This is a genomic window from Microbacterium sp. Clip185, from assembly GCF_028743715.1.
Taxonomy (GTDB): domain Bacteria; phylum Actinomycetota; class Actinomycetes; order Actinomycetales; family Microbacteriaceae; genus Microbacterium.
Genome location: NZ_CP117996.1, coordinates 1,414,932 through 1,470,486 on the forward strand (window position 1 = coordinate 1,414,932; position 55,555 = coordinate 1,470,486).

General features: G+C 68.6%; 56 protein-coding genes and 3 tRNA genes (2 of these 59 only partly in view). 38 read left to right on the forward strand and 21 right to left on the reverse strand.

Annotated elements, in window-relative coordinates; translation table 11 throughout:
- Both PQV94_RS06780 and holA read left to right on the forward strand, forming a co-directional pair.
- Positions 1-1,255, forward strand: the 3' portion of a protein-coding gene (locus PQV94_RS06780) for a ComEC/Rec2 family competence protein (RefSeq protein WP_274288003.1). The gene continues 1,148 nt to the left of window position 1, outside the view; 1,255 of the gene's 2,403 nt are visible here — the last part of the coding sequence; its start codon lies off the left edge, out of view; the stop codon is at positions 1,253-1,255.
- Positions 1,171-2,196, forward strand: coding sequence for a DNA polymerase III subunit delta (gene holA / locus PQV94_RS06785; protein ID WP_274288004.1), 1,026 nt, complete (start codon positions 1,171-1,173; stop codon positions 2,194-2,196). Before PQV94_RS06780 ends, holA begins: the two co-directional genes overlap by 85 nt.
- 64 nt (positions 2,197-2,260) lie before the next feature.
- Here holA and rpsT read toward each other — a convergent pair whose 3' ends face one another.
- On the reverse strand, positions 2,261-2,521 hold the full coding sequence (gene rpsT, locus PQV94_RS06790; RefSeq protein ID WP_274288005.1) for a 30S ribosomal protein S20: 261 nt from the start codon (positions 2,519-2,521) through the stop codon (positions 2,261-2,263).
- Between the two features lie 117 nt (positions 2,522-2,638).
- Positions 2,639-3,376: an alpha/beta fold hydrolase gene (locus tag PQV94_RS06795; protein ID WP_274288006.1), complete on the reverse strand. Its 738-nt coding sequence runs from the start codon at positions 3,374-3,376 to the stop codon at positions 2,639-2,641.
- Between the two features lie 52 nt (positions 3,377-3,428).
- Between PQV94_RS06795 and lepA the strand changes: the two genes are divergently transcribed.
- From lepA to hemW, 3 genes are read left to right on the forward strand one after another with little or no spacing between them, the layout of a single operon-like run.
- Positions 3,429-5,273 (forward strand): translation elongation factor 4, encoded by a 1,845-nt coding sequence (gene lepA / locus PQV94_RS06800; protein WP_274288007.1) that lies wholly within the window; start codon positions 3,429-3,431, stop codon positions 5,271-5,273.
- Positions 5,274-5,324: 51 nt separating this feature from the next.
- A complete protein-coding gene (locus PQV94_RS06805) occupies positions 5,325-5,975 on the forward strand; it encodes a DUF1990 family protein (RefSeq protein WP_274288008.1) in 651 nt (216 codons plus the stop codon).
- On the forward strand, positions 5,975-7,189 hold the full coding sequence (gene hemW, locus PQV94_RS06810) for a radical SAM family heme chaperone HemW (protein ID WP_274288009.1): 1,215 nt from the start codon (positions 5,975-5,977) through the stop codon (positions 7,187-7,189). Before PQV94_RS06805 ends, hemW begins: the two co-directional genes overlap by 1 nt.
- A 1-nt stretch (position 7,190) precedes the next feature.
- Here hemW and PQV94_RS06815 read toward each other — a convergent pair whose 3' ends face one another.
- Entirely contained in the window at positions 7,191-8,606 is a 1,416-nt protein-coding gene (locus tag PQV94_RS06815) for a carboxylesterase/lipase family protein (protein ID WP_274288010.1), read from the reverse strand.
- 101 nt (positions 8,607-8,707) lie between these two features.
- On the opposite strand from PQV94_RS06815, the gene hrcA reads away from it, so the two are divergent.
- From hrcA to leuA, 9 genes are all read left to right on the forward strand, one after another.
- On the forward strand, positions 8,708-9,745 hold the full coding sequence (gene hrcA, locus PQV94_RS06820) for a heat-inducible transcriptional repressor HrcA (protein ID WP_274288011.1): 1,038 nt from the start codon (positions 8,708-8,710) through the stop codon (positions 9,743-9,745).
- A 42-nt stretch (positions 9,746-9,787) separates the two neighbouring features.
- Complete coding sequence (dnaJ, locus tag PQV94_RS06825) at positions 9,788-10,897, forward strand: molecular chaperone DnaJ (protein WP_274288012.1); 1,110 nt, start codon at positions 9,788-9,790, stop codon at positions 10,895-10,897.
- Positions 10,898-10,901: 4 nt separating this feature from the next.
- A complete protein-coding gene (locus tag PQV94_RS06830) occupies positions 10,902-11,639 on the forward strand; it encodes a 16S rRNA (uracil(1498)-N(3))-methyltransferase (protein ID WP_274288013.1) in 738 nt (245 codons plus the stop codon).
- 23 nt (positions 11,640-11,662) lie between these two features.
- Positions 11,663-12,010, forward strand: a complete 348-nt coding sequence (locus tag PQV94_RS06835) for an HIT domain-containing protein (protein ID WP_274288014.1) — start codon at positions 11,663-11,665, stop codon at positions 12,008-12,010.
- 31 nt (positions 12,011-12,041) lie between these two features.
- Positions 12,042-13,073 carry a PhoH family protein gene (locus PQV94_RS06840; RefSeq protein WP_274288234.1) on the forward strand — a complete coding sequence of 344 codons (1,032 nt, stop codon included), beginning with the start codon at positions 12,042-12,044 and terminating at the stop codon, positions 13,071-13,073.
- The gene (gene ybeY, locus PQV94_RS06845; protein ID WP_234072993.1) at positions 13,070-13,546 is read left to right on the forward strand and encodes an rRNA maturation RNase YbeY; all 477 of its coding nucleotides are present in this window, start codon (positions 13,070-13,072) and stop codon (positions 13,544-13,546) included. Before PQV94_RS06840 ends, ybeY begins: the two co-directional genes overlap by 4 nt.
- The gene (locus tag PQV94_RS06850) at positions 13,543-14,853 is read left to right on the forward strand and encodes a hemolysin family protein (RefSeq protein ID WP_274288015.1); all 1,311 of its coding nucleotides are present in this window, start codon (positions 13,543-13,545) and stop codon (positions 14,851-14,853) included. The genes ybeY and PQV94_RS06850 overlap by 4 nt, the downstream gene beginning before the upstream one ends.
- Positions 14,850-15,746 carry a GTPase Era gene (gene era / locus PQV94_RS06855; RefSeq protein WP_274288016.1) on the forward strand — a complete coding sequence of 299 codons (897 nt, stop codon included), beginning with the start codon at positions 14,850-14,852 and terminating at the stop codon, positions 15,744-15,746. The genes PQV94_RS06850 and era overlap by 4 nt, the downstream gene beginning before the upstream one ends.
- Positions 15,747-15,878: 132 nt before the next feature.
- A complete protein-coding gene (leuA, locus tag PQV94_RS06860; RefSeq protein WP_274288017.1) occupies positions 15,879-17,636 on the forward strand; it encodes a 2-isopropylmalate synthase in 1,758 nt (585 codons plus the stop codon).
- 92 nt (positions 17,637-17,728) lie between these two features.
- Here the strand turns inward: leuA and PQV94_RS06865 are convergent, their stop codons facing one another.
- Positions 17,729-18,430: a trimeric intracellular cation channel family protein gene (locus PQV94_RS06865; protein WP_274288018.1), complete on the reverse strand. Its 702-nt coding sequence runs from the start codon at positions 18,428-18,430 to the stop codon at positions 17,729-17,731.
- Positions 18,431-18,465: 35 nt separating this feature from the next.
- On the opposite strand from PQV94_RS06865, the gene recO reads away from it, so the two are divergent.
- Positions 18,466-19,194: a DNA repair protein RecO gene (recO, locus tag PQV94_RS06870; protein ID WP_274288019.1), complete on the forward strand. Its 729-nt coding sequence runs from the start codon at positions 18,466-18,468 to the stop codon at positions 19,192-19,194.
- Positions 19,191-19,994, forward strand: coding sequence for an isoprenyl transferase (locus tag PQV94_RS06875; RefSeq protein ID WP_274288020.1), 804 nt, complete (start codon positions 19,191-19,193; stop codon positions 19,992-19,994). The genes recO and PQV94_RS06875 overlap by 4 nt, the downstream gene beginning before the upstream one ends.
- Before the next feature lie 7 nt (positions 19,995-20,001).
- On the opposite strand, the gene PQV94_RS06880 is transcribed toward PQV94_RS06875, so the two are convergent.
- Positions 20,002-21,102 (reverse strand): PIG-L family deacetylase, encoded by a 1,101-nt coding sequence (locus PQV94_RS06880; RefSeq protein ID WP_274288021.1) that lies wholly within the window; start codon positions 21,100-21,102, stop codon positions 20,002-20,004.
- A 167-nt stretch (positions 21,103-21,269) separates the two neighbouring features.
- Between PQV94_RS06880 and PQV94_RS06885 the strand changes: the two genes are divergently transcribed.
- Positions 21,270-21,944 carry a DsbA family oxidoreductase gene (locus PQV94_RS06885; RefSeq protein WP_274288022.1) on the forward strand — a complete coding sequence of 225 codons (675 nt, stop codon included), beginning with the start codon at positions 21,270-21,272 and terminating at the stop codon, positions 21,942-21,944.
- Between the two features lies 1 nt (position 21,945).
- On the opposite strand, the gene PQV94_RS06890 is transcribed toward PQV94_RS06885, so the two are convergent.
- Positions 21,946-22,449 carry a glutathione peroxidase gene (locus tag PQV94_RS06890; RefSeq protein WP_274288023.1) on the reverse strand — a complete coding sequence of 168 codons (504 nt, stop codon included), beginning with the start codon at positions 22,447-22,449 and terminating at the stop codon, positions 21,946-21,948.
- 51 nt (positions 22,450-22,500) lie between these two features.
- Between PQV94_RS06890 and dusB the strand changes: the two genes are divergently transcribed.
- From dusB to PQV94_RS06920, 6 genes are all read left to right on the forward strand, one after another.
- Positions 22,501-23,661 carry a tRNA dihydrouridine synthase DusB gene (gene dusB, locus PQV94_RS06895; RefSeq protein WP_274288024.1) on the forward strand — a complete coding sequence of 387 codons (1,161 nt, stop codon included), beginning with the start codon at positions 22,501-22,503 and terminating at the stop codon, positions 23,659-23,661.
- Positions 23,633-25,012: a deoxyguanosinetriphosphate triphosphohydrolase gene (locus PQV94_RS06900; protein WP_274288235.1), complete on the forward strand. Its 1,380-nt coding sequence runs from the start codon at positions 23,633-23,635 to the stop codon at positions 25,010-25,012. The genes dusB and PQV94_RS06900 overlap by 29 nt, the downstream gene beginning before the upstream one ends.
- Positions 25,012-26,865: a DNA primase gene (gene dnaG, locus PQV94_RS06905; RefSeq protein ID WP_274288025.1), complete on the forward strand. Its 1,854-nt coding sequence runs from the start codon at positions 25,012-25,014 to the stop codon at positions 26,863-26,865. Before PQV94_RS06900 ends, dnaG begins: the two co-directional genes overlap by 1 nt.
- Positions 26,866-26,897: 32 nt before the next feature.
- Complete coding sequence (locus tag PQV94_RS06910) at positions 26,898-27,668, forward strand: ATP-binding cassette domain-containing protein (RefSeq protein ID WP_274288026.1); 771 nt, start codon at positions 26,898-26,900, stop codon at positions 27,666-27,668.
- Positions 27,669-27,720: 52 nt separating this feature from the next.
- Positions 27,721-27,793, forward strand: a tRNA-Asn gene (locus PQV94_RS06915).
- A gap of 223 nt (positions 27,794-28,016) precedes the next feature.
- Positions 28,017-29,444 (forward strand): SPFH domain-containing protein, encoded by a 1,428-nt coding sequence (locus PQV94_RS06920; RefSeq protein ID WP_274288027.1) that lies wholly within the window; start codon positions 28,017-28,019, stop codon positions 29,442-29,444.
- Positions 29,445-29,447: 3 nt separating this feature from the next.
- Here the strand turns inward: PQV94_RS06920 and def are convergent, their stop codons facing one another.
- Entirely contained in the window at positions 29,448-30,014 is a 567-nt protein-coding gene (def, locus tag PQV94_RS06925) for a peptide deformylase (RefSeq protein WP_274288028.1), read from the reverse strand.
- A 44-nt stretch (positions 30,015-30,058) separates the two neighbouring features.
- Between def and PQV94_RS06930 the strand changes: the two genes are divergently transcribed.
- A complete protein-coding gene (locus tag PQV94_RS06930; protein WP_274288029.1) occupies positions 30,059-31,054 on the forward strand; it encodes a DMT family transporter in 996 nt (331 codons plus the stop codon).
- A gap of 14 nt (positions 31,055-31,068) precedes the next feature.
- Positions 31,069-31,142, forward strand: a tRNA-Ile gene (locus tag PQV94_RS06935).
- Positions 31,143-31,159: 17 nt separating this feature from the next.
- Here PQV94_RS06935 and PQV94_RS06940 read toward each other — a convergent pair.
- A complete protein-coding gene (locus PQV94_RS06940) occupies positions 31,160-31,393 on the reverse strand; it encodes a histidine ammonia-lyase (protein ID WP_274288030.1) in 234 nt (77 codons plus the stop codon).
- Positions 31,394-31,557: 164 nt separating this feature from the next.
- Between PQV94_RS06940 and alr the strand changes: the two genes are divergently transcribed.
- Both alr and PQV94_RS06950 read left to right on the forward strand, forming a co-directional pair.
- A complete protein-coding gene (gene alr / locus PQV94_RS06945; protein WP_274288031.1) occupies positions 31,558-32,715 on the forward strand; it encodes an alanine racemase in 1,158 nt (385 codons plus the stop codon).
- On the forward strand, positions 32,712-33,671 hold the full coding sequence (locus PQV94_RS06950) for a D-alanine--D-alanine ligase family protein (protein ID WP_274288032.1): 960 nt from the start codon (positions 32,712-32,714) through the stop codon (positions 33,669-33,671). The genes alr and PQV94_RS06950 overlap by 4 nt, the downstream gene beginning before the upstream one ends.
- Positions 33,672-33,690: 19 nt before the next feature.
- On the opposite strand, the gene PQV94_RS06955 is transcribed toward PQV94_RS06950, so the two are convergent.
- A complete protein-coding gene (locus tag PQV94_RS06955) occupies positions 33,691-35,319 on the reverse strand; it encodes an MFS transporter (protein WP_274288033.1) in 1,629 nt (542 codons plus the stop codon).
- A 240-nt stretch (positions 35,320-35,559) separates the two neighbouring features.
- Here PQV94_RS06955 and PQV94_RS06960 point away from each other — a divergent pair, with 240 nt between their 5' ends.
- The gene (locus PQV94_RS06960) at positions 35,560-36,063 is read left to right on the forward strand and encodes a DUF3145 domain-containing protein (RefSeq protein WP_274288034.1); all 504 of its coding nucleotides are present in this window, start codon (positions 35,560-35,562) and stop codon (positions 36,061-36,063) included.
- 132 nt (positions 36,064-36,195) lie between these two features.
- Here PQV94_RS06960 and PQV94_RS06965 read toward each other — a convergent pair whose 3' ends face one another.
- The 6 genes from PQV94_RS06965 to aceE form a co-directional block, all read right to left on the reverse strand.
- Positions 36,196-37,434 carry a beta-ketoacyl-[acyl-carrier-protein] synthase family protein gene (locus tag PQV94_RS06965; protein ID WP_274288035.1) on the reverse strand — a complete coding sequence of 413 codons (1,239 nt, stop codon included), beginning with the start codon at positions 37,432-37,434 and terminating at the stop codon, positions 36,196-36,198.
- Positions 37,435-37,489: 55 nt separating this feature from the next.
- Positions 37,490-37,738 carry an acyl carrier protein gene (locus tag PQV94_RS06970; protein WP_019182110.1) on the reverse strand — a complete coding sequence of 83 codons (249 nt, stop codon included), beginning with the start codon at positions 37,736-37,738 and terminating at the stop codon, positions 37,490-37,492.
- A gap of 68 nt (positions 37,739-37,806) precedes the next feature.
- Positions 37,807-38,811, reverse strand: a complete 1,005-nt coding sequence (locus tag PQV94_RS06975) for a beta-ketoacyl-ACP synthase III (protein ID WP_274288036.1) — start codon at positions 38,809-38,811, stop codon at positions 37,807-37,809.
- Positions 38,808-39,728, reverse strand: a complete 921-nt coding sequence (locus PQV94_RS06980; RefSeq protein WP_274288037.1) for an ACP S-malonyltransferase — start codon at positions 39,726-39,728, stop codon at positions 38,808-38,810. The genes PQV94_RS06975 and PQV94_RS06980 overlap by 4 nt, the downstream gene beginning before the upstream one ends.
- An 85-nt stretch (positions 39,729-39,813) precedes the next feature.
- Positions 39,814-41,037, reverse strand: a complete 1,224-nt coding sequence (locus PQV94_RS06985; protein WP_137416865.1) for a PucR family transcriptional regulator — start codon at positions 41,035-41,037, stop codon at positions 39,814-39,816.
- A 2-nt stretch (positions 41,038-41,039) separates the two neighbouring features.
- The gene (aceE, locus tag PQV94_RS06990; RefSeq protein WP_274288038.1) at positions 41,040-43,766 is read right to left on the reverse strand and encodes a pyruvate dehydrogenase (acetyl-transferring), homodimeric type; all 2,727 of its coding nucleotides are present in this window, start codon (positions 43,764-43,766) and stop codon (positions 41,040-41,042) included.
- Positions 43,767-43,936: 170 nt separating this feature from the next.
- Here aceE and PQV94_RS06995 point away from each other — a divergent pair.
- The 7 genes from PQV94_RS06995 (at position 43,937) to PQV94_RS07025 (ending at position 47,989) form a co-directional block, all read left to right on the forward strand.
- Positions 43,937-44,009, forward strand: a tRNA-Val gene (locus PQV94_RS06995).
- 145 nt (positions 44,010-44,154) lie between these two features.
- On the forward strand, positions 44,155-44,448 hold the full coding sequence (locus PQV94_RS07000) for a WXG100 family type VII secretion target (protein ID WP_274288039.1): 294 nt from the start codon (positions 44,155-44,157) through the stop codon (positions 44,446-44,448).
- Entirely contained in the window at positions 44,448-45,107 is a 660-nt protein-coding gene (locus PQV94_RS07005; RefSeq protein WP_274288040.1) for a hypothetical protein, read from the forward strand. The genes PQV94_RS07000 and PQV94_RS07005 overlap by 1 nt, the downstream gene beginning before the upstream one ends.
- A 41-nt stretch (positions 45,108-45,148) precedes the next feature.
- Positions 45,149-45,460 carry a hypothetical protein gene (locus tag PQV94_RS07010; RefSeq protein WP_274288041.1) on the forward strand — a complete coding sequence of 104 codons (312 nt, stop codon included), beginning with the start codon at positions 45,149-45,151 and terminating at the stop codon, positions 45,458-45,460.
- Positions 45,461-45,488: 28 nt separating this feature from the next.
- The gene (locus PQV94_RS07015; RefSeq protein ID WP_274288042.1) at positions 45,489-46,259 is read left to right on the forward strand and encodes a hypothetical protein; all 771 of its coding nucleotides are present in this window, start codon (positions 45,489-45,491) and stop codon (positions 46,257-46,259) included.
- A 2-nt stretch (positions 46,260-46,261) separates the two neighbouring features.
- The gene (locus PQV94_RS07020) at positions 46,262-46,981 is read left to right on the forward strand and encodes a hypothetical protein (RefSeq protein WP_274288043.1); all 720 of its coding nucleotides are present in this window, start codon (positions 46,262-46,264) and stop codon (positions 46,979-46,981) included.
- A gap of 93 nt (positions 46,982-47,074) precedes the next feature.
- Positions 47,075-47,989, forward strand: coding sequence for a hypothetical protein (locus tag PQV94_RS07025; protein WP_274288044.1), 915 nt, complete (start codon positions 47,075-47,077; stop codon positions 47,987-47,989).
- Between the two features lie 11 nt (positions 47,990-48,000).
- On the opposite strand, the gene PQV94_RS07030 is transcribed toward PQV94_RS07025, so the two are convergent.
- Positions 48,001-48,777 carry a helix-turn-helix transcriptional regulator gene (locus tag PQV94_RS07030; RefSeq protein ID WP_274288045.1) on the reverse strand — a complete coding sequence of 259 codons (777 nt, stop codon included), beginning with the start codon at positions 48,775-48,777 and terminating at the stop codon, positions 48,001-48,003.
- A 49-nt stretch (positions 48,778-48,826) separates the two neighbouring features.
- Between PQV94_RS07030 and PQV94_RS07035 the strand changes: the two genes are divergently transcribed.
- The gene (locus tag PQV94_RS07035) at positions 48,827-49,267 is read left to right on the forward strand and encodes a DUF2000 family protein (RefSeq protein WP_274288046.1); all 441 of its coding nucleotides are present in this window, start codon (positions 48,827-48,829) and stop codon (positions 49,265-49,267) included.
- A gap of 10 nt (positions 49,268-49,277) precedes the next feature.
- Here PQV94_RS07035 and PQV94_RS07040 read toward each other — a convergent pair whose 3' ends face one another.
- The 5 genes from PQV94_RS07040 to PQV94_RS07060 form a co-directional block, all read right to left on the reverse strand.
- The gene (locus PQV94_RS07040; protein WP_274288047.1) at positions 49,278-49,931 is read right to left on the reverse strand and encodes a PKD domain-containing protein; all 654 of its coding nucleotides are present in this window, start codon (positions 49,929-49,931) and stop codon (positions 49,278-49,280) included.
- Positions 49,932-50,050: 119 nt separating this feature from the next.
- The gene (locus PQV94_RS07045; protein ID WP_274288048.1) at positions 50,051-50,569 is read right to left on the reverse strand and encodes a hypothetical protein; all 519 of its coding nucleotides are present in this window, start codon (positions 50,567-50,569) and stop codon (positions 50,051-50,053) included.
- Between the two features lie 217 nt (positions 50,570-50,786).
- Entirely contained in the window at positions 50,787-51,605 is an 819-nt protein-coding gene (locus tag PQV94_RS07050) for an ABC transporter permease (protein ID WP_274288049.1), read from the reverse strand.
- A gap of 28 nt (positions 51,606-51,633) precedes the next feature.
- Entirely contained in the window at positions 51,634-52,638 is a 1,005-nt protein-coding gene (locus PQV94_RS07055) for an aliphatic sulfonate ABC transporter substrate-binding protein (protein WP_274288050.1), read from the reverse strand.
- Positions 52,639-52,687: 49 nt separating this feature from the next.
- The gene (locus tag PQV94_RS07060) at positions 52,688-53,494 is read right to left on the reverse strand and encodes an ABC transporter ATP-binding protein (RefSeq protein ID WP_274288051.1); all 807 of its coding nucleotides are present in this window, start codon (positions 53,492-53,494) and stop codon (positions 52,688-52,690) included.
- Between the two features lie 141 nt (positions 53,495-53,635).
- Here PQV94_RS07060 and PQV94_RS07065 point away from each other — a divergent pair, with 141 nt between their 5' ends.
- Positions 53,636-54,367 (forward strand): zinc ribbon domain-containing protein, encoded by a 732-nt coding sequence (locus tag PQV94_RS07065; protein ID WP_274288052.1) that lies wholly within the window; start codon positions 53,636-53,638, stop codon positions 54,365-54,367.
- Between the two features lie 19 nt (positions 54,368-54,386).
- A protein-coding gene (locus PQV94_RS07070; protein WP_274288053.1) for a bifunctional 3'-5' exonuclease/DNA polymerase crosses the window boundary here: on the forward strand, positions 54,387-55,555 show its 5' portion. Its footprint extends 493 nt past the window's final position; 1,169 of the gene's 1,662 nt are visible here — the first part of the coding sequence; the start codon lies at positions 54,387-54,389; its stop codon lies off the right edge, out of view.

The following is a 55,555-nucleotide window of genomic DNA, read 5'->3' on the forward strand; positions in this document are numbered from 1 at the left end:
CAGCCCCGGTGTCGCGGTGTACGGCGTACCTGCGAACCTTCTCGCCGCACCCGCCGCCCCGGTCGCCACCGTGCTCGGGCTGGCAGCGTGCCTTGCGGGGCCTGTTCCCGTGCTGCAGGCGGGGCTGACTGCCCTCACCTGGCTGCCGGCGGCGTGGATCGCTGGGATCGCGGGTGCTGTGGACCGACTGCCCGCCCGGATGCTCCCGTGGACGGAAGGGCTCCCCGGGCTCGTCGGTCTGGTGGTGGTGACAGCGGCCGTCACCGTGCTCCTTCTGCCGCCCGGCCGAGCCCGCCTCGCGCGGATCGTCCGCGCGATCGCGGCGGTGACGACGGCCGCCGCTGCGGCGACGATGGCGGGGATCCTCGTGGTCGACTCCGTCGTCATCCCGCTTTCGACGCCTCAGGAATGGAGCATCGCCATGTGCGATGTCGCTCAGGGGGACGCGATCGTGGTGCGCTCAGCCGGTGCCGTCATGCTCGTCGACACCGGACCGGAACCCGAGGCGCTGGCGTCGTGTCTCGCGAGGCTGGGGGTTGCGCGCATCGATCTGCTGGTCCTCACCCATTTCGACATCGACCACGTCGGTGGACTCGAGGGCGTGCCCGGCCCCGTGGGCCTGCTGGTGCACGGTCCCGCTGACGAGCGGGATGCCGCGCGGGTCCTTGCCGTCGGTGCTCAGGATGTCGTCGCCGCCGCGGCAGGCATGAGCGGCGTGCTGGGAGCGGCACGATGGCGGGTCCTGTGGCCGTCCGCGGATGCGGTGACACCGGGCAACGACGCCAGCATCGTCGTCGAGGTCGAGGGTGGCGGAGTGCCGCGCACACTCATGCTGGGCGATCTGGGCGCCGATGCGCAGCGGGCCCTGCGTGCGGGTGGGCAGCTGCGGGGGCCTTACCAGGTGGTGAAGATCTCGCACCACGGCTCGGCGGATCAGGATGCGGGGCTGCAGCGCGAGATCGCGCCGACGCTCGCACTCATCGGCGTGGGCGCCGACAACGACTACGGGCACCCGCGACAGGAGATCCTCGATCTCCTGTCCGCTCAGGGCGCGACCGTCGCGCGCACCGATCTGGACGGGCTGATCCTGGTGGCCGTCAGCGAGGGGCACCTCACCCTCTGGCGGGAGCGGGCAGACGCGACGTCGGCCGCCCTCGGTAGGCTGGGGGGATGGCGACCCGAAAGCCCACCCCGACGCGCAGCGCCATCCCGCAGCAGTCATGGCGGACCCCGGAACCGGCGCCGATCGTCCTGATCTCCGGCCCCGAGGAGGTCTGCGCGGAGCGGGCGACCGCGAGGCTCCGCGACTACCTTCGCGCCGAAGACCCGAGCCTCGAGATCTCCGACATCGACGCCTCCGACTACACGGCGGGCACGCTCCTGGCCGTCAGTGCGCCGTCGTTGTTCGGGGAGCCGCGGTTGGTGCGCATCCGGAGTGTCGAGAAGTGCTCGGATGCCTTCCTGGCGGAGGCCCTGGCCTACCTCGAGAACCCGCAGGAGGGGGCGACGGTCGTGCTGCGCCACACCGGCGCGAGCGTGCGGGGTAAGAAGCTTCTGGAAGCGATCCGGTCAGGATCCGGCGGCGGCGTCGAGGTTGCGTGCCCCGCCATCAAGCGTGACTCCGACCGATACGACTTCGCGGCGAGCGAGTTCCGGGAGGCGGGGCGGCGCATCGCGCCCGCCGCGCTGCGCGCGCTCGTCGGGGCGTTCTCCGACGACCTGACCGAACTCGCCGCAGCCTGTCAGCAGCTGGTGAACGACGTCGAGGGCGACATCACCGAGCAGATCGTCGAGCGGTACTACGGCGGTCGGGTCGAGACCTCGGCCTTCACTGTGGCCGACACGGCCATCGCCGGCCGCTATGGAGAGGCGCTTCTGGCGCTGCGGCAGGCGCTCGACTCGGGCGCCGATCCGGTTCCGATGGTCGCGGCCATCGCGATGAAGCTGCGCACGATGGCCCGCGTGGCCGGCACGCGGGAGCCGTCCCGACAGCTCGCGACGCGACTGGGCATGAAGGACTGGCAGGTCGATCGTGCACGTCGAGACCTGTCGGGGTGGACCCAGGATTCGCTCGGTCTCGCGATACAGGCCACCGCCCGCGCCGACGCGGAGGTGAAGGGCGCCTCCCGTGATGCCGTGTTCGCCCTCGAACGCCTCGTCACGGTGATCGCCACGCGCGCCCCCTACGCGTCCTGAGTCTCCTCTTCGGCAACGACGAAGGCCCGCCGCAGCAGCGACGGGCCTTCGAGGTGGAACCGGCTCAGAGAGCGGCGACCTGCTTCGCGATCGCGGACTTGCGGTTCGCGGCCTGGTTCTTGTGGATGACGCCCTTGCTGACGGCCTTGTCGAGCTTCTTGGTGGCCGTGACGAGCGCCTTCTCGGCGGCGGCCTTGTCGCCACCGGCGACGGCCTCGCGGGTGCGACGCACCGCGGTCTTCAGTTCGCTCTTGACGGCCTTGTTGCGCTCGTGCGCCTTCTCGTTGGTCTTGTTGCGCTTGATCTGCGACTTGATGTTTGCCACGTGTCGTGAACTTTCGTTTCGGAGTCTGCTCGGAAGTTGCCGGTCAGCGGTAGAGGGGCGCTTCGCGGCGGTCGTGAAGAGCGGGAAAACCCTTCACGCGCAAGCCAAACAAGGAGTCTACCAGACCGGGTCCTTCGTACCCGCCTCGATCGTCGCGATCGCCAGCGCGATGACCGCGTCGAACACATCCGGGCGCATCGCGGAGACGAGATGGCTCGTGCGTGGGATCACGATGAGCTCCGCGTGAGGAGCGATGCGCTGGAAGAGGCGTTCGCTCACACGCAGCTGGTCGTACTGCCCATTGACGAACCACAGCGGCACCCGGATGCGGGCGAGCGCCGCCAACACGTCGAGCCGCGCGAGCTGGGCGAGCGCCCCGTCCTGCGCGTCGAGGGCATAACCGCCCGCGCCGAAGTCCGCACGGGTGTGCTCGGGGAGGGTTCGGGAGAGCACGTACTGCGTCAGTCGCATCCCGCGATCGGGGAGCGCATCGAAGCCGCGGGCCAGTGTGCGATACGTGCGCAGTCCCAGCCCGCGCGGCACCGCCGTGCAGGATGCGGCGATGAACCCGGCGATCGGCGGGCCATCGACCTGCCCTGCGTACTCGATGCACAACAGACCGCCCATCGAATGGCCGACCAGGAGAACGGGTCCGCGTTCGGCGGAGGCGCGCACCGCGCGGTCGATCGTGGCGAACGCCTCGTCCAAGGTGAACGGCTCCGCCATGCGCGTACCGTGCCCGGGGAGGTCGACCGCCATCACGCCGATGCCCGTCGCTTCGAGGGTCTCCCGCTGCGCGCGCCACATGGATGCGGACGTGCGGATCCCGTGGACCAGGACCACCTGCACCGTCATCGCACCAGCCTAGGCTCGGGCGGGTAGCCGCTCACCGTAGAATCGACGGAACATGTCACCGCGCGCCCTCAAGCCCCTGCAGCCGTCCGCGACTCCGCCCGAGCTGATCCGCAACTTCTGCATCATCGCCCACATCGACCACGGAAAGTCGACGCTGGCCGACCGGATGCTGCAGATCACCGGCGTCGTCGCCGACCGCGACATGCGTGCGCAGTACCTCGACCGGATGGACATCGAGCGCGAGCGCGGCATCACGATCAAGAGCCAGGCCGTGCGGATGCCGTGGTCGGACGCGAACGGCACGTACGCGCTCAACATGATCGACACGCCCGGCCACGTCGACTTCACCTACGAGGTGAGCCGATCGCTCGCCGCGTGCGAGGGCGCCATTCTCCTGGTCGACGCAGCGCAGGGCATCGAGGCACAGACCCTCGCCAATCTGTATCTCGCGCTGGAGAACGACCTCACGATCATCCCGGTGCTGAACAAGATCGACCTGCCGGCAGCGGATCCCGAGAAGTACGCCGCCGAACTCGCGGGACTCATCGGCGGCGACCCCGAAGACGTGCTGCGCGTGAGTGGCAAGACGGGCATGGGCGTCGAGGGTCTGCTGGATCGGATCGTCGAACGCATCCCCGCGCCCGTCGGAGATCCCGCGGCGCCCGCGCGCGCGATGATCTTCGACTCCGTCTACGACGCGTACCGCGGTGTGGTGACGTACGTCCGCATGGTCGACGGCAAGCTCGAGCCGCGCGAGCGGATCCAGATGATGTCCACCAAGGCCACCCACGAACTGCTCGAGATCGGCGTGTCCAGCCCCGAGCCCGTCCCCACCAAGGGGCTCGGCGTGGGTGAGGTGGGCTATCTCATCACGGGGGTGAAGGACGTGCGCCAGTCGAAGGTCGGCGACACGATCACGAACCACCGCAAGCCCGCCACCGACGCGCTGCCCGGCTACACCGACCCGAAGCCCATGGTCTTCTCGGGTATCTACCCGATCGACGGCAGCGACTACGCGGAGCTGCGCGAGGCGCTCGACAAGCTGAAGCTCTCCGACGCGTCGCTGCAGTACGAGCCGGAGACCTCGGTCGCCCTCGGCTTCGGCTTCCGCTGCGGGTTCCTGGGGCTCCTGCACCTCGAGATCATCACCGAGCGGCTCTCGCGCGAATTCGGCCTCGACCTGATCACGACCGCCCCCTCGGTGACGTACGAGGTCATGACCGACACGGGCGAGACGGTCACCGTCACCAACCCGAGCGAGTACCCGGACGGCCGCGTGGCGGAGGTGTCCGAGCCCGTCGTCAAGGTCGGCATCCTGCTGCCCAAGGACTACGTCGGCACCGTCATGGAGCTGTGCCAGTCGCGCCGGGGCACGCTGCTGGGAATGGACTATCTCAGCGAGGACCGCGTCGAGCTGCGCTACAACATGCCGCTCGGCGAGATCGTGTTCGACTTCTTCGACCACCTCAAGAGCCGCACGCAGGGCTACGCGAGCCTCGACTACGAACCCGCAGGATCCCAGACCGCCGACCTCGTGAAGGTCGACATCCTCCTGCAGGGCGAGAAGGTCGACGCCTTCAGCTCGATCGTGCACCGTGAGAAGGCCTACGCCTACGGCACCATGATGACCGAGCGGCTGCGCAAGCTCATCCCTCGCCAGCAGTTCGAGGTTCCGATCCAGGCCGCCATCGGCGCGCGGATCATCGCCCGCGAGAACATCCGGGCCATCCGCAAGGACGTGCTCGCCAAGTGCTACGGCGGTGACATCACGCGTAAGCGCAAGCTCCTCGAGAAGCAGAAGGAGGGCAAGAAGCGCATGAAGATGGTCGGGCGCGTCGAGGTTCCCCAGGAGGCGTTCATCGCCGCGCTGTCGGGCGACGTCGAGACGAAGAAGTAGGGGATTCACATTCGGATCATGCGTCCAGGCCGGCTCGGTACGCTGGAGACCATGCGCCGTGGGACCTTCCGGGACGAGACCGTCGACTACGCCGCCGTCGGGGCGACGCAGGCTTCCGACCTCCTCCAGTACCCGCCGGAGAAGAGCATTCCCGCCCAGGAGTCGTGGAAGCTCGGCAGTGGTGAGGAGCGCTTCCGCTCTGCGGGCGACGCGCTCCTGTCGTGGCGGGCGCTTCGCGACGGCGGCATCTCGATCGCAGAGGTGCGCCCCGCATCCGACCCGAGCTACTCGGGAGTCTCGTTCGACGACGAGGGGCAGCCGATCGCGCCCAGTCGCCTCGACGCCGACCAGCGCTTCGACGCCGACGGAACGCCGTATGTGGCCGCCGGTTCATCGGTGCACGTGCGCGGGCGCGTCGGCGGCTACCGCGTCGATGCGGAGCTGCGCGTGATCTTCGTGGTCGAGGAGAAGCGACGCATCGGTTTCGCCCTGGGCACGGTGCGTGACTCGGTCGTCAGCGGCGAGGAATCGTTCATGATCGAATGGCGCGGCGATGACGAGGTGTGGTTCACCGTCCGCGCCTTCGACCGCCCGGTCTCGCCGCTGTATCGTCTGGTTCCCGCGCTCGTGCGCCGCCGCCGCCGCGAGCTCTTCGGCCGGTACCTGCGTGCGATCTCGCCCATGTACACGACCCCCGCCTGATGACACCATCTGTTCTTCCCGACGGCGACCTCGCACCCGCCGACGGCGCTCTTCCCGAGGGTACGGCGGTGGATCCCACCACTGATTTCGGCGTCTACATCCATGTGCCGTATTGCCGGGTGCGTTGCGGATACTGCGACTTCAACACGTATACGGCCGACGAGTTGCGCGGACACCGCCGCGACGACTACCCCGACGACCTGAGCCGTGAGATCGCTCTGGCGACCCGGGTGCTGGCGTCCCACCCACGCCCGGCCCAGACGGTCTTCTTCGGCGGGGGCACACCGACCCTGCTGTCGTCGGCGGCGCTGGGCGGCATGCTGCACGCCGTCCGCGAGGGCTTCGGCATCGCAGAGGGCGCCGAGATCACCGTCGAGGCCAACCCGGATTCCGTGACCCACGCGTCGCTTGCCGAGCTGGCTGAGGCCGGGGTGACGCGCGTGTCGATCGGGATGCAATCGACCGTTCCGCACGTTCTGGCGGCCCTCGACCGCACGCACGACCCCGCCAATGTGGCCGCAGCCGTCGCCGGAGCGCGAGCTGCCGGGCTCGATGTGAGCGTCGATCTCATCTACGGCGCACCGGGGGAGTCCCTGTCCGATTGGCGCGCCTCGGTCGAGGCCGCCTTGGCGCTGGAACCGGATCATCTCTCCGCCTACGCGCTCATCATCGAGGACGGCACAAAGCTCGCCCGCCGCATCCGCGCCGGCGAGGTCCCCGCGCCCGACGACGATCTGCAGGCAGAGATGTACGAGCTCGTCGACGATGCGATGGCGGATGCGGGCTTCGACTGGTATGAGGTCTCGAACTGGGCGCGCGGCGCCGAGCACCGCTCACGCCACAATCTCGCATATTGGCGCGGCACCGACTGGTGGGGGTTCGGACCGGGCGCTCACAGCCACATCGCCGGCGTTCGCTGGTGGAACGTCAAGCACCCTGCCGCCTACGCTCAGAGGCTGTCGCTGGGTGCGTCGCCGGCGGCGGCCAGGGAGGTCCCCGACCAGGAGGCCCGCACGCTCGAGCGGATCCTCCTGGAGTCCCGCATCCGTGAGGGGCTGCCGATCGAGGTGGTTCCGAGCGACCGACGCAGCGCCGTAGCCGGGCTCATCGCCGACGGTCTCGTGGAGGGGGCGTCAGCACTGCGTGGACGCATCGTGCTGACGCGCCGCGGCCGGCTGCTCGCCGATGCGGTCGTGCGCGAGCTGACCGACTGAGTCAGTGGGTCAGCGCCGCGAGCGCCGCCGCGCGCGGCAGCGCCACATCGTGCGTCACGCTGTCGTAGCGGCGCACGAGCGAACCGTCGCGGAACGCGGGCCAGCCCGGGTCGCCGGTCTCGGCGAAACGTATCCAGTCGCCGTGCATCCGTGTCGCCAGCTCTTGCGGGGCATCGGTCCCGGCCATCGTGACCGCGCCTTCGTCTCCCAGCGCGTCGAAGACGAAGCCGATCTCCAGGGCGTGAGCAGCGCGGAGGTCGCGCACGGGACTCGGCCAGGCGAACTCGTAGACGAAGGTCGGGGCCGTGCGCCCGCGCGCGATCTCGACTGCCGGTTGGCGCACGACCAGATCCGTCAGGACCTGTCCGATGATCTCGCCCGGGGAGGCGGCAGGGAATGCCTCACGGTAGGCGCGCCACACGCCGCGGGGCAGGCGCTTCGCCAGAGCGAGCAGCGCGTACGTGCCGCGCGAGAGTTTGGCGAAGGCGGCGGGAGTGTCCCAGAGGCGGTACTCGTCGGTGTTCGTGCCGATGACCACCGGAACGTCGGCGCCGATGAGTGCGCGCCGGGGATTCTCCGGCAGGGTCGTCGGATCGATGGTCGCGTTGAAGCCCGGGGCGGCCTTGATGAGCGTCGAGTTCGCGGTCAGTTCATCCCTGGCCGCGACGAGTCGCTGCGGCGGGATCCGACGGAAGGCCTCCGCGGTGGCGGGGACTCCGAGCCGGCGGGCGATGTCTCGGGCGGGACGCGCGGCGCGCTCGGTCGTCGCGGCGTCCAGGGGTCCTGACTCGATGATCGCGCCCGCGAGAAAGGGACGCAGATCCTCGCGGGCCAGGAGTGCTGCCACCACGGCACCGCCGGCGGACTCGCCAAAGATCGTGATCCGAGAGGGGTCGCCGCCGAAGCGCGCGATGTTGCGGTGGGTCCACCGCAATGCCTCGGCGGCGTCGGCGAGCCCGATGTTGCGCGGCGCGTCGGGCAGGACCGAGAACCCTTCCGCTCCCAACCGGTAGTTCGCCGAGACGAAGACGACGCCGTCGCGTGCGAAGGGGGTGCCGTCGTAGGTGCTGATCGCCGCGGTGCCGCGCTCGAGCGCTCCACCGTGGAACCAGAGCATGACGGCGGCGCCGTCCGCCTGCTCGGGCCGCCACACATTGACGGTCAGGATGTCGTCGCCGGGGATGATCGTCGACGGGAGGAGCTTGCCGATCTCACCAGGGTACGGCGACTGCGGCGACGTGGGGCCGAAGCCCGTGGCCTCGCGAACGCCTTCCCACTCCGCGACCGGCTCGGGCAGGGCGAATCTGCGCGAGCCGACAGGAGGCTCGGCATACGGGATGGCGAGGTAACGCTCGATCCCCTCGGTGCGGGTCCCGGAAACGGCTCCGGCCTCGGTGTGGACGACAGGATGCGACATACGACCTCCTCTCGCGAGTCTACGGGCGGCTTCCGGAGACTCGCGGCCCGAGCGCGCTAGAATTGGCACTCCCAGACCTCGAGTGCCAGGAGGGAGTGCGCATGGTCAGCGATCGGGGACTCGACGTGCTTCGGGCGATCGTCCAGGACTACGTCGAGACGCGTGAACCCGTCGGCAGCAAGTCGATCGTCGAACGTCACTCGTTCGGCGTGTCCGCTGCGACGATCCGCAACGACATGGCGCTGCTCGAGGACGAGGAGCTCATCACCGCACCCCACACCTCGTCCGGCCGGGTGCCCACAGACAAGGGCTACCGCGTCTTCGTGAACCACCTCGCCGAGCTGCGCCCGCTCACGAGCGCCCAGCGCTCGGCGATCACGGCATTCCTCGGAGCTCCGGCAGATCTGGACGACATGCTCGGACGCACGGTGCGCGCCCTTACCCAGCTCACCGGACAGGTCGCTCTCGTGCAGTACCCCTCGTTCGAGCGGGCGAGTATCACCCATGTCGAGCTCGTCCACCTCGGCGGGTCGCGCCTTGTCGTCGTGCTCGTCACCGATACCGGCCGGGTGTCGCAGCGTCTGATGGCGGGCCCCGAGCCGCTCGAGGAGTCGGATGTCGCGACGCTGCGTGCGCAGGTGTCGGTGCTGGTCACCGGGCGACCGGTGCGCGAGGGCACGCAACGGGTCGCGCAGGCACTGGCCGAGACGCTGACCGACAGCCGGGCCGACCGTGCCCTCGGCGCGCTGCTTCGCACGGTCGGCGAAGAGCTCGACGAGTTCCGCCAGGACCGGTTGGTGATGGCGGGAAGCGCCAACCTCGCCCGCGCGGAAGGCGACTTCCGCGGCAGCATCTACCCGCTTCTGGAAGCGATCGAGGAGCAGGTCACGCTGCTGCGTCTGATGGGTGAGATGGTGGCCGACGAGCAGGGGCTCGCCGCATCCATCGGGCGCGAGAACGAGGCGTTCGGACTTGTCGAGGCGTCGGTCGTGGCCAGCGACTACGACACGACCGGAGGGCAGGCGCGCGTGGGCGTGCTCGGCCCAACTCGCATGGACTACTCCAGCAACCTCGCGGCCGTCCGTGCCGTGGCTCACTATCTGAGTCGTCTGCTGGAAGAAGACGAACGCGCGCGTTGAGCGCGCGACACGATTCCGCGGGACGCGGACGGGAAGGCTGAAGTGGCAGACCACTACGAAGTACTCGGGGTGCCTCGCGACGCATCGCAGGACGACATCAAGAAGGCGTACCGCAAGCTGGCGCGCCAGCTGCATCCCGATGTGAACCCGGGCGAGGACGCGGCGGAGAGGTTCAAGCTCGTCACGCACGCCTACGACGTGCTGAGCGACAGCGAGCAGCGTCGTCGATACGACATGGGCGGCGACAGCGGTGGATTCGGCGGAGCCCAGGGCTTCGGCGGGTTCAGCGACATCTTCGACACCTTCTTCGGTGGCGGCGGAGCGGGCCGCGTCCGCCCGCGCTCGCGCACCGAACGCGGCCAGGACGCCCTCGTGCGCGTGACGCTCGAGCTGCGAGAAGTGATCTTCGGCGCACACCGCGACATCGAGGTGGACACCGCGGTGCTCTGCGAGACGTGCGAGGGCGGCTGCTGCCAGCCCGGCACCTCGCCGGTCACGTGCGACATCTGTCACGGCAGCGGCCACGTGCAGCGCACTGTCCGGAGCCTGCTGGGCAACGTCGTCACCAACCAGCCCTGCGCGACGTGCCAGGGTTACGGCACCACCATCCCCTACCCCTGCGCGACCTGTCAGGGCCAGGGGCGGGTTCGCGCGCGCCGGACCGTCTCGGTGGACATCCCCGCGGGCGTCGAGACCGGCCTGCGGCTGCAGCTTCCGGGCTCCGGAGAAGTGGGCCCCGCGGGCGGTCCCCACGGCGACCTGTATCTGGAGATCACGGTGGCGGCCGACGAGGTGTTCAGCCGCGACGGCGACGACCTGCTCGCGACCCTCGACGTCTCGATGCCCGACGCGATTCTCGGAACCACGACGAGGATCGAGGCTCTCGACGGCCCGGTCGATCTGGAGCTGCGCGCCGGGGTCCAGGCCGGCGACGTGCTGACGATCAAGGGACGCGGCATCACGCCGCTGCGCGGCAACCAGCGCGGCGACTTGAAGATCGGGGTGCACGTGGTCACCCCGACGCGCCTCGACCACAAGGAGCGTGCTCTCATCGAGGAGTTCGCCAAGAAGACCAAGGCTCCCGCGCCGCGGCTGTCGGAGTTCCAGCAGGGGCTGTTCGCCAAGCTGCGCGACCGCTTCCGCAACGGGTGATCCGATGGCACTGCACTTCCTCCTCGACGACGCGTCCGACGCACAGCCCGGCCGCACCGTGACCCTGACCGGAGCCGAGGCGCACCACGCCGCCACCGTGCGCCGGGTGCGCGTGGGCGAGGAGGTCACGATCGGCGACGGGCGAGGCGTCTGGGCGACCGGGACGTGCACGAGCGTCGCGCCCCGCGAGGTCGCGGTGGAGGTCCATCAGCGGGAGGACGTGGCGGCCCCCTCACCCCGGCTCGTGCTCGTCCAGGCGTTGGCGAAGGGCGACCGCGACGAAATGGCGGTGCAGGCGGCCACGGAGCTCGGTGTCGCCGAGGTCGTGCCGTGGCAGGCCGCTCGCAGCGTCTCGCGCTGGGATGCCGCCAAGGCGGTCAAGGGGCGTGCGCGCTGGGCCCAGATCGTCCGCGAAGCTGCGAAGCAGGCGCATCGCGCGTGGGTTCCGGAGGTGAGCGAGGTGCGCACGAGCGCACAGGTCGCGCAGCGTGCCGCCGTCGTCCCGACGCTCGTCCTGGAGCCCGGCGCGTCCGAGTCCCTCAGCGCCAGGATGCAGGAGCTGCGGGACGCCCCGGAGATCCTGCTCGTCGTGGGGCCCGAGGGAGGGATCGATGCTGCGGAGCTCGAGACCTTCGCCGCGGCGGGCGCGCATCCGGTGCGCCTCGGCGCAGGAGTGCTGCGCACCTCCACCGCAGGACCGGCCGCACTCGCCGCCATCGAGGCGCTCCTGGGTCGGTGGTGAACGCGCACGCATAGACTGGAGGAATGAGCGAGCCGTCCGTGTTCACCCGCATCCTGCAGGGCGAGATCCCCGCGGAGATCCTCCACGAGACCGACCGCGTCTTCGTCATCCGTGACATCGCGCCACAGGCTCCGATCCACCTCCTGGTGATCCCGAAGACCGCGGAGTACCGCGATGTCGTCGCACTCGCGGCGGGCGAGCCCGATCTGCTGGCCGAGATGGTCGAGGTCGCGGGCAGGGTTGCGGCGAAGCACGCGGACGGCGACTTCCGCCTCGTCTTCAACTCCGGCGCCGGTGCGGGTCAGACCGTCTTCCACGTGCACGCCCACGTTCTCGCCGGCGACCTGTCGGAGGGGAGCGTCGGTGCCTGAGCAGTCTCAGCCCGAAGCCGTCGAGAAGCTCATGGCCGACGGCATCGCCATGGTGCAGTTGCTCGGGCCTCAGGACCGCCTCCTCCGCGTCGTCGAGCGCGAGCATCCGGATGTCGACGTGCACGTGCGCGGCAACGAGATCACTCTCTCCGGCTCTGCGGCCGACGTCGCTGCAGCCAAGGCGCTCGTGGAAGAGCTGTTGGTCATGACGCGGCGCGGACAGGACCTCGGCCCCGCCGACGTCGCCTCGTCGCGCCGCATCCTCGACATGGACGGCGGGATGCGTCCGTCGGAGGTCATGGGCGAGGCGATCCTGTCGTCGCGGGGCAAGGTCATCCGACCGAAGACGCTGGGGCAGAAGGCCTACGTCGATGCGATCGAAGAGAACACGATCGTGTTCGGCATCGGTCCTGCCGGAACCGGCAAGACCTACCTGGCGATGGCCAAGGCCGTCCAGGCGCTGCAGCGCAAGGAGGTCAGTCGCATCATCCTCAGCCGGCCGGCGATCGAAGCGGGTGAGCGTCTCGGGTTCCTGCCCGGATCGCTCACCGACAAGATCGATCCGTACCTGCGACCGCTCTACGACGCGCTCAACGAGATGCTCGACCCCGAACTCGTGCCCAAGCTCATGGCCAGCGGCACCATCGAGGTGGCGCCGCTCGCCTACATGCGCGGACGCACGCTCAACGACTCCTTCGTCGTGCTCGACGAGGCGCAGAACACGACGCCCGAGCAGATGAAGATGTTCCTCACGCGCCTCGGGTTCGGCACGCGCATGGTCGTCACCGGCGACATCACGCAGATTGACCTGCCGCAGGGAGCCTCGGGTCTGCGTCTGGTGACGCGGGTGCTCAAGGACATCGACGACATCCACTTCTCGTACCTCACCAGCGACGACGTGGTGCGCCACACCCTCGTCGGCAAGATCGTCGACGCCTACACCGAGTTCGACGAGCGACGTCTCGCATCCCGGCGCGAGCGGGATGAGGCCAGCGAGCTCGCCAATCGTGCCCAGAGGCGCGGCGGTGCGCGCGACCACCTTCCGAAGCGAGGACGCTCATGACGATCGAGATCACCAACGAATCGGGCATCGACGTCGACGAGACGGTGCTGCTGCGACTCATGGAGAGCAACTTCTCCGAGCTGCACATCAGCCCGGACGCCGACGTCGCGATCCTCCTGGTCGATGAGGGTGCCATGGAGGCACTGCACGTGCAGTGGATGGACGAGCCGGGGCCGACCGACGTGCTGAGCTTTCCGATGGACGAACTGCGGCCCGGCTCCGAGGAGGCCCCGACGCCTCCCGGACTCCTGGGCGACATCGTCCTGTGCCCGCAGGTCGCGGAGACCCAGGCGCGTGAGGCGAAGCCGCCGCATCCGATGCAGGACGAGCTGATCATGCTCACCACCCACGGGCTGCTGCACCTGCTCGGCTTCGATCACGCCGAGCCCGATGACGCGGCTGAGATGTTCGGCCTGCAGCGCGATCTCATCGTCGCCTTCACCCTCGCGGAGCGGCGCAGGGCGCGGGGATGACCGCTGCTCTGCTGCTGACCGCGGCCGTTCTGCTCATCGCGTTCGGCGCTCTCATGGCCGCGATCGACGCGGCGTTCGGCGTGACCTCCCGCCAGGACCTCGTGGATCTCTCGGGATCCGGCCGCAACGCCGTGCCGCTCGGTCGCATCAGCGCCGACCCGGAGGCGCACGCCAACGCGGTGGCGTTCATCCGCGTGCTGGCGGAGACCGGTGCCGCGGTGCTCGTGACGGCGGCGTTCGATCAGCTGTTCGACAACGTCTGGTGGGCGATCCTGGCGGCTGTCGTGCTCATGACCGGACTGTCCTTCGTGGCCGTCGGCGTCAGCCCCCGCTCGGTGGGCCGTCGCCACGCCGAGGGCCTGCTGCGCGGGGCCGCGCCCGTCATCCGGGGTGTACGCATCCTGCTCGGTCCGCTCGCGCACGGTCTGGTCGCACTGAGCAGCCGGGTGACGCCCGGCGGCGCCCGCGGAGCCTCGTTCGACACCGAGGAGCAGCTGCTCAGCATGGTCGACGAAGCGGCCATGCACGACCTCATCGAAGAGGACGACCGCGAACTCATCCACTCGGTGTTCGAGTTCACAGGCACCTACGTGCGTGCGGTCATGGTGCCGCGTACCGACCTCGTGACGCTCGCCGAGGACGACACGGCGCGCGACGCGCTGCGGATCTTCCTCGACACCGGCGTGTCCCGCATCCCCGTGCTCACCGCCGACGGCGAGGACGTCAGCGGCATCCTGTATCTCAAGGACCTTGTGCGCCGCGCGTTCCGCGATGAGCAGGACTGGGGTGCGCAGTCGGTGGCGCAGCTGGCCCGCGTCCCCGTCTTCGTCCCCGAGTCGATGCGCGTCGAGCCCTTGCTGCAGCAGATGCAGCGCGACGCGGTGCACGTGTGCATGGTCGTCGACGAGTACGGCGGCATCGCGGGTCTCGTGACCCTCGAGGACGTCATCGAGGAGCTCGTGGGAGAGATCGCCGACGAGTACGACGCCCCGGCGACAGAGGTCGTCGAGCTCGGTCCCGACCGCTATCGAGTGAGTGCCCGCCTCGGCCTGGACGCGGTCGGCGAGCTGTTCGGCCTCGAGCTCGACGACGACGAGGTCGACTCCGTCGGCGGGCTGCTGGGCAAGGTGCTGGGCCGGGTCCCGCAACCCGGCGCCAGTGTCACGTACGAGGGTCTCAACCTGACAGGCGGCGCTTCGCGCGGACGGGGGCGCGGTCTCGCGACGGTCCTCGTGGAGCGCGCCCCGGAAACGCAGACGGATACCCGGACGGGTTCGATCCCCGTGCCGGTGAAGGGAGAACGATGACCGACGAGCACCGCAGCGGCTTCGTGACATTCGTGGGTCGCCCGAACGTCGGCAAATCGACGCTCACCAATGCGCTCGTGGGCGAGAAGATCGCCATCACGAGCGAGAAGCCCCAGACGACGCGTCGCGCCATCCGCGGCATCGTGAACCGGCCGGCCGGTCAGTTGGTCGTCGTCGACACGCCCGGACTGCACCGACCCCGGACTCTGCTCGGACAGCGCCTCAATGATCTGGTCGAGGACGTGCTCGGCGACGTCGACGTGATCGCCTTCTGCGCACCCGCGACCGAGAAGGTGGGTCCCGGAGACCGCCGCATCGCTGAGTCGCTGAACGGCTACCCCCGCGCGCGCAAGGTCGCCGTGGTCACGAAGACGGATGCCGCATCCCGCGAGCAGATCACCGAGCGCCTCATCGAGGTCGACTCGCTCCGTGAGGACTGGGATGCGGTCATTCCGCTCTCGGCGCTGACGGGGGAGCAGCTGGGGGTGCTCTCCGACGAGCTGCTCGCCCTCATGCCCATCGGCCCCGCGCTGTACGACGCGGACGTGGTGACCGACGAGACCACCGAGGACCGCATCGCGGAGATCATCCGCGAGGCCGCGCTGGGCGATGCGCGCGAGGAGCTCCCGCACTCCATCGCGGTCGTCGTGCAGGACATCGCCGAGCGCGAGGACTCCGACCTGACCGACGTGTTCGCCGACATCGTCGTCGAGCGCGACAGCCAGAAGGCGATCATCATCGGACGCAAGGGTCAGCGGCTGCGCGACGTAGGCGCAGCCTCACGCGCCGGGATCGAGCAGCTCCTCGGGCGCCGGGTGTACCTGTCTCTTCACGTGCGCGTCGCCAAGGAGTGGCAGCGCGACCCGAAGCAGCTCGGGCGCCTGGGCTTCTGACCTGCCGGGTGTAAGCTGTCCGCATGCGCGCGGCCGTGCTTCTCCTTAGTCGCCGCGACGAGACCTCGTTCTAGGGCCCTTCTCGTCGCGGAGCTCGTCGACGGCCCGCATCATCAGACGAGGAAAGCAGCCATGGAGAACACTCAGAAGCCGTCCGGCATGCCGACGCACAAGTACCGTCCTTTCCACGAGCAGATCCGCGTAGACCTGACCGATCGCACCTGGCCTTCGAAGCGCATCACCCAGGCGCCGCGCTGGTGCGCGGTCGACCTGCGCGACGGCAACCAGGCGCTGATCGACCCGATGAGCCCGGAGCGCAAGCGGGTCATGTTCGACCTGCTGGTGCGCATGGGCTACAAGGAGATCGAGGTCGGCTTCCCCAGCGCGAGCCAGACAGACTTCGACTTCGTGCGCGAGCTGATCGAGAAGGACCTCATCCCTGACGACGTCACCATCCAGGTACTGACGCAGGCCCGCCAGCACCTGATCGAGCGCACCTACGAGGCGATCGCGGGGGCGAAGCAGGCGATCGTCCACCTGTACAACTCCACGAGCGTGCTGCAGCGCGAGGTCGTGTTCCGCACCGACAAGCAGGGCATCATCGACATCGCGCTCGAGGGCGCCCGGCTGTGCCGCGAGTACGAGAAGCGCATCCCGGAGACTGCGGTGTACTACGAGTACTCGCCCGAGAGCTACACGGGTACCGAGCTCGAGTTCGCGGCCGAGATCTGCAACGCCGTGCTCGAGGTCCTGGAGCCCACGCCCGAGCGCAAGGTCATCATCAACCTGCCCGCCACGGTGGAGATGGCCACTCCGAACGTCTACGCCGACTCGATCGAGTGGATGGGGCGCAACCTGAACCACCGCGAGAACGTCATCATCTCGCTGCATCCGCACAACGACCGCGGTACGGCCGTGGCTGCGGCGGAGCTGGGTTACATGGCCGGCGCGGACCGCATCGAGGGCTGCCTGTTCGGCAACGGAGAACGCACCGGCAACGTCGACCTGGTCGCCCTGGGTATCAACCTGTTCACGCAGGGCATCGACCCGCAGATCGACTTCAGCGACATCGACCAGATCAAGCGCACGGCCGAGTACTGCAACCAGCTGCCGGTTCCTGAGCGCAGTCCGTGGGCCGGCGACCTCGTCTTCACGGCGTTCAGCGGCTCGCATCAGGACGCGATCAAGAAGGGCTTCGAGGCGATGGCCGCCGAGGCCGCCTCGCGCGGTGTCTCTGTCGACGAGATCGAGTGGGCCGTGCCGTACCTGCCCATCGACCCGAAGGACCTGGGGCGCTCCTACGAGGCGGTCATCCGCGTGAACTCGCAGTCGGGCAAGGGCGGGGTGGCATATCTGCTCAAGACCGACCACGCGCTGGATCTGCCCCGCAAGCTCCAGATCGAGTTCTCCGGTGTCGTGCAGGCCAAGACCGACGCCGAAGGCGGCGAGGTGACGAGCGACCAGATCTGGTCGGTCTTCTCCGACGAGTACCTGCCATCGGAGTCGGATGACGCGCGCTGGGGCCGCTTCGAGCTTCTCGGAACGCGCACCTCGAGCGAGATGACCGGCGACGTCGAGCTCAACGTGCGCCTGCGCGACGGCGACACGGTCGAGGATGCGACAGGGAACGGCAACGGTCCCATCGCCGCCTTCCTCGAGATCCTGCGTTCTCGCGGCTTCGACATCTCGCTGTACGACTACGTCGAGCACACGATGAGCGCCGGCGGCGACGCGCAGGCGGCGGCCTACGTCGAGCTGCAGGTCGACGGCGAGCGCCTGTGGGGCGTCGGCATCGACGGCGACATCTCGACGGCGAGCCTGAAGGCGGTCGTCTCGAGCGTCAACCGCGCGATCCGCACCCGGGAGCGCGAGCTGGTCGCGACCGCCTGATCCCGCATCCCTCCACCGCGAGACTGCATCTCCCGCACGAGATCACGGGTATTACCCGTGATCTCGTGACAGAAGTGCAGTCTCGCGGTGCTTTATTCGGGCTCGGCGGCCGGGCGCACGATCGGGATCGCCGCGGTCTCGACGGCGACCTTGCGGCGGTACAGCATCCGCTGCTCCGGTAGGGACAGGTCGAAGATCACAGCCAGGATGCGGATGATGGTCGTCACCGCGATCCCGACGATCGCTGCCGCGACGAGGTTCACGCCGAACGCGTCGAGCGTCGCGAGGACGACGCAGCCGGCGGCTGCGGCCACGGCGTAGAGCGACCCGACATGCATGATGGCCACCGGCAGTCCCATGATCACGTCGCGCAGCACACCACCCCCGACGGCCGCGCAGACGCCCACGAAGACCGCGGGCACGACCGGGAGTCCCAGAGCGAGCGCCTTGCTCGTGCCGAAGGCGCCGAAGAGCCCGATGACGAACGCATCGAGCGAGACGATGACCCGATTGAGGCGCTGGAAGAGTCCGGCCAGCAGCATCCCGATGAGGGACGCGGCCATCGCCGTGAGCAGATACCAGTCGCTCTGGAGGGTGGCGGGGGCGACCCCCAGCAGCAGATCGCGGATCAGACCGCCGCCCATGCCGAACAGGATGCCGATGATGGCGACGCCGAGCAGATCGAGGCGGCGCTGGCCGCGGAAGCCGGACGCGAAGAGCGCGCCCTGCACCCCTCCGAGGGCGACGGCGGTGAGATCGGCCCACAGGGGGATCACGAAGAGCGGCTCGGTCACGCATCCATTGTCTCTGCTGCGCGGGATAATCGAGTGTGCCCACCTATCGCGACGAGGTCGTGGTCCTGCGCACCCACAAGCTGGGTGAGGCGGATCGGATCGTCACCATGCTCGGGCGCCGCACCGGCAAGATCCGCGCCGTCGCGAAAGGCGTGCGCCGCACGTCGTCGCGGCTGGGCGCGAGGCTCGAACCGTTCATGGTCGCCGACGTCCAGCTGTACGCAGGACGCTCGCTCGACATCGTCCAGCAAGCCGAGTCGCTGGGCACCTACGGTGCCGACATCGCCGGCGACTACGACAGCTACACCGCCGCGAGTGCGATGGCTGAGACGGCCGACCGGCTCGGCGACGCGGAGGCGTCCTCGTCGCACTACCTGCTTCTCGTGGGAGGCTTGCGAGCGCTCGCTCGCGCCGATCACGCACCGCGCAGCATCCTCGATTCCTACCTCTTGCGTGCCCTCGCACTCTCGGGCTGGGCCCCCGGTCTCGACGAGTGCGCCCGCTGCGGCGCACCGGGGCCCCACAGCGCGTTCGTCGCGCAGGCCGGCGGGATGGTGTGTGCCTCCTGCGCCCCGGCAGGATCCGCGCGTGTCGACGTCGAGACCACGGGGCATCTCCGTGCGCTGCTGACCGGTGACTGGGGCAGCGTGGACGCCGCGAGCGAGCGCACGCACGCCTCGGCCTCCGGGCTCGTCGCCGCTTACGCGCAGTGGCATCTCGAGCGCGGCATCCGATCCCTGTCCCACGTGGAAAGAGCCCGATGAGCCCGAAGCCCTACACGCACCGGGATGCGGTGCCGTACCGACCCGTCGACTGGACAGGGGAGTACCCGCCCGAGTACCGGCGCGGCACGGTTCCGCGTCACGTGGCGATCGTGATGGACGGCAACGGGCGGTGGGCGAACGGCCGCGGGCTCACTCGGGTCGAGGGTCACAAAGCGGGGGAGGCGGCGCTGCTGGATGTGGTCGCCGGAGCCATCCAGGCCGGCGTCACCCACCTCTCGGTCTATGCGTTCTCGACGGAGAACTGGAGTCGCTCGCCCGACGAGGTGCGCTTCCTCATGGGCTTCAACCGCGATGTGCTGCACCGTCGACGCGACCAGCTCAACGAGTGGGGTGTGCGGGTGCGGTGGGCCGGACGCAAGCCGCGGCTGTGGGGCTCGGTGATCAAGGAACTCCAGTACGCGGAGGAGCTCACGCGCGACAACACGGTGCTGACGCTCACGATGTGCGTCAACTACGGCGGTCGGGTGGAGCTGGTCGATGCGATGCGATCGATCGCGGACGATGTCGCGGCGGGGCGGCTGCGGCCCTCCGCCGTCACGGAGAAGCTCGTTCAGCGTCGGCTCTACCAGCCGGACATGCCCGATGTGGACCTGTTCGTGCGCTCCAGCGGTGAGCAGCGCACCTCGAACTTCCTGCTGTGGGAATCCGCCTACGCCGAGTTCGTGTTCCTGGATACGCTCTGGCCCGACTTCGGCCGCCGCGATCTGTGGCGGGCGATCGACATGTACCTCGGCCGGGATCGCCGGTTCGGCGGCGCGGTCGACGCGCCGCGCGCGTGATGCGGTCTCAGCCGATACCGAGCTCGGCGTCCGTCTTCGGGTAGGAGCGCTGCAGCCAGGCGCCGAATCCCTTGCGGGCGAGACAGGCGGCATTGTCGGCGCAGGCGATCACCGGGTCCTCCTTCGCGTACACGCGGTACGTGTCGACCTTCCGGCTGAGGATGTCGCCGTCCACGTTCACCGGCAGGTTCTGGGAGGGATAGCCGACGAAGTATCGGATCGCGTCGGTCGGGTAGCCGACGCTCTGCGCCGCGGCACGCACGATGGCGCCGGTCGCGCCGTGGTCCGGGTGGTCGCCCTGGGTCAGGGGAGAGTTCGCGGGCACATGGGTGAAGAGCCGGGTGGGAGCCCACGCCGAGATGGCCTCGGCCACGGTCTGCTGCAGCACCGCGGCCGTGAGCGGTGGTCCGCCGTCGATGGGGGCGAGCGCAGGAATCGCGCCGGACTCGAGCTGCGGGATGCTCCCGTGGCCGGTGGCGACGAACCCGCCCGCGTCGAGGCCGCCGTCGGGAAGCCGGAGGAACGCGACGCTCAGCTTCGGGTCGCCCTGCCGGCAGAAGATGGTGACGTGGGCTCCGGACAGCGTGGTCACGCTCTTCTCGTCCCAGAACGCCTGCGCGCCGCGCATGGTGTTGTAGGCACGCAGGATGCCCAGTTCGCGCGAACGCGAGTAGTTCGTCCCCTTGCCGGCGTCGCCGGCGGTCAGGTAGAGCGTGCGCACGCATTCGCCGTTGCTCACCGCCTCCTGCAGGGAGGGGTTCGCAAAGATCAGGTCGTCGTCCTGGTGCGCCCAGACCGACATCAGAGTCGTGGTGTCGCACGGCAGCGCGAGCGGAGAGGCCGGCGTCGGCGGGGGCGGAGGAGTGTCCGGTGTCTGCACCGGTGTGGGCAACGGTGTCGGGTCGGGTGACGCCGCCTCGGTCGGTGACGAGCTGGGCGTCTGCTCCGCCGCGAACGGAAAGGACGGCGGCAGTTGCGGCAGGACGACCGCGGCCGCGGTGGTCGCGCCCACTGCCAGAACGGCGATGAGCGAGCTCACCCAGATGATCGTGCGACGGCGGTGTCGGCGTGCGTGGCGCGCGTCACGCGCCACGGTTCGGGTCCCCACGTGCTTTCCCCATGATGCTCAGGTGCCGGCATACCCCCACGGCAGCCCACAGAAGTCTCGCACAGCGTCCGGTGCTCGTGAGGTCATTCTTCACACCTTCTCAGTGTTGGTCGCGCCCGCGTGCGCGAGCTCGGAATAGTGCGGGCCGGCCGACCGTTGCTCCCGTCATGACAGACCCGATTCGTATCGACGTGTGGAGTGACATCGCGTGCCCGTGGTGTTACATCGGAAAGCGCAATCTCGAGGCCGGACTGAAGGCCACCGCGGATGACGAAGACGCCCCGCGGGTGGAGGTGACCTTCCACTCGTACGAGCTCTCACCCGACACGCCCGTCGATTTCCATGGGAACGAGGTCGACTTCCTCGCGGAGTACAAGGGGATGCCGCACGATCAGGTGCGCCAGATGCTCGACCGCGTCACGGGCGTCGCCGCGGAGGCGGGCCTGGACTACCACTTCGAGAAACTGCAGCACACGAACACGGTGCTTGCGCACCAGTTGCTGCACTTCGCCAAGGAGCAGGGTCTCCAGCGGGAGATGACTGAGCGTCTCATGTCGGCCTACTTCGTGGAGGGCCACCACGTGGGCCGCGTGGACGACCTCGTCGCGCTGGCCGCCGAGGTGGGGCTGGATGCGGAGGCCGCACGCGAGGCCCTCGAGAGCGACCGGTACCTCGAAGCCGTTGAGGCGGACAAGGCGCAGGCGACGGCGTACGGGATCAACGCCGTGCCGTTCTTCGTGATCGACGAGCGCTACGGCGTGAGCGGAGCACAGCCCCCTGAGGCATTCGCACAGATCGCACGCCAGGTGTGGGCGGAGCGACAGGGCGCCGAGACGGCCTGAATCAGGCGGGCAGGTTCCGCTCGATGACCTCGACGATCGCCGGATCGTCGGGCTTCACGGTCGGGCGGAACCGGTGCACGTCTCCTGCGGGGGTGAGCACGAACTTCTCGAAGTTCCAGAGGATCGGGCCGTGCTTGCCCTCCTCGTCCTTCGCGCGCTTGAGCGCCTTGTAGAGAGGAGCGGCGCCGGGCCCGTTCACCTTGACCTTGTCGTTCACGGGGAACGTGACGCCCCACGTCGTCGAGCAGTACTCGAGGATCTCCTCGACGGATCCGGGCTCTTGGCCCATGAACTGGTTGCAGGGGAATCCGAGGACGGTGAAGCCCCGCTCGCCGTACGTGCGCTGCAGTTCTTCGAGCTGCTCGTACTGCGGCGCGAGGCCGCAGCGAGAGGCGACGTTGACGATCATGAGGACGTTCTGGCCGTAGTCGGCGAGGGTCTTCTGGCTGCCGTCTGCGGCGGTGAAGGGGATGTTGCGCAGGTCGTCGGCGGTGGTCACGCTCATGAGCCTTACAGTACGCCGCCGGGCGGCCTCTCGGTCTGGGAGAATGATTTGGTGACCACGACAATCGCCCCCGCGCGCCCCCTGCGGCTCGGCCCCATCGAGGTCGAGGTGCCGGTGGTTCTCGCGCCCATGGCGGGTATCACGAACACGGCGTTTCGTCGGCTGTGCCGCGAGTACGGGGCCGGTCTCTACGTGAGCGAGATGATCACTTCACGCGCTCTGGTGGAGCGCAACGAGACGACGATGCGCCTCATCCGCCATCACGAATCCGAGACGCCGCGTTCTGTGCAGCTTTACGGTGTCGATCCGGCGACGGTGGGAGCCGCGGCGCGGCTGCTCGCCGACGAGGATCGCGCCGATCACATCGATCTGAACTTCGGTTGTCCCGTCCCCAAGGTCACCCGCAAGGGCGGGGGAGCGGCTCTGCCCTGGAAGAGCGGGCTGTTCGGCGAGATCGTGCGCGCTGCGGTACACGGCGCGGGCGACATTCCGGTGACGGTGAAGATGCGCAAGGGCATCGACGACGACCACCTCACCTATCTCGACGCGGCTCGTATCGCGGAGGATGCGGGGGTCGCCGCGATCGCGCTGCACGCGCGCACCGCGTCGCAGTTCTACTCGGGCCATGCGGACTGGGATGCGATCGGCACGCTGAAGCAGACCATCACGAGCGTGCCGGTGCTCGGCAACGGCGACATCTGGTCGGCACAGGACGCGGTGCGCATGGTCGAGGAGACCGGCTGCGACGGTGTCGTGGTGGGGCGCGGGTGCCTCGGGCGGCCATGGCTCTTCGGGGACCTGGCCCGTGCCTTCGGCGGCGGTGCGGGAACCCACCCCGTCGATGCCACTCTCGGTTTCGTCGCTGGAGCGTTCCGCCGTCACGCCGAGCTGCTGGTGGAGTTCTTCGAGGATGAGGACCGCGGATGCCGCGACATCCGCAAGCACGTGGCCTGGTACTTCAAGGGCTATCCGGTCGGAGGCGACATCCGCGCGCGGCTGGCGACCGCCTCGTCGCTGCAGGAGATCGACGATCTGCTCGGGACGCTGGAGCTCGACGCGCCGTACCCGGGGGAGGCGGCGGAGGGTCAGCGCGGTCGCGCGGGAACCCCGAAGCGCCCGGCGCTTCCCGAGGGATGGCTCGACAACCGAGAGCTGGCGACGGATGCTGCCGGCGCACTGGCGGATGCGGAGCTCGACCACAGTGGCGGCTGAACACTCCGTGACGGGGACGCGCCCCGACGGCTACGAGGCGAGCGACGCCGAACGCTTCTTCTCGGAACAGCACCGCTCACAGCGCGACGACTTCGCTCGCGACCGTGCGCGCGTCCTCCACTCCGCCTCGTTGCGTCGACTGGCGGCGAAGACGCAGGTGCTCTCGCCCGCGAGCCCCGCTGATTTCGCGCGTAACCGTCTGACGCACTCGTTGGAGGTCGCGCAGGTCGGGCGCGAGCTCGCGACGGCCCTTCAGCTCGCGCCGGATGTCGTGGACACGGCGTGCCTGAGCCATGACCTCGGTCATCCGCCGTTCGGACACAACGGCGAGCGTGCGCTCAATGATTGGGCCGAGGACATCGGGGGTTTCGAGGGCAACGCGCAGACCCTCCGCATCCTGACCCGACTCGAGTCGAAGGTGATCTCGCCCGACGGACGCAGCTACGGGCTCAACCTGACGCGCGCCAGCCTCGACGCGACCTGCAAGTACCCCTGGACGATCGACAGCCCGGTGCCCGATCCGGGCGGAAGGCTCAAGTTCGGTGTCTACCCCGATGACGAGCCTGTCTTCCGCTGGATGCGTCAGGGCGCGCCGGGACGGGTGCGTTGCATCGAGGCGGAGGTCATGGACCTCTCCGACGACATCGCCTACTCGGTGCACGACTTCGAGGACGCCGTCATCAACGGCTATCTGGATCCCGAGCGCCTGTCGGACCCGCGCCAGCACACGGCACTGTTGAGCGCCATCCAGACCTGGGTCGGCTACGACTTCACGCGCGATGAGCTCGAGGACGCCCTCTACCGCCTGACGAGCCTTCCCGAGTGGATCGCGTCCTTCGACGGCACGCGCGCGGCGCACGCGCGCCTGAAGAACCTCACCTCGGACCTGATCGGCCGCTTCGCCCGCGCCGCGACGGCGGCGACACGGGAGGCGTACGATGCGCCGGCGCTGACGCGGTACAACGGCCACGTCGTCGTCCCGAGGGTGGTCGAGGCCGAGATGGCCGTGCTCAAGGGCACGATCGGGGCGTTCGTGGTCACGATCGAGGGGCGCAAGGGTCTCTACCGGGAACAGCGCCGTCTGCTGAAGCGCCTCGCGACAGCGCTGTGGGAGGCGCCTGAGCATCTCGACCCGCTGCACGCGGAGGACTTCGCTCGCGCGGAGTCCGACAGCGCGCGCCGTCGTGTCGTCGTGGATCAGGTCGCGAGTCTCACCGATCGTTTCGCCCTGGGGTGGCATCACCGACTGGTGGGAGAGATCGACACCGAGACGCTCGATGTCTGGATGCCGGGAGGGCGAGCCATCGCCCGTTCGCTGTACGCGCTTCCCGAGCCTCTCGAGGGACTCTGATGCCGGGGCGCATCGCGCAGGCCGACGTCGAGGAGGTGAAGGCCCGGACGAACATCGCCGACATCGTGGGGGAGCGCGTCGCGCTCAAGTCGGCGGGTGTGGGTTCGCTCAAGGGACTGTGTCCGTTCCACGACGAGAAGAGCCCCAGCTTCCACGTGCGACCGCAGGTGGGCTTCTACCACTGCTTCGGATGCGGCGAGTCCGGCGACGTGTACACATTCCTCCGCCGGATGGACCACCTGACGTTCACCGAGGCGGTCGAGCGTCTTGCCGGACGCATCGGCTACACACTGCACTACGAAGAGGGCGGTGCCGCGCCGGAGACCTCGGGACGCGCTCGCCTGTACGCGGCCAACGCCGCGGCTGCGGATTTCTTCCGTGCGCAGCTGCTGACGCCCGAGGCCGAGGTAGGGCGCCGCTTCCTGGGTGAGCGGGGCTTCGATGCGGGTGCGGCCGCGCACTTCGGCGTGGGCTTCGCGCCGCCGGGGTGGTCGGGGATGCTCGACGCTCTGACGGCGAAGGGCTTCACCAAGGAGGAGCTGCTGACGGCGGGCCTCGTGTCCCAGGGGCAGCGCGGCGTCTATGACAGGTTCCGCGGCCGCGTGGTCTGGCCCATCCGCGATGTGACGGGTCAGGTGCTCGGCTTCGGTGCCCGTCGCCTGCTCGAGGACGACAAGGGGCCGAAGTACCTCAACACGCCCGAGACGCCGATCTACCGCAAATCGCAGGTGCTGTATGGCATCGATCTCGCCAAGCGCGATATCGCCCGAGGCGACAAGCGCCGCGTCATCGTCGTGGAGGGGTACACCGACGTCATGGCGTGCCACCTGGCGGGGCTCACCACCGCGGTCGCCACCTGTGGCACGGCCTTCGGCGCCGAGCACATGAAGGTGCTGCGCCGCATCATGGGCGACGATGCGGCCGCGGAGATCGTCTTCACCTTCGACCCGGATGCGGCGGGCCAGAAGGCCGCGGTGCGTGCATTCGCCGAGACCCGCACTGCCAACGTGCAGAGCTTCGTGGCCGTGGGGCCGGCGGATCTCGATCCCTGTGATCTGCGTCTGGCTCGCGGAGACGGCGCGGTGCGCGCGCTGATGGACACGAAGGTGCCCATGTTCGAGTTCGTCATCGATCAACGCCTCGCGGGTCTGGACCTCCGCACGGTCGAAGGCCGTCTCGCCGGGTTGAACCTCGCCGCTCCGCTCCTGGCGGAGATCCGCGACGAACCGCTGCGTCGTCGCTACGAGCATGTCCTCGCGCGGCGGCTCGGCGAGGACCTCAAGGACGTGCATCGTGAGGTCGCGCGCCAGCGTTCGCGCGCCGCAGGCACGCCCGAGCTGGCGCCGAGCCCGTCGCCGCAGGCGGACGCACCCCAACCTCCTCTCGTGCGCGTCACGCTCGCCTCGCTCCCGCGCTCCGCCGACCTGGAACGTGATGCGGTCATGGGCTTCTTGCAGTACGGGCATCGCCTCGACCCCGCGGAGCTGCGCGCGGCGCTCGACGAGACGTTCCAGCATCCGGCGCTCGAAGCGGTCAGATCCAGCATCGCGGCCGTTCCCGACCACTCCCGTCCGGGCTGGGCCGCGGCTGCGGTCGACGCCGTGAGAGAGCCCTATCGATCGCTCGCGGCAGAGCTGCTGACGGGCGAGTTCCCCGCGCGCGACGAGGAGCACGCGGTGATCTCCGCCCGCGACCTGGCGCTGCGTATCCGACTGCGCGCGATCGACCGGCAGAAGCAGGAGCTGGTGGGCGACATCCAGCGACTCGCGCCCGACTCGCCTGAGGGACGAGAGGTCCGGCTGCGGCTGCGTGAGCTGGACGCGGCGCGGCTGCGCCTCACCCTCGATCAGTAGCGCTTGCGGCGCGCAGCGTGCAGGATGACTGCATGGATCAGGCCGCGCTCAGCATCGATTGCAGCGACATCTCGCTCGCTCACGCCGGCAGCGACGAGCGGGTGATCGACGGGATCTCCTTCCGCGTGGAGCGGGGCGCCGCCCTCATCCTGGTGGGCTCCACAGGGTCAGGGAAATCGACCCTTGCAGCCGTTCTGGCCGGGCATGCCGATGACGGCGTCCAGGTCGTCGGCGGGGATGCCGTCGTCGAAGGGGTCTCCGTGCGCCACGGCGGTCGTCGGCGGCGAGCGCTGCCGGTTTTCGCGGGATACCTCGGGCAGCAGGACGGGGCGCAACTTCCGCCGCGGCTCACCGTCGCCGAGATCGTCGCCGAGCCTGTGACCAGTCGCTCACGCCGCGTCAACGCGCGGGCACTGGAGCTGCGGGTGGTGACGCTGCTCGACGAGCTGGGGCTGAGTATCGGTGCCGCATCCAAGTTCCCCTACGAGCTCAGTTCCGGGATGCGTCAGCGCGTCGCGATCGCCCGCGCCCTCGTGCTGGATCCGAGTCTCGTAGTCGCGGATGAGCCGATGGCCAATCTGGACGTCGAGGCGCGTGAGCTGGTGCGAACGGCCTTCGAGACGCGGCGCCGGGAACGCGGCACCTCGCTGCTGCTGGTGGCGAACGAAGCGGAGACGCTCGCGAGCTTCGACGCCGATGTGCTCGTGATGCAGGGCGGTCACGCGGTCGGTTTCGGCCACGGCGTGCAGAAGATGCAGTGGACGCCCTCGGCGTCGGCCGATCGCCGCCTGGTGTCATCGTGAGCTCTCGGAGTTTGCTACGATAGGGGGGTTGCCTTCGCGAGAAGGACAGCATTCCTCGGTAGCTCAATTGGCAGAGCAATCGGCTGTTAACCGATAGGTTCTTGGTTCGAGTCCAAGCCGGGGAGCGAGAGTACTGCGTTATCTACCGCAGCTCTCACCTGAGACCCGGGCTTCCACCCCGGGTCTTTTTTCATGCCCTCTTCACCGGTCGCGACAGCATCGTGCTCGTCTGCGTACCGGGTTGCTGCGCTCGTCCACAACCGGCTCGGCACGGACATAGCCGCTGGATAGGGTGAGGGGGAGACGCTTCGGGGTGAGGCGTCCGTCGCCGCGACCGGAAGGATGCACATGGATATCGCCGCACTCGGAGCAATGGGGCTGCTGGCCATCGTCGGCGGAATCGTGCTCGTCGTCGTCCTGGTGATCGTTCTGATCCTCATCCGCGCCTGGTACCGGGTGGCGAAGGCCGACGAGGCTCTCGTGATCGTGGGTAAGAAGCAGCGGAGCACCAGCGGCGACTCGCGCATCACGGTGATCACCGGTGGTGGCGCGATCGTGAACCCGCTCACTCAGCGCGGCGAGATGATCTCCCTGCGCGCCCGCCAGATCAAGATGGAGCCGACGGCGCAGTCCTCCAACGGCGTCACGGTCAACGTCAGCGGTGTCGCGCTGGTCAAGATCGGATCCGACCCCGAATCCGTCCGCCGCGCGGCCGAGCGCTTCGCTTCGCAGGACAAGGCCATCGAGCAGTTCACGACCGAACAGCTCGAGGGTGCGCTGCGCGGCGTCGTCGCGACGCTGACGGTGGAAGAGCTCATGCGCGACCGCCAGCGTCTGTCTGACCAGATCGCCGAAGGCATCAAGAGCGACCTGTCGTCGCAGGGGCTCATCCTCGACTCGTTCCAGATCCAAGGCATCACGGACCAGAACGGCTACATCTCCGCGCTCGGCGCCACCGAGGTCGAGCGCGTGAAGCGCGAGGCGGAGGTTGCCAAGATCAATGCCGAGCGTGAGATCCGCGCCCGTCAGATTGCGACCCAGGAAGCCAACCTGATCGAGCAGACCGCGCTCGACAAGAACACGGCAGCTGCGCAGGCCGAGGTCGGTCGAGCCAACGCCGAGGCCGAGCAGGCCGAGGCGCTGGCCCGCGCCGAGCGGCAGCAGGCGGTTCTCCTCCAGGAGGCCGAGAACAAGCAGGCCCGACTGGATGCCGACATCAAGAAGGTCGCCGACGCCAACCTCTACGAGCGTGAGCGCGCGGCCGACGCCGACGCCTACGCCAAGGTCAAGGCGGCTCAGGCTCAGGCCCAGATCGCCGAGCAGGATGCGGCCGCCACGCGGCTGCGTGCCAACGCGGAAGCCGACGCCATCCGCGCCGAGGGTGAGGCGCGTGCCGCGGCCATCCAGGCGGAAGCGGAGGCGCTGAGCCGCAACCAGCAGGCACTGCTCGCGCAGCGCGCTCTTGAGGCGCTCGTGCCCATGATGGCCGAGTTTGCGAAGGGGTACGACAAGGTCGGCTCGGTCACGGTCCTCGGCGGCGAGGGCGCCAGCAGCCACCTGGCGGCGGAGTCCGCGCAGGGGCTGCGCGCCACTTTCGACGCGGTCAAGGTCGCTACCGGCCTCGACCTCGCCGAGATCATCCAGGGTCGCGTCGTCGGACAGGCGATGGGTGAGCAGCTGCAGGCCGCTGCGCCGGCCCAGCCTCAGCAGGCACAGCACACGCCGCCGGCACCGCCCGCGGCTCCCGCGGCTGAGGCGCCCACCGAAGGAGCGTGAGGCTCAGCCTTCGAGGTCGTCGACGCCCGGGAGCCAGGACGCTCCCGGGCGCCCCCATCCGCGCTTGCGGGCGATCTTCTGGGTCGTCTTCCAGTCTGAGTCGCTGAGGCGATCGATGTAGAGGATGCCGTCGAGGTGATCGAACTCGTGCTGCAGGATGCGGGCGCGCCAGCCGTCGACCTCAATCGAGACCGGACGCCCTTCGAGGTCGGTTCCCGTCACACGCACCCGCTCCGATCGGCGGAGCGCAAAGCGCTCGCCCGGGAACGAGAGGCAGCCCTCGGACTCCTCGTCCTCGTCGGGTTCTCCGGGGATGAGCGGTGTCATCCACAGCTCGGGATTGATGATCTCGCCGCGCCACGGGGAGCCGTCGTCGTCCTGGTACGTGTAGGTGAAGATGCGCAGGCCCACACCGACCTGAGGCGCGGCGAGACCGACGCCGGGCGCGGCATCCATGGTCTCGTACATGTCGGCGACCAGGGTGCGGATCTCGTCGGTCACCTCCTCGACGGGGGCGGCGGGAGAGTGGAGGACGGGATCGCCCATGATGCGAATCGGAAGGACAGCCACGTGTCAGAGCCTACCCAGCGCACGTCGGACGTTAGGGTCATAGGGTGCTCCCAGCGGAAGTGATCCTCAACGATGTCGCCGACGATCTCGTCGGCGTCTTCCGTGACCCGGGCATCCTCATCGGCATCCCGATCGCACTGCTCGGCGCGGTCTTCATGTCGCTCGGAGCGCAGTACCAGCACCGCGGCGTGGTCAAGGTCGAACGCCTCGCCAACGCGTCAGGCGCGAGCGGACTCAGCGGCGGTCAGCTCCTGCAGCTTCTGCGACGGCCGTCGTGGGTCGCCGGAACGGTGATGCTTGGTTTGGGCATCACCTGTCAGTTGATCGCGCTCGCCTTCGCGCCGCTCATCCTGGTGCAGCCTCTCGGAGCGGTGTCGCTCGTGATCACCACGCTGCTGAATGCGAGAATCTCCGGACACAAGCCGACGAAAGCCTCGGTGCGCTCGATCATCGCGTGCGTGGGCGGAATCCTCATCTTCGTCACCATCGCCGCCTTCGTCGCGACGGAGCAGCCGATCTCGCAGTCCGAGCTCCTGACCATCCTCGGGTTGCTCGCGGTCGTCGTCATCCTGACCGCGCTCTCCTGGTGGCTGTGGATGCGCAAGCACGCGCGCCCGCTGTTCTACATCGTCGCGGCGGGGGTGCTCTACGCGTTCGTCGCCACCCTCGCGAAGGTCGTGATCAAGAACATTCAGGAGGGCGACTTCGGCTGGCTCTCGATCCTGTGCCTCGTGGGGCTGCTGGTCGCCGTCACGCTCGGTGCCTACTTCGTGCAGACCGCGTACTCCGTGGGGCCGCCCGACCTCGTCATCGCGGGGCTCACCGTCATCGACCCCATCGTCGCTGTCGTCATCGGGCTCGTCATCCTCCAGGAAGCGGCCACCGCGGGTGTCTGGGCGATCGCGGGCTTCGTCGTCGCCGGTCTCATCGCGGTCTACGGCGTGTTCTCACTGACTCGCAATCATCCGCAGGTCATCAGCGACAGCCAGGAGCTCCCCCTCCAGCGAGGCAGCCGCGGAGACAGCGCTCCGCCGCGATAGGCTTTTCGGCACGGGGGGCGGTGGCCAAGCTGGTCAAGGCAGCGGGCTCATAACCCGACGATCGTGGGTTCAAGTCCCACCCGCCCTACTCCTGTCATCGACTGTTCAGATCGGTGACCCTCCCGGACGGGCAGTGTTTCCCTGGCCGTGGAGACGGCCGGTCTCCGGGTCGATCCAGTTGCCGGAGCCGGTCGTCCGGTGCCAACGCTTGTGGTACGCCAGATCGGTGTCTTCGGCTACCGCGACGACCGCCCCGCACAGATCGCAGATGTGCAGGATCACGACGTCATCCGCTGCGGTTCGCACCGTGATCGATCCCGAGGGGAATGTGACACCCATGAGCTTCCTTTCTCCGCGTACCCGACCCCAGCGGCAGGTGTGGAATCCCCTCACCCTAGGGGACCGGTGCTCAGGATCGGGATGCATCGGCGAAGCCTCGCTTATCGAGGACGTATCGGAAACTCCATACGGTCCTATGACGGGCGTATGGATTGACTCTGAGAGTGTCATCCGCCTCCCGTCCCCGTGCTGACGCAGTCCGTTCGGGCGCGGAACTGCGCGTGCACGAGGACGCGATCAGAGCCAATGTGCGCTACTTCGCCCGCTGCACGCGGGACCGGTTGATGGCGGTGCTCAAGGCCGATGGATTCGGGCACGGCTCCCTTGCGTCCGCGGTGGTCGACGAGGGGGCGACCTGGCTGGGCGTCGCATCGATCGACGAGGCGCTCGTGCTTCGACGAGCTCGGCCCGACGTGCCGATCCTGAGTTGGCTGAATCCCGTCGACGCCGACTTCGACGCGGCTGTGTCGGAGCGCATCGACCTCGGCGTGTCCAGCGCCGACGGCCTGCATGCCATCGTGCAGGCTGCGCGTCACCTCGGCCGCCGGGCCCGCCTGCACCTGCATGTCGACCTGGGTATGAGCCGTGATGGCACCCCCGCATCCGACTGGCGAAGCCTCTGCGAACTCGCCCGGATGGCCGAGCGCGAGGGGCACGTGCGGGTCGTCGGCGTCATGGGGCATATGTCGTGCGCCGATCGTCCAGAGAATCCGCAGAACCTCCGCGAGCGGCTTCTCTTCGGAGCGGCGATCCGCAGCGCTCGGCACAGGGGCCTCGCGCCGGCTGTCACTCATCTGGCCGCCACGGCGGCGACCATCACGGGGGCCGGCGGCGACCACGATCTCCACCGCATCGGAGCAGGCCTGTACGGGATCGATCCCTCGCGGACCTCGAGTGCGCTGCGCTTCGCGCTCTCCCTGCACGCTCCGGTCATCAGCGCGCGTCGGGTCGGATCGGGAGTGAGCGTCGGCTACGGCGGCTGCTTCACCACAGACGGCCCGACACACCTCGCACTGTTTCCCTTGGGATACGCGGACGGGCTGCCGCGTGCGGCCTCCCACCGGGCGGAGGTCCTCGTGCGGGGTCGTCGTCGCCCGATCGTCGGGCTGATCTCCATGGACATGGTTGTGGTCGATACCGGTGACGACCTTCTGACGCCGGGGGAGACCGCGACGTTCTTCGGTCCCGGCGAACAAGGAGAGCCGACGGTGGCGGACTGGGCGACATGGGCGCAGACGATCGAGCACGAGATCGTCACGCGGATCGGTGCACGCGTGGCTCGCGTGCACCGAAGAACACACATCGAGAGGAACCCGGAATGACGACAGTCCGGCAGCGAAGGGTCGCGGTCATCGGCGGCGGAGCGAACGACGAACACGACGTGTCGCTCGCGTCGGCCGCCGCGGTGGCACGCGCATCGCGAGTTCTCGGCGACGACGTGTGTGAGCTGACAATCGACCGAGGCGGGCAGTGGCGTCGCGCCGGACGGTCGCTCACGCCCGCCGACGCCGTCGGCCTTCTCGGCGGCTGCGACGTGGCCTTCCCCGCTCTGCACGGGGTGAACGGGGAGGACGGGGCGGTCGCCGGCCTTCTCACGATGCTGGGCGTCCCGTTCGCGGGTTCGCCGGTACGTGCCGGAGCGTTGGCGATGGACAAGTGGGCGATGAAGCTCGTCGCGGGCGCGCTCGGGGTGGCGACGGCTCCAGGAATCCTGATCGAGCCGGGTGATGCGGTATCAAGCGTCCCCCTTGCTGCTCCCTTCGTCGTGAAGCCGACGTCGGGCGGCTCGAGCAACGGCGTCTCGCTCGTCTCGGATGCGGAGGACCTGGCGGTCGCGATCGAACGTGCGCGCTGCGCCGGCAGCAGCGTTCTGGTCGAACCCTTCATCACCGGGCGCGAGGTGGACATCGCCGTCTTCCGCGGTCGTTCGGGTGCACTCCGCGTCGGCGAACCCTTGGAGATCGCCGTCGCCGAGCGCGCGGTGTTCGACCAGGTCGCGAAGTATGACGGCAGTGCACCGTTCGTCATCCCGGCGCGCGTGACGTCGGACGAGTGGGAAGCGCTGGAGCACGACGCGGTGCGTCTCTACGACGCGCTCGGATGCGCGGGTGTCGCACGCTTCGACTTCTTCGTCACCGGTCGCGGTGTGGTGCTCAACGAGGTGAACACCACACCGGGGATGACGGAGCACTCGCAGGTGCCCCGCATGTTCGACGCCGTCGGGCTGGGCTACACGTCCCTCATCGATCAGCTGCTCGACGCGGCCCTCGCGCGGTGAGCGGCCGGCCGAGCGTGACTCACGACCGCGTTGAACGCGGCGTCGCGCCGGTCGCGATCAGGTGTTCGGTGTCGACGGACACCGCGAGCGTCTGTGCGTCGTGAATGACCTGCTGGTCGTATCCCGTGAGCCGTTCGGCGTGCTGACTCAGGTGTTCGCGCCAACTGCCCACGTCGAAGACCTCCACGAGCACTCCCGGCTGCTCGCGCTCGGCGTACAGCGTCCAGCTGCGTGCCCCGGTCCGTCGTCTGCTGTGCTCGACGAGCTGCATGCGGGTGAGGAACTCTGACCGGCTCCCGTCATCGACCTGGTAGCGCACGAGGACGAGGGTCTGCGCATTCTCGTTGATGTCGATGTCCGACTCGAGCTGCGGCAAGGGGAGCTCGCCGCGACCTCGAGCGATATGGGTCGTCGGTGCGAGGGGGAGCGCGAGCTGGCTGAGCGCGACGAGGACGACGACGACACCCGCGCCGAGACAGGCGGCGACCGATCCGGTCCACCCGGCGACGACGCCGGCGAGTGCGGAACCCACCGCAGTCGAGCCGAACAGCACCATCTGGTAGATCGACAGCCCGCGTGTGCGCACCCATGAGGGCAGGAAGGACTGCACGGCTCCGTTGAGCGTTGCGATCACCCCGATCCATCCGGCGCCGCCGACCGCGAGGATGATGACGCTGACAGCGGCCCACGGCGACAGGGCGGTCCCGACCATGCTCGCTCCGAACACGACGGCGCACAGCAGGACGGTGCGGTTCACGCCGATGGCGTCGCGCAGGCGCGGCATGGTGAAGGCGCCGACGATGGAACCCGCGCCTACCCCCGCAAGGAGAACGCCGTAGCCTGTCGCATCCAGTCCCAGTCGCTCGGTCGCGAGGAGCGGGAGGAGGGCGTACAGTGCCGACGCGGGGACGATGAAGAGCCCGAGGCGCAGGTAGAGGGCTCGGATGATCCCCGCGTTTCGCACGTAGCGGACGCCGGCCCGTGTGGCGTCCAGGAAAGGCTCGAAACCGTGCGGCAGGGGTCGGTACCCCCGCCACGCGAGCAACACCACGAGAAAGACCGCGAAGGATGCGGCGTTCAGCGCGAAGACGAACGCCACTCCCAGCAGGGAGACCAGGGCGCCTGCGATCGCGGGACCGATCGCCCGCGCGACGTTCACCGATATCGAGCTGAGCGATGCCGCATTGGGGATGAAGGGCGTCGGCACGATCTCTGCGGAGATCGCGCCGTATGCGGGCAACTGCACGGCCGAGGCCGCGCCGAGCACGAGGGTCAGGGCAAGCAGCAGATAGGGCGACATCTCGCCCGTCATGGTGAGAACGACGAGTACGCCTCCGATGACGACCTGCGTGGCCTGCACCCAGATCAGCAGGGTGCGTCGATTGAGGAGTTCGCCGATCACGCCGGCGGGGATTCCGAGAAGCAGGACGGGCGCGGCGCTCGCTGTCTGCACGAGGGCGATGAGCAGCGGAGAACCGTGCTGTTCTACGAGGAACCACTGCGCCCCCACCGTCTGCATCCAGCTGCCGATGTTGCTGATCAGGGCAGCGATCCACAGGGCGCGGAACGCCGGCACGGTGAGGGGTGCCAGTGCCCCCACCCTGGCGGGTGCTGCGGGAACGGTCGCCGGGTCTGATGCCTCGATCATGCGCTGCCCTTCCTGCGTCCGAGGCCGGACGCGCTCTTCAGCAAAGCGTGTTGTGCCGTCCGGCGCGCCGGACAGCTGACGAAAGAACGCTCGACACGCTCGAAGGCGCGTCGATATCCAGAGAGTTACAGACTTGTGATTCTCAGTTGGGCCGGAGATAATGGCCGGACAACCGCATATCCGTAGCTCGTTCGCCGAGTCAGGTCGTAGGGGAAGACGCACCTGATGATCGGAGAGAGTATGGCTGCACACATGGCGCGCGGAGTGGTCTTCATCCACTCGGCGCCACGCGCGTTGTGTCCCCACCTCGAGTGGGCCGTCGGGCGTGTCCTCGGACGCGCCGTGAACTTCGAGTGGTCGGATCAGCCGGTCCTGCCGGGGAGTCGGAGGGCCGAGTTCTACTGGGAAGCCCCGAACGGCACGGGTGCGGCACTCGCGAGCGCGATGCACGGCTGGGAGCACCTGCGCTTCGAGGTGTCCGAGGACCCGAGTGCCCGCAGCGACGGCGGCCGCTGGATGCATACGCCGGACCTGGGGGTGCATTTCGCTCAGACGGACACCGCGGGCAACGTGGTGATCGGGGAGGATCGCATCCGCTACGCGATGGAGATCGCCGCGGGAGATGCAGCGGAGCTGCAGCGCGAGCTCAGCGTCGCCCTGGGCGGAGCGTGGGACGAAGAGCTGGAGCCCTTCCGCCAGGCCGGCGACGACGCCCCCGTGGTGTGGTTGCACAAGGTGGGCTGACCAAGACCTCGGGCGGCGGGAGCGCTGCTACCGGATGCCGGTCGACCTGGTCCCGGCGCTGGGAAGGCGCACCGCCGCCCGATACGACGAAGACCCGGAGAGCGTTGCTCTCCGGGTCTTTCGACGTCAGGCTCAGATGCTCGAGAAAGCGACGACGGCGTTGTGTCCGCCGAAGCCGAACGAGTTGCTGATCGCGAGCTGGTCGCCGGCTCCGAGCGACTGGACCGAGCCGGAAACGCGGAAGGGCACGGCGGGGTCCTGCTCGGTGATGTTGATCGTGGGCGGTGCCTGACGCTCGCTGATGGCGAGGATCGTGAAGATCGCCTCGAGCGCTCCGGTGCCGCCGAGAAGGTGACCCGTGGAGGCCTTCGTCGCCGATACGGGGATGTCGTCGATGCGGTTGCCGAAGACGGCCTTGAGTGCGGTGTACTCGTTCGGGTCTCCGACGGGCGTCGAGGTGGCGTGCGCGTTGATGTGCGTCACGTCGTCGACGGACGCGTCGGCCATCGTGAGCGCGAGTTCCACGGCTCGTGCGGCGCCGGCACCCTCGGGGTCGTTGGCGGTGATGTGGTACGAGTCCGCCGTCACACCGCCACCGGCGACGACGGCGTAGATCTTCGCTCCGCGCGCGCGAGCGTGCTCCTCGGTTTCGAGGATGAGCGCGGCGGCACCCTCGCCCATGACGAAGCCGTCGCGGTCGATGCTGGTCGGGCGTGACGCGGTGGCGGGATCGTCATTGCGCTTGGAGAGCGCCTGCATGGAGGCGAACGACGCGATCGTGATCGGGTGGATGGCGGACTCGGTGCCACCGGCGATCACGACGTCGGCGAGACCGTCGCGCAGATGCTCGATCGCGTTGACGATGGACTCCGTGCTGGAGGCGCAGGCGCTGGCGACCGTGCGAGCGAACGCTCGGGCGCCGAAGTGCAGCGACAGGTTGCCGGCCGCAGCATTGGGCATGAGCATCGGGACGGTCATCGGCATGACGCGACGGGGGCCCTTCTCGCGGAGGGTGTCCCAGGCATCGAGAAGGGTCCAGACGCCGCCGATTCCGGTCGCGAAGTCGACGCCCAGACGCTCCGGGGCGACATCGGGCGCGCCGGCGTCCGCCCAGGCCTCCTTGGCCGCAATGAGGGCGAACTGCGAAGATGGGTCGAGACGCTTGGCGATCGGCCGCTCGAGCACCTCCTCCGGGCGGACCTTCGCCTCGGCGGCGAAGGTCACCGGGAGGGAGTACTGCTCCACCCAGTCGTGCTCGAGAGTGCGCGTACCGGACTCTCCGTTCAGCAGGGCGGACCAGCTCTCGGGCGCGGTTCCTCCGAGAGGGGAGGAGGCTCCGATGCCGGTGACGACGATGCGGGCGGTGCTCATGTTCGGTCTCCGAGTCGGGGTGGCGGTGGGGGCGTGGCGCCCCCACCGCAGGGGGTCACGCCTGGTTCGAGGTGATGTAGGTGACGGCGTCGCCGACGGTCTTGAGGTTCTTGACCTCGTCGTCGGGGATCGTGACGCCGAACTTCTCCTCGGCATTGACGACGATGGTCATCATCGAGATCGAGTCGATGTCGAGGTCGTCGGTGAAGGACTTCTCGAGGGCGACCTCGTCGGCCGAGATGCCGGTCTCGTCGGTGATGAGCTCGGCGAGTCCGGCGAGGACCTCGTCAGTGGTGAAAGCCATGATGTCTCCTTGTTCGATATGGCTGGGGGCGTTGACCGCGAATCAGTCTAGAGGCGCGGGGTCTCGGCTCACGGGAGCACGACAACCTGTGCGCCGAACACGAGACCGGCGCCGAAGCCGATCTGGAGCGCGAGGCCGCCGCTGAGTTCGGGGTGCTCTTCGAGCAGACGATGGGTGGCGAGGGGAACCGATGCCGCGGAGGTGTTGCCCGTCGTCTCGATGTCGCGACCGATGAGGACCGTGTCCGGCAGACCCAGCTGCTTCGCGAACTCGTCGATGATGCGCATGTTCGCCTGGTGCGGCACGAAGGCGGCCAGATCGGATGCGGTGACGCCGGCCTCCTCGAGCGCCTGACGTGCGACCTTCACCATCTCCCACACGGCCCACCGGAACACGGTGGGGCCTTCCTGTCGGAGGGTCGGCCACGGCGAGGTGCCGTCGCGGAACTCGACGAGCGTCGCGTCCATGCCCACCGCATCCGCCTTCGAGCCGTCGGATCCCCAGATCGTGGGTCCGATGGCCGGGGTGTCGCTCGGGCCGATCACGACAGCGCCGGCTCCGTCGCCCAGGAGGAACGAGATCGTCCGGTCAGTGGGGTCGACGACGTCCGAGAGCTTCTCCGCACCGATCACGACCGCGTAATGCGCGACGCCCGCCCGGATGAGCGCGTCTGCCTGGGCGACACCGTAGGTGAAGCCCGCGCACGCGGCGTTCGAGTCGTAGGCGGCCGCGGGGTTCGCGCAGATCCGATCGGCGACGACGGCCGACATCGAGGGTGTCTGGCGGACGTTGCTGATCGTCGCGACGATGACGAGGTCGATCAGCTCGGGGGAGACACCGGATCGCTCGACGGCCTCTTTCGCGGCGGTCGTCGCGAGGTCGGTGGCGCTCGTGGTCGCGTTGGCGCGCACGCGCGTGACGATGCCGGTCCGCTGACGGATCCACTCGTCGCTCGAGTTGATCGGCTCGATGAGGTCGTCGTTGGGAACCGCGTTCTCGCCGCGGGCAGCGCCGTAGGACAGGATGCGCGTGTACTGCGGGCCGGTGGTCTGGCGCAGGGTCGGGGCGGTCATGCGTTGTCCTCCGAGAGCAGTGCGACGGCCGCATCCAGGTCGTCCGGGGTCTTGACGGCGACGGCGGGGACGCCGCGCAGTCCGCGCTTGGCGAGACCGGTGAGGGTGCCCGCGGGAGCGAACTCGATGAGGCCGGTGACGCCCGCCTCCGCGAAAGCCGCCATGTTCAGGTCCCACCGCACGGGAGAGGCGACCTGGCCGACCAGCAGGTCCAGCGCGCTCGCGCCGTCGGTGACCTCGGAGCCGTCCTTGTTCGTCCAGAGCGTCAGCGTCGGGTCGGAGGCGGTGAGCTCTGCCGCCGCACCCGCCAGCGCCTCGACAGCGGGCTGCATGTACCGCGTATGGAACGCTCCGGCGACCTGCAGAGGAATGACGCGGGTGCCGCGAGGGGCCTCGGCGGCGAGTTCGGCAAGTGCGCCGACGGCGCCGGCTGCGACGATCTGGCCGCCGCCGTTGTAGTTGGCGGGGGTGAGATCCAGCTCGGCGAGGCGGGCGAGGACGGCTTCTTCGTCGCCGCCGAGGACGGCGCTCATGCCGGTCTCGGCCTGCGCTGCCGCGTCCGCCATCGCGCGTCCGCGCACGCCGACCAGACGAAGCGCGGAGACGTCGTCGATCACGCCGGATGCGGCGAGAGCGGCGACCTCGCCCACGGAGTGCCCGGCGACGCCGGCCGGAAGACCGGCCGCACGTGCGACGAGCGCGTGCCACGAGATCAGACTGGCGGCGACGATGAGCGGCTGCGCCACTTTGGTGTCACGGATCGCGTCGGCATCCCACTCGGTCCCCGCCGCGGCCAGGTCGACCTGGGCGGCCTCCGAGAGCTCGTCGAGCCGGGCGGCCACGCCGTCCAGCTCCAGCCAGGGGGAGAGGAACCCGGGCGTTTGGGAACCCTGCCCGGGGAAGAGACCGATGATCACCGTTCTATCCTGCCAATCTCCCCGACGGGGGTATGGATGTCATGCGACAAGAAACGCGGGTTCCTTTGCAGGTACCCGCCAATTATCAGCGCGGGCGGCGTGTCCCCGCGGCGCGACGGCGCGTGTTGTCTGTTCCGATGGCGCCGAGAACCAGTGCCGTCTGGAGGATGAGCGCCTCACGGGGGCCCGTCGCGTCCCAGCCGATCACGTCGGAGACGCGCTTGAGCCGGTACCGCACGGTGTTCGGGTGCACGAACAGCTCGCGGGCCGTGGCCTCGAGCGAGCGGCCGTTGTCGAGGTAGCTCCACAGCGTCGTGACGAGGTCGGAGCTGTGGGCCTTGAGCGGGCGGTAGATCCGTTCGACCAGCGTGTGCTTGGCGAGGGGATCCCCTGCCAGTGCCCGCTCGGGCAGCAGGTCGTCGGCCTCGACGGGGCGCGGTGCATTGCGCCAGGCTCGGGCTACCGCGAACCCGGCGAGGGCGGCACGGGCACTCTGGCCCGCGTCGACGAGTGCGGGAACTGTGGGGCCGAGAACGAGGTGGCCGGTTCCGAAACCGGGCTCGAGGCGCCGAGCGATCTCGGGGAACGGAAGCTCGGACTGCTCGTCGCCGCCGGCGCGGTGATCAGCGTCGGTACGTCCGATCACGAGCACGAGCCGGGACCCCTGCACGCCCACGAGGACATCCACACCCAGCTTGCGCGCCATGCGACGAAGCTGGTCGACGTCGAACTGCGGCGGCGTTGTTCCGACGAGGACGGAGACTTCGCCGTGTCCGTGCCATCCCAGGGCGGCGATGCGGCTCGGCAGCTCCTCGTCGGCTTCGCCGGTGAGGATCGAGTCGACGACGAGAGCCTCCAGCCGCGCATCCCACAGGCCGCGTGCCTCTGCGGCGCGTGCGTAGACGTCGGCGGCCGTGAACGCGAGCTCGCGCGAGTAGAGCAGGATCGCCTCGCGCAGATCCTCCCCCCGGCCCGCGACGCGCTCCTCGGTGACCTCGACGGTTACGCGGATGAGCTGCAGCGTCTGCTGCAGGCTCACCGATCGCAGCAGTTCGCGGGGCGCCGCGGCGAAGATGTCTGCGGCAATCCACGGCGTCGCTGTCGGATCGTCGTACCACTGGATGAACGAGGTGATGCCGGCCTGGGCCACGAGGCCCACCGACGAGCGCCTGGCCGGCGGCATGTCGGCGTACCAGGGCAGCGTGTCTTCGAGGCGCTTGAGAGTGACCGTGGCCAGATCCCCGGAGATGCGTCGCAACCAGGCGAGTGTCTCCGTCTTGTCCGACGACGACTCCGGGGATCGGCTCATTCTCAGCTCTCGCCGCCGGCGTTGCCGGAGGTTCCGGCGTTCACGTCGTGCAGGCGGTACTTCTCGATCGCCTGAGCGATGACGGAGCGGTCGAGACGCCCCTCATCAACCAGGCCCTGCAGGGTGCGCACGACGATCGAGGGGCCGTCGATCTTGAAGAACCGACGCGCGGCCGCGCGGGTGTCCGAGAAGCCGAAGCCGTCGGCGCCCAGGGTGAGGTAGCGGCCCGGAACCCACTGGCGGATCTGATCCTGCACGGCATGCATGAAGTCGCTCACACCCACGACCGGCCCCTGCGCGTCGCGCAGCTTCTCGGTCAGGTAGGCAGTGCGCGGTTCCGCATCCGGGTTCAGGAAGTTGTGCTGCTCGGCGGCGAGACCGTCGTTGCGCAGCTCGGACCAAGAGGTGACCGACCACACGTCGGCGCTCACGCCCCAGTCCTCGCTCAGCAGCTTCTGCGCCTCGAGCGCCCACGGCACACCCACGCCGGAGGCGAGGATCTGCGCGCGGTGTCCGTCGCCAGAGGCCTCGGAGATGCGGTGGATGCCGCGCACGATGCCTTCGACGTCGACGCCCTCCGGCTCAGCGGGCTGCACGATCGGCTCGTTGTAGACCGTGATGTAGTACATGACGTTCGGGTCGGGGTGGTTGCCGCCGTACATCCGCTCGATGCCCGAGCGCACGATGTGGGCGATCTCGTAGCCGTAGGCGGGGTCGTACGACACGGTCGCCGGGTTCGTCGAGGCCAGCAGATGCGAGTGACCGTCGGCGTGCTGGAGTCCCTCACCGGTCAGCGTCGTGCGACCGGCGGTGGCGCCGATGATGAAGCCGCGGCCCATCTGGTCGCCGACGGCCCACTGGGCGTCGCCCGTGCGCTGGAAGCCGAACATCGAGTAGAAGATGTAGACCGGGATGAGCGGCTGACCGTGCGTCGCGTACGAGGTGCTCGTGGCGGTGAACGCCGCCATGGCGCCGGCCTCGTTGATGCCGACGTGCATGATCTGGCCCTGCGGGCTCTCCTTGTACGCAAGGAGCAGCTCGCGGTCGACCGAGGTGTAGTTCTGGCCGTTCGGGTTGTAGATCTTCGCCGTCGGGAAGTAGGCGTCCATACCGAACGTGCGGGCCTCGTCCGGGATGATCGGAACGATCCGCTCGCCGAAGCCCTTGACGCGCAGCAGGTCCTTCAGCAGGCGCACGAAGGCCATGGTCGTCGCGATCTCCTGCGTGCCCGAGCCCTTCTTCGGCAGGGCATATGCCTTGTCGTCCGGCAGCTCCAGACCGACGTGCGTGGTGCGGCGCTCGGGGAGGAACCCGCCGAGCTGGCGACGGCGCTCCACCATGTACCGGATGGTCTCGTCCTGCGCTCCGGGGTTGTAGTACGGAGGCTGGTACGGGTTCTCCTCGAGCTGCGCGTCCGAGACGGGGATGTGCATCGCGTCGCGGAAGTGCTTGAGGTCGTCGAGGGTCATCTTCTTCATCTGGTGGGTCGCGTTGCGACCCTCGAAGTGCGGACCCAGGCCGTAGCCCTTGATGGTGTGCGCGAGGATGACCGTCGGCTGACCCTTGTGCTCGACAGCCGCCTTGAACGCCGCGTACACCTTGCGGTAGTCGTGGCCGCCACGCTTGAGGTTCCAGATCTGGTCGTCCGTGTAGTCCTTGACCAGGGCAGCGGCGCGCTCGTCACGACCGAAGAAGTTCTCGCGGATGTACGCGCCGTTCTCAGCCTTGTAGGTCTGGAAGTCGCCGTCGGGGGTGACGTTCATGAGGTTGAGCAGGGCACCCTGGTCGTCGTTGGCGAGCAGCGAGTCCCACTCGCGGCCCCAGATGACCTTGATGACGTTCCAGCCCGCACCGCGGAAGAAGCTCTCCAGCTCCTGGATGATCTTTCCGTTGCCGCGGACGGGCCCGTCGAGGCGCTGCAGGTTGCAGTTGACGACGAAGGTCAGGTTGTCGAGACCCTCGTTCGCGGCGACCTGGAGCTGGCCGCGGCTCTCGACCTCATCCATCTCGCCGTCGCCGAGGAACGCCCAGACGTGCGAGTCGGACAGGTCCTTCATGCCGCGGTTGGTGAGGTACTTGTTCGTCATCGCCTGGTAGATGGCGTTGATCGGGCCGAGGCCCATCGAGACGGTGGGGAATTGCCAGTACTCGGGCAGCAGGCGCGGGTGCGGGTACGAGGGAAGCCCGAGAGGTGCTGCCGACTTCTCCTGGCGGAAGCCGTCGAGCTGCTGCTCGCTCAGGCGACCCTCGAGGAAGGACCGCGCGTACATGCCGGGGGAGGCGTGGCCCTGGAAGAAGACCTGGTCGCCGCCGTTCGGGTCGTCGAGGCCGCGGAAGAAGTGGTTGAAGCCGACCTCATAGAGGGCTGCCGACGAGGCATAGGTCGAGATGTGGCCACCGACGCCGATGCCCGGGCGCTGCGCGCGGTGCACGGTCATGGCCGCGTTCCAGCGGATCCATGCGCGGTAGCGGCGCTCGACCTCCTCGTCGCCGGGGAAGTCCGGCTCGTTCTCGGGGGCGATCGTGTTGATGTAGTCGGTGGTGGGAACCATCGGCACACCGAGGTGCAGCTCACGCGAGTCCTGGAGGAGGCTCAGCATGATCTCGCGACCGCGCCCGCGGCCCTTCGCCTGGACGAGCTGCTCCAGCGACTCGCGCCATTCCGCGGTCTCTTCCGGATCGCTGTCGAGGGGGCCCTGCGAGTACGGATCCTGTTGGTTGACAGTCACGAGACGCCTTTCATCACACGGCAGGTCTTGCCGGAAGGAACCATCGGGTTGGTGCGAGCCTTGTCGGCAGTGGACAAATGCACCATCGTCCAGCTTAGCGAGTGTGTAGACGCCCCCGGGTGACATGGCGAATCGGCCCCAGGCCTGGCGCCGCCTAGACTGTCCACGAAGGGCCTTTAGCTCAGCTGGTAGAGCGCCACGTTTACACCGTGGATGTCGTCGGTTCGATCCCGGCAGGGCCCACCGTATGCGGCAGCGAGGGTGAAGCACACCGGTCGGGGGGGCGCGCGTCGCGAAGGCAATATCGCACTTCTCCACATCCTGACAACAGCCGGATTCGCGCGGGCCGATCGTGACATCATCGGGCTGAGTGCGAAGGGGGAGCGCCATGACAGGTGAGCTCAGAGTCGGCGGCTCGCGTATCGAGCTGCTCGTTGCGGAGATGGAGCGTGCGCGTGCGGAGATCGCGCGCATCCTCGACGGGTTGAAAGCGGAACTCGACCGTCTCAGCGGTGAGTGGAGCGGCGACGCCCACCAGGCCTACAAGATCGCCCAGGAGCGCTGGATCGCCAGTATGGCGCAGCTCCACGACGAGTTGGAGCGCATCCGCCGGCGCACCGAGGAGTCGAACGAGGTCTTCAGCGACGCCCAGCGCGCTACCCAGCGGCTGTGGAGCCAGTGATGGCGGAGATGGCAGACATCCAGCAGCGCCTCAGTGAGCTTTACCGCGATGATCCGGACGTGTGGATGCAGGGGGACGAGTCCGAATCCATCCGTGTGTCGGTCGATGGCGACGGCAAGGTCGACGCCGTGCGCTTCGCGCAGAACTGGTGGCAGCGCGTGCGGCCCGAGGATGCCGGCGCGGTCGTTCTGACGCTCGTTCAGGCGAGCCGCGCGGCACGGGGCGAGACCGCCACCGAACTCGGTGCCGATGATGCGGTGCGGCAGCGTGCGAGCGACGCGACGTCGAGCTTCGTGCCGCTTCAGAAGCCCTCCAGTGACCGGCATGAGCTTATGGGCCGACTCGAGACGGTGCTGACGGCGTTCGCGCAACTCGATACCTACCGGCAATCGGTGATGGAGGCGGCGCGCGAGACCGTCGAGCTCCGCAGCCCGTCCGGCGAGGTGACGCTGGAAGTCGTGGGCACCGGAGTCCGGCGTCTCACCATCGATGCACGGAACGCGCAGTTCACCCCCGAGGCGCAACTCGAACGGGAGATCGTCGATCTGTTCGCTCGGGCTCGTGAGCAGCTGGACGTGCGGCAACAGGAAGCGCTCGATGGCCTTCCCGAGCTGAGCGCTGTGGTGAGAGAGGTCCACGCGGCCGAAGGACGCGTGTGAGCGCGCGTGCTCACTGAAGCTCTCGATACATAGGAGGAACGATGAGTCATCAGGACTACGAGGCCGCGCTCGACGACCTCAAGCAGGATGCCACCGCGTGGAGCACGCTGTCCGGGACGTTCGCCGATGTGCGCACGATCGCAGACGGCTGCGAGCTCGGCCGCTACGAGATGGACGGATTCGGCCACATGTCCGGCGCCGAGGCCAACTACAACACCGCGCAACAGACGATCTACACCCTCATCGACAGCGCCGTCGCCGAGTTGCAGAGCGTTTCCGACAAGCTGCTCGAGACCAAGCGGAACTACGAGGCCGCCGACGGCTACTCGCAGTGGCTGCTCGATCAGGGCTGAGTCTGAGTACGGGGAACGAGGAGACACCGTGACAACTGTCATTCCTAGTGATCAGGGCACCTTCGACTCATTGGTCAAGGGCGTCACCGACGGCATCGATGACATGCGCGAAAACCTCGACGAGTGCGTCGAGACCTTCAACCGCAAGAAGGACGACATCTCGTTGTGGGAGAAGTTCATGGAGTGGTTCATGGACCGCATGGGGGAGGTGCGCGACAAGCTGCAGATCGCCGTGGAGAAGTTCGGTGAGTTCTTGGCGACCATCGCCGACTACCTCAGCCCGGGCAACCCGTTCGCGATGTACGCGAAACAGGACGAGTGGATCCTCGTCAAGCAGAAGATCAGTGGTTCTCGCACGACCATCACGGCGGACTACCTCAAAGCAGACACGAGCTGGAAGGGTGACCCCGGTGACGGGTACGGCGCGCTCGCGGGCCGTCAGAGCACCGCGATGGAGACCGTCGTCGGCTACGTCGACGGGATGATCGACTTCCTGAGCGACTATGCGCAGAAGATCCTGAACACGTGGATCGACTTCGCAAAGCGCATTGCCACCTACGTGCTCGACCAGATCAACGCGGGCGCCTCCTTCATCACCGCTGACCCGTTGGAGTGGCTGGACGCTGTGCCGAAGATCGTAACGGTGTGCACGAATCTCGCTCAGCTCGGCGTGGATGCCGTGGCCTCGTTCGGCACCAACTTCACGGATTCCAAAGCTAAGGCGGATCAGCTGAAGCAGGAGATGGCGAACCTCTACGGCTTCCCGAACGGCAGCTGGCCCGCTGCGACTCTGGGCTGATCATGACGCGCGCACCGTTGCATCTACGCCTGCCGCTGGCCGGTTTGCTGCTGGCCGTGGCTCTCGGCGTCTCCGCCTGCGCTCCCTCGGTGGCGCCGCTGGACGGGCCACCGGAGTTCGATGCGAAGACGGCGGGTATCCCGGGTCAGGTCGAGACCTTCTTCGGCTATCTTGCGGGAGGACAGGCGACAGCGGCGTTGCGGATGACCGATCTCGCAATCGATGAGAGCGCTGCGGATGCTCCGTTTCTCGGCGACGAGGTGTACGAGACTCTGACGGATCGGCCGACGCTCAAGAATGTGGGCGAGCCGAAGATCTCCGACGATGGCGATGACGCCGAAATCGATGTCACGTATGCCGTGGGGGCCGACGAGCGGTCGGAGACCGTGCGACTCGAGTTCGTGGAGAAGAGCGGCGGCGTGCCGGAGCACTGGGTCTTGCTCGTCGATTCGGGGTCGGAGGGCTTCGATGCGACGGGCACTTCCGACCTGCCCTCCGGTACGCGCTACAGCGTGAACGGGGTGGACGTCACCTCAGCGTTCGAGAACCTGTCCGGGTCGTCGCCGCGTGTCATGGCGTTCGCCGGGACCTACCCGCTGGAGATCACTGTGCCCGGCGCGACGCCGATGACCGAGACGATCACCGTCGATGTCGACACGCTCTTCGGCACGACGAGCGCCGACGGGAAGCTGTCTGGGTTCGCCGACTCGCTCGGCGGCTGAGGTGCGAGAAACCCCGAGGCGCTTCGCTGTCGCTGCTGACCTCACGTGAACGCATCCGGACCCGTACCCCGCTCGCGGCTCTCGCGTGAACTCTTGGCGGATCAGCCACATTGGAAGGGCGTCCCGGAGAAACTCGACCGAGCGTGGGCGTGGCTGGAATCGCACCCCGTCGCCTGGGCTTTCGAGCTCACTGCATCCCTGTCGGTCTCCGAGTGGTTCGACGGTGAGGCGCCCGAGGACGTCCTGCCCTTCGCCGTGGTCAGTGGCGACGGTTCGCTCGCCGCGCTGTGGCTCGACGGCGAACGGATGCGGGTCGTCCTCCTCGGCTCGGAGGGTGACGGTTACGTACTGGCGGATGACGCCGAGCAGTTCGTACAGCTGCTCGCGATCGGTTACGACGAGCTGACGCGCGACGAACTGGGGCGGCCGCCGGCGAACGTCGACGCCGTGGCCGCCGCGGGGAAGTTCCGGACCTGGGTCCGCGGCGAGCTTGGGCTCGAGGTGCCGCCGGAATGGCCCGCTGTCGGCGACGACGAGTTCACGATGTGGCTGGATGCTCGGTTCGGCAAGGAGCCCACGATCGGGCCTGCGCCCGCGGGGGAGGCTGCGCAGACGGAGATCGGCGGTGACGTCGACACGCTCATCTCGATGCTCGGACGACCCGACGGTGCGGCGGTGACCGAGGATCTGGGCGCTCTTCTGGGCCGTCCGCTCAAGGCCAGGCTTCGCGCGTCGTCGCGTGGACTGCGCCGCGCGGGAATGGAGGTCGAGTCGGACCGGTACGGCATCCAGACGGTCTGGATCGCACTCGCCGACTACCCGCATCCCGACCGGCTGGTCGCGGGGCTCGGTTCCGAATCGACGAAAGCGGATGTCCTCGCACTTCTCGGAGTGCCCGAACGAGAAGGCGAGACCTGGGTGCGCTACATCGTGCGCGGCCGGTACATGCACCTGGAGATGGAGAACGGGACGCTGGCGCGAGTGACCCTGATGACCGGCGCACCCTGACCGCCATCCACTCAGGCTGCGAAGGCGGCCGGGGTGGTGCCGAGTGTGCGGCGGAAATGACGGGTGAGATGAGCCTGATCGTGGAAGCCGCTGCGGGCCGCGGTCTCCGCCGGAGATACTCCGGCGAGCAGGAGATGTCGCGCACGGTCGATGCGACGGCCGATGACGTACCGGTGCGGCGGGATGCCGTACGTCCGCGAGAAGACACGCACCAGGTGGCTCGGGTGTGCATCGAGGAGGCCGGCGGCCTCGTCGATGGTGAACGGTTCGGCCAGACGGTCGTCGAGCATGGTCCGCAGCCGTCGGGCAAGCGGTGCATCGGCGCGCGTCACGATCTCTGTGCCCAGATGTCGCTGGATCAGATCGCCGAGACGCAGCACGACGCCTTCCGCGACCAGGGAGTCACCCCGTGTGCTGAGCGCACGGTGGATCTGTTCGATCATGGCCCGAGAACGAGCTCCCGTGAGAGAGGGGCGGCGAGCGGATGCCCCGATCAGTCCCGCGGGCAGCCAACACTCGTCGAGGTACAGCACGCGCTTGCGGAAGGCAGTCCCGCGCGTCTCTGACTGTCCGTCGTGCGCGACGTGCGGCGGCAGGATGGTCACGCTGGCCGCATCCGCATGCTGACGGCGTCCGTCCAGGTCGTACACGACCGCACCGGTGTCGATCGACAGCACTGTCCAGGCGTCGTGCGTGTGCGCGGGATACGCGTGCTCGGCGAAGGTCGCATGCAGCACCTCTTGGACGAGCGGGACCCCCGGACGCCACGCCGTCACCCGCTCGGTCATGCAAGAAACGTACAAGACCCGCGACCGGTCGCGGCGCGACGATGAACGGGTGACTTCCGTTGACTCTGCATCCATACCCGTCCGCTTCGATACGAAGGTCGTCGTCGTGCTGCGAGAGGACCTCCTACCGTGGCAGGAACTGAACGTCACGGCTTTCCTGATGTCGGGCGTCGCGACGAACGAACCCGGGCTCACCGGCGAACCGTACCGAGACGGCGACGGCATCACGTACCTTCCGATGCTCCGCCAACCGGTCGTGGTGATGTCCGCGGATGCGGCGATGCTGGCCGCGGCGCGAGAGCGTGCGGTACGGCGCGAGCTGCCGCTCGCGATCTACACCGCCGAGTTGTTCGCATCCGGGCACGACGAGGCGAATCGCGCGGCGGTTGCCGCGGTGCCGACGGCGCAGCTTGACCTCGTGGGCGTCGCGCTGCGCGGCCCGAAGAACGTCGTCGACCGGATCGTCAAAGGCGCACGGATGCACGCCTGAGGCGGACGCTTCAGCAGCCGGGACCGCGCGGATTCTGTGCGCACGTCTTGTCGACGAGGGCCGTGCGGGCCTCGAGCACGCTCAGTGTCTGAGGTGCCGCGTTCGCGGTGACCGTCCCGTTGACGACTCGAGTCGTGACACCGAAGTCGACGACGGCCGTATAGGCCACGCTGACGTTGACGGTGTAGTCGCCGGGGGAGGCGAAGGTGTGGCTCGTGGGAGTCGGCGTGAACTGAGCCTGCCCGAGGTCGGCCCACGCTGCGCCGCCCGTCGAGGTCGTGCTGATCGTGCCGTCGCCGTAGTCGAACCGGTACCCGACCGGGGTGAAGCGCACCGTCACGGGGCGATCGAACAGTGTGCCCGCAACGGTGTGCTCGGACGCGCCGGCGATGACGTTGGTGGGCAGCCCTGCAACTCCGAGACCCGCAGGTTCCGCCGTGAACGAGGGCTTCTGCGGACTGAACGCGGCGAGATCGGCCACGGTGACGGCGGGAATCTCCTCGGTCGGCTCGTCCTGGGGGATCTGTTCGTAGAGAAGGTCCATGCCGAACGGGTTCTTCGGCTCTGCGGGTGCGGCACCGCCGCCGTCGGTGCCGCCCTTGGGAATCCACTCCGAGCCGCCGCCGTCGATTCCCGGCTGCGTCTGCGTCCCCTCCACGATCACGGAGGTGCCGTCGGTGCTTGCGCATCCGCCAGTCCATCCAGCGTCGTACTCGCAGCCTCCCGAAGCGGTGGGTGCGACTGTGGCAAGTGCAGCCACGAGAAGCAACGGAACTGAAGCGCTCAACATCGCCCAGCCAGTCCGCTCGGTCGGATCTCGATGACTCTCCTCGCGTCCAGGTCCACGTCCGCAGCGATAGATTGAATAGGCGGTCGGTCCGGCGAGACTAACGAACGGCCGTCAGCGTCCGCGACGCTCACATGAGATACATCGAGGCACACCGCGATTGATGCGATTGGTGGGTTCCAGTCGATGAGCTCAGCGTTGGAGTAGCTACTGTCGCCTGTCACCACAGTGCCATTTGCGTGCATCTGGGACAGGCTCTCCTTTGCTGATGCATTGAGCTCGCCGCCGGTGGCGTCGAACACAGCGGCGAAGGTCGAAGGGTCGCCCGTATCAACGGCATTAGACGCATCGATGTACGCGCGGTAGGTCGCCTCGGCGGCAGCGAAGGCCTCGGCTTCGGACGCGAATCCCGTCGGGGTGGGCGTCGGTTCCGGCGAGGGCGTGGTGCAAGCGGACACGCTCAAGGTCACGAACAGGCCGATCATGGCCGTAATCGAGACGTGACGACGGGACATGTCGCCACGGTAGCCGCGGCCGGGCGGCGCAGGCTGGGCTTATCCACAGGTCGACGGCCCGCATCCGCTCGCCGTGCGCACCGTCGCCCGGTCGAACGTCGGAGCTTTGCGCCAATGTCGGAGGATTCGGGCCGAAACCTCCGACGGAACGCCGAATCTCCGACGTGCGCGCCGACGGGCGAGCTGCACGCGCGTGCGAAGCGCAGGGGAGGAGAGGTCAGCCCCAGCGGCGCACGGCCCAGCGTTGCACGAGGGCGAGCAGGGAGTCGGTGAGCTTGCCGATGACCGCCAGCAGGATGATGGCCAGCACGATCTGGTCGACGCGGCCATTGTTCCCGCCCCTCAGCAGCAGGAATCCGAGACCCATGGACGCGCCCAGCAGTTCCGCCGCCACCAGGAAGAGCCACGCCTGCACGAGAGCGAGGCGAAGGCCGGAGAACAGAGCTGGAAGAACCGCGGGCAGTTGCACCGTGAAGAACAGGCGCAGGCCGGTGTAGCCGAACGAGCGACCCATCTCGACCAGCTGCGCGTCCACGTGACGCAACGCCAGTGAAACGGTCGTGAAGACCGGGAAGAACGCGCCGATCGCGATCAGGATGATCTTTGACTGCTCGCCGACCTGGAACCACACGATCAGCAGCGGCACCCACGCGAGGCTGGGAACGGCGCGGATGACACCGAGCGTGGGGGAGAGCAGCGCGTCCCAGAACCGCGACAGGCCGATGAGCCCGCCGAAAGAGATGCCCAGCAGCGCTCCGAAAGCGAACCCGATGATGACGCGCTGCAGCGAGATGGCAGTGAACTGCCACAGCTCTCCCCGCTGAGCGAGATCAACACCCGCGGTGACGACGGCCTCCGGGCTCGGCAGCTTGTACGCCGGCACGATGGGCGCCGCGGGGTTCGTGAGCAGGAACCACAGCGTGACGAGGACGACCGGCACCACCCAACCCAGCAGGGTCCGCACGCCGCGACGTGACAACGGTCCGCGTGCGGATGCGGTCTGCGCCGTGCGGGGGGCGGTGCCGGTCGTGCTCATCGTCGTGTCGTCCTCTCGGATGCGGGACTCAGCCCTTGGCCTTCTCTGCGAACTCCGGTGCGAAGAGCGAGTCGAGCGCCTTGTCCACCTTGTCCTGCGAGGTCACGTCGCCGAGAGAGACCTGAATCGCACCGATCGGAGCGAGCACGGCCGACAGTGCGGACCCGGGAACGGGATCGATATCCAGTCCCTCGCGCTCGTCGATGACCTTCTGCGCCACGGAGAGATCGATCGCCGCGGCATCGGCAAGCACCTGCGCGGTCTTGTCGGGGTTCTCGAGTGCCCAGGCGCGTGCCCGCTCGTAGGCGTCGACGACGGCCTGGACGACCTCCGGGTGGTCGTTGATGATCGACTCGGTGGCGTTGAGCACGCTGTAGGAGTTGAAGTCGAGGTTGCGGTACAGCAGCTTCGCGCCGCTCGCCTCCGCAGACGCCATGATCGGGTCGAGCCCGGCCCATGCCTGCACGGATCCACCCTGCAGCGCCGCCCAGCCGTCGGCGTGGATGAGGTTCTGCACGGTGACGTCGTCGATCGACAGCCCCTCCGCCTCCAGCGCCTGAACGAGGAAGAAGTACGGGTCGGTGCCGAGGGCGGCCGCGACCGACTTGCCCTTCAGATCGGCGACGGAGGTGATGTCGGAGTCGGCGGGCACGACGAGCGCCGACCATTCGGGCTGAGCGACGACATCCACGATCTGCTGCGGAACGCCGTTGGCTCGGGCAAGGAGCGCGGCGGAGCCGGCCGTGGACCCGAAGTCGATGGCCCCGGCGCGCAGCGCCTCGTTGGCCTTCGACGAGCCCAGCGACTGCACCCACTCGACGTTGTAGCCGTCGGCTTCGAGCCACCCCTGGTCCTTGATGATGAGGCTGAGCGGGTTGTAAGTGGCCCAGTCGAGCTTGATGGTGACATCGGATGCGGCGGCGTCGCTGCCCGCGGGAGCAGGAGCATCCTCCCCGGCAACACAGCCCGAGAGGGCGACGGCGGCGACGGCGAAGCCGGCCAACGCACCGAGGAGACGGCGGGAGCGGGACATGAAGGGCCTTTCGATTGCTGTGGAAAGGGAGGGTGCGGAAGGGAAGAGGTCAGTGGGCGTGGCGATCGATGCCGAGTGCACCGAGAAGATCGGCGCGGAGCTCCGCCAGCTCGGCTGAGCCGCGATCGCGCGGCCGGTCTCCGGGAACTGTCACCAGGCGCTGGATGCGCGCTCCGGCCGAGCCCGGCTCGACTCCCAGCACGATGACCCGGTCAGCGACCTGTAGTGCCTCGTCGACATCGTGGGTGACCAGAAGCGTGGTCGTGGGTGCTTCATCGAGGATCGAGAGCAGGAGGTCCTGCATCTTGAGCCGCGTGAGCGCATCGAGGGCGCCGAACGGCTCGTCGAGCAGGAGCACGCCGGGCCGCCGCGCGAGCGCACGGGCGAGCGAGGTGCGCTGCGCCATCCCGCCCGAGATCTCGCGGGGTCGGTGGCTCGCGAAGGCGGTGAGTCCGATGAGCTCAAGGAGCGATCCGATCCGCTGCGAGCGCTCGTCGCGCGAGAGGTCGGCCGGAAGTCCGAGTGCGATGTTCTCCGACACCGATCGCCAGGGCAGCAGCCGCGGCTCCTGGAAACCGATCGCGACGCGGGCGTCATGCGCGGCGACGGGCTCGCCGTCGATCGACACCGATCCCTCGCTGGCGTGGTCGAGGCCGCCGGCGATGCGCAGGAGCGTCGACTTGCCGGAACCCGAGGCGCCGAGGATGGCGACCAGCTCGCCCGGCTCGACCGTCAGATCGATCCCATCGAGCACGACGTGCGTGCCGAAGGTGCGCCCCAGGCGGTCGAAGTGCAGACGGGATGCGGGCGTTCCCGCATCCTGATGGGTGCGGTCCGTGGCGACGGCGGTGCTCATGGCGGGCTCCTCGGGCGGACGGGGGTCGAGTCCCGAAACTAACGAGCCTCACGGTCCGGAGCACACCGGCCGACACGGGAGGTAACAAGCCGTCACCGGGCTGCCGCCGCGGTGCCCTGTGCGCTGGCGTAGGTTGGAGGGGTGAACGCTGCCCACGCTGATCAGTTGCGCCTGTTGGATCTCGCCGACATCGACGCCCGCCGGGCGCAGGCCGACCACGCCCGGCGCAATCCGCCGCAGGCCGCGCGGATCGGTGAGCTCGTCAAGGCCAAGCAGCAGCTCGCGCAGGAGCTCGCCGCGCGTCTGAACGTCGTCGACGATGTGACGACAGAGCTGCGACGTGTCGAGGGCGATGTGGCGCTGGTCGTCGCGCGTCGCCAGCGCGATGACGAACTGCTGCAGAAGACGGCGAGCGCGAAGGACGCCGTCGGGTTGGAGCGTGAGCTCGCATCTCTCACCCGTCGTCAGGACGAGCTCGAAGAGACCCAACTAGAGCTCATGGAGCGTCTCGAAGCCGCGGAGGCGGCTGTCGCCGAGCAGCAGCAGCTCGTGGCCGCGAACAACGAAGAGGGCTCGCGCCTGTCGGCTGAGGCGAAGGAGACGGTGGAGGCCGCGTCGGCTCTCGAGCAGCAGCTGGGCCGCGACCGGGCCGCCATCGCCGGTTCCGTTCCCGAGCCGCTCCTCGCGCTGTATGAGAAGCTCGCGACGCGCTCGGCCGGGGCGGCGCTCTTCCAGGCCCGCACCTGCGGCGGCTGCCACATGATGCTCTCCGGCACCGACCTCGCCGCGCTCAGGCAGGTCGCCGACGATGTCGTGGCGACATGCCCGGAGTGCGGATGCATTCTCGTGCGCACTGCCGAGTCGGGGTTGTGATCCCGAGCCGCCGGATGCGATGACCGGCCGCGACAGCGGGCCGCCGGCGGCCTGGCGCATCGTCGCAGCAGATGGTGCCCGTGACATCTCCGACGATGCGGGCGGCGCGACAACGACCACCCGCTGGGTGTGGGCCGACACCGCTGCGAGTTACCCCGCGTATCTCGCGGCGGGGGAGCGCGTTGCGCGTGCGTGGGATGCGCGGCTGGCGCGCCGCATCCTGCGCCACAGTCCGCTGAGCCCGGCGAATCTGCCGTGGAGCGCAAGGGATCGATGGGATCTCGCTCCCACCGTTGCCGACGGCGCTGAGACGCTGTTTGCGTTCGATGAGGTTCCCGCCTTCGGCGTGGACGAGGTCGAGGCCGAGTGGCGAGCCCAGCTGGAAGTGATCTCGGCATCTGGGGACCCGGGACGATTGACCCTGCTCATCACGGCTGAATCCGCCGGCGCCATGGTCGCAGCCGAGATGCACGCGGCGGGGCTGCCCTGGCATCGTGCGACACACGAGCGGATCCTGGTCGACACGCTCGGCCGTCGCCCCGTCGGCGGCGGCGCGCCCGACCGCATGCGCGAGGTCGGCGAACGGGTGCGTGCAGCGCTCGGTGACGCGTCGTTGTCGCTGGACTCTCCGCCGCGAGTGCTGCGCGCGCTGCATCGGGCCGGGCTGACGGTCGGCTCGACGAGCAAGTGGGAGCTCGCCCACGTCGAGCATCCGGTGGTGGAGCCACTGCTGGAGTACAAGAAGCTCGCGAGGCTCTACACGGCGAACGGGTGGGCGTGGCTGGACGAGTGGGTACGCGATGATCGCTTTCGCCCCGTGTACGTGCCGGCAGGCGTGGTGACCGGTCGCTGGGCGTCGAGCGGCGGGGGAGCGCTTCAGATCCCACGGCAGTTGCGTCCGGCCGTGCGTCCTGACCCTGGGTGGGTCATCGTCGATGCGGATGTGGCCCAGCTCGAGCCGCGGGTGCTGGCGGCCATGTCGCGTGACACCCGGATGGCGGAGGCTGCGCGCGGGCGGGATCTCTACGAAGGGATCGTCGCGACGGGAGCGGTCGCGACCCGCGAAGAGGCCAAGTATGCGGTTCTCGGGGCGATGTACGGCGCGACCACCGGTGACAGCGGACGCCTCGTGCCGCGTCTGCGGAAAACGTTCCCGACCGCGATGGCTCTCGTCGACGATGCGGCGGT

Bases quoted from the DNA above. Each gene is read 5' to 3' on its own strand.
- PQV94_RS06795 (WP_274288006.1), bottom strand. From the start codon at position 3,376: ATGACGGTGCAGGTGGTCCTGGTCCACGGGATCCGCACGTCCGCATCC.
- PQV94_RS07020 (WP_274288043.1), top strand. From the start codon at position 46,262: ATGACGCGCGCACCGTTGCATCTACGCCTGCCGCTGGCCGGTTTGCTG.
- PQV94_RS07000 (WP_274288039.1), top strand. From the start codon at position 44,155: ATGACAGGTGAGCTCAGAGTCGGCGGCTCGCGTATCGAGCTGCTCGTT.
- leuA (WP_274288017.1), top strand. From the start codon at position 15,879: ATGGAGAACACTCAGAAGCCGTCCGGCATGCCGACGCACAAGTACCGT.
- PQV94_RS06965 (WP_274288035.1), bottom strand. From the start codon at position 37,434: ATGAGCACCGCCCGCATCGTCGTCACCGGCATCGGAGCCTCCTCCCCT.
- PQV94_RS07060 (WP_274288051.1), bottom strand. From the start codon at position 53,494: ATGAGCACCGCCGTCGCCACGGACCGCACCCATCAGGATGCGGGAACG.
- PQV94_RS06835 (WP_274288014.1), top strand. From the start codon at position 11,663: ATGAGCGAGCCGTCCGTGTTCACCCGCATCCTGCAGGGCGAGATCCCC.
- PQV94_RS06850 (WP_274288015.1), top strand. From the start codon at position 13,543: ATGACCGCTGCTCTGCTGCTGACCGCGGCCGTTCTGCTCATCGCGTTC.
- PQV94_RS06985 (WP_137416865.1), bottom strand. From the start codon at position 41,037: ATGAGCCGATCCCCGGAGTCGTCGTCGGACAAGACGGAGACACTCGCC.
- PQV94_RS06900 (WP_274288235.1), top strand. From the start codon at position 23,633: ATGCGGAGCTCGACCACAGTGGCGGCTGAACACTCCGTGACGGGGACG.
- PQV94_RS06875 (WP_274288020.1), top strand. From the start codon at position 19,191: ATGAGCCCGAAGCCCTACACGCACCGGGATGCGGTGCCGTACCGACCC.
- hemW (WP_274288009.1), top strand. From the start codon at position 5,975: ATGACACCATCTGTTCTTCCCGACGGCGACCTCGCACCCGCCGACGGC.
- PQV94_RS06920 (WP_274288027.1), top strand. From the start codon at position 28,017: ATGGATATCGCCGCACTCGGAGCAATGGGGCTGCTGGCCATCGTCGGC.
- PQV94_RS06940 (WP_274288030.1), bottom strand. From the start codon at position 31,393: ATGGGTGTCACATTCCCCTCGGGATCGATCACGGTGCGAACCGCAGCG.
- hrcA (WP_274288011.1), top strand. From the start codon at position 8,708: ATGGTCAGCGATCGGGGACTCGACGTGCTTCGGGCGATCGTCCAGGAC.
- era (WP_274288016.1), top strand. From the start codon at position 14,850: ATGACCGACGAGCACCGCAGCGGCTTCGTGACATTCGTGGGTCGCCCG.
- PQV94_RS06840 (WP_274288234.1), top strand. From the start codon at position 12,042: ATGGCCGACGGCATCGCCATGGTGCAGTTGCTCGGGCCTCAGGACCGC.
- lepA (WP_274288007.1), top strand. From the start codon at position 3,429: ATGTCACCGCGCGCCCTCAAGCCCCTGCAGCCGTCCGCGACTCCGCCC.
- PQV94_RS06950 (WP_274288032.1), top strand. From the start codon at position 32,712: ATGACGACAGTCCGGCAGCGAAGGGTCGCGGTCATCGGCGGCGGAGCG.
- PQV94_RS07005 (WP_274288040.1), top strand. From the start codon at position 44,448: ATGGCGGAGATGGCAGACATCCAGCAGCGCCTCAGTGAGCTTTACCGC.
- dnaG (WP_274288025.1), top strand. From the start codon at position 25,012: ATGCCGGGGCGCATCGCGCAGGCCGACGTCGAGGAGGTGAAGGCCCGG.
- PQV94_RS06890 (WP_274288023.1), bottom strand. From the start codon at position 22,449: ATGAGCGTGACCACCGCCGACGACCTGCGCAACATCCCCTTCACCGCC.
- PQV94_RS07010 (WP_274288041.1), top strand. From the start codon at position 45,149: ATGAGTCATCAGGACTACGAGGCCGCGCTCGACGACCTCAAGCAGGAT.
- PQV94_RS07055 (WP_274288050.1), bottom strand. From the start codon at position 52,638: ATGTCCCGCTCCCGCCGTCTCCTCGGTGCGTTGGCCGGCTTCGCCGTC.
- holA (WP_274288004.1), top strand. From the start codon at position 1,171: ATGGCGACCCGAAAGCCCACCCCGACGCGCAGCGCCATCCCGCAGCAG.
- PQV94_RS06955 (WP_274288033.1), bottom strand. From the start codon at position 35,319: ATGATCGAGGCATCAGACCCGGCGACCGTTCCCGCAGCACCCGCCAGG.
- PQV94_RS06830 (WP_274288013.1), top strand. From the start codon at position 10,902: ATGGCACTGCACTTCCTCCTCGACGACGCGTCCGACGCACAGCCCGGC.
- ybeY (WP_234072993.1), top strand. From the start codon at position 13,070: ATGACGATCGAGATCACCAACGAATCGGGCATCGACGTCGACGAGACG.
- PQV94_RS06960 (WP_274288034.1), top strand. From the start codon at position 35,560: ATGGCTGCACACATGGCGCGCGGAGTGGTCTTCATCCACTCGGCGCCA.
- PQV94_RS06970 (WP_019182110.1), bottom strand. From the start codon at position 37,738: ATGGCTTTCACCACTGACGAGGTCCTCGCCGGACTCGCCGAGCTCATC.
- PQV94_RS06805 (WP_274288008.1), top strand. From the start codon at position 5,325: ATGCGCCGTGGGACCTTCCGGGACGAGACCGTCGACTACGCCGCCGTC.
- PQV94_RS06815 (WP_274288010.1), bottom strand. From the start codon at position 8,606: ATGTCGCATCCTGTCGTCCACACCGAGGCCGGAGCCGTTTCCGGGACC.
- PQV94_RS07045 (WP_274288048.1), bottom strand. From the start codon at position 50,569: ATGTCCCGTCGTCACGTCTCGATTACGGCCATGATCGGCCTGTTCGTG.
- PQV94_RS06910 (WP_274288026.1), top strand. From the start codon at position 26,898: ATGGATCAGGCCGCGCTCAGCATCGATTGCAGCGACATCTCGCTCGCT.
- PQV94_RS06975 (WP_274288036.1), bottom strand. From the start codon at position 38,811: ATGACCGCCCCGACCCTGCGCCAGACCACCGGCCCGCAGTACACGCGC.
- PQV94_RS07050 (WP_274288049.1), bottom strand. From the start codon at position 51,605: ATGAGCACGACCGGCACCGCCCCCCGCACGGCGCAGACCGCATCCGCA.
- PQV94_RS06885 (WP_274288022.1), top strand. From the start codon at position 21,270: ATGACAGACCCGATTCGTATCGACGTGTGGAGTGACATCGCGTGCCCG.
- PQV94_RS07030 (WP_274288045.1), bottom strand. From the start codon at position 48,777: ATGACCGAGCGGGTGACGGCGTGGCGTCCGGGGGTCCCGCTCGTCCAA.